Source organism: Pseudobutyrivibrio xylanivorans DSM 14809 (assembly GCF_900141825.1).
Classification (GTDB): domain Bacteria; phylum Bacillota; class Clostridia; order Lachnospirales; family Lachnospiraceae; genus Pseudobutyrivibrio; species Pseudobutyrivibrio xylanivorans.
Window position 1 is genome coordinate 1 of sequence record NZ_FQYQ01000017.1, and the last position, 57,671, is coordinate 57,671.

A 57,671-nucleotide genomic window follows, 5' to 3' on the forward strand; every position below is an offset into this window, starting at 1 on the left:
AGTTACTACCTGTGTTCATTTCTTGTATATAGGTAGTAGAATATCTAAAAAAATTTACTACCTTATCAAATTAGTAGGTCTCAGGTAGTAAATGCAATGGGCTTTGCCACAGTCCTATTTTTTTTTGAGCTTGTTTGCCTAGTATCTGCCAAAAGAGGCGCTGTCAAGAGACGGCGAAGCCGAGCCGCCAGGCCTTGCACTTGACTGGGACTCTTGGCAGATAGAATGAACAAAGCTCAAATAAAAAGAGGTTTAGCCAAAGACTAAACCTCTGAGTTAATCATATCCCTATTGCCATAAATGCTGAGTATCATACGCGTGTGGCCAGTCGGAAGTGAGTAGCCATATAGTAAATACGATTGACGAGCAAGCCCAAGTAAGTGGGTAGCACCAGCTGATTGTGGTGAACTTTGGTATAAAATGAATAGCTGTTGTTACGTAAATTATTCGTACTCCACACCAGAAGGTGAGCATGGTAGCCATCGGTACTATTGCTTTACCTGCGCCTCTCATAATACCTGCTGCACAGTGTGAGTATGCTAATAAGCAATAGAAGAATGCACATACTGCAACCTGCATATGGCCATAGGAAATATCCTCAGGATTCTTAATGAACCACCCAAGGGCTGTATCTGCAAACAGATAGTAAATAAGTCCTATGGTCTCTGCAAGAACAACACCTGCAATAACACTCATGCGAGCTCCTTTAACTGCTCTGTCGTATTTTTTGGCACCAAGGTTCTGGCTGATAAATGTAGGAATGGCCATAGATATACTGGTGATAGGAAGAAATACGAATCCTTCAATCTTTGAGTATGCTCCCATTCCATTCATGGCATGCGGTCCGAAGGCATTAATGTTTTTCTGAACCACAATATTTCCGATAGAAATAACTGAATTCTGCAATCCCATAGGAAGTCCTTGAACGAGAATTTCTCTCATCATTCTTGGGTGCCACTTAAAAATATCTCTGATAATTACTCCAGTATTATCGTTTATACGAACCAGACGAATAAAACAAAGTAACGCTGATATTCCCTGTGATACAACAGTAGCTACTGCTGCACCAACTACTCCTGTGTGAAAACCAGCAACTAAAATCACATCAAGCACTACATTGAGAACTGATGAGAATAAAAGATATAACAATGGGTGATAACTGTCTCCCACCGAACGCATTATGTTCATAAATACGTTGTATAAAACGATGGTGGAAATGCCACCAAAATAAATATTAAAGTAAGTCAGTGAGTATGGAAGTACCTCTGCTGGAGTATCAATAATGCGAAGCATAAATGGCACAAAAGTGATACCAATCAATGTAGCAACCACACAACATATCAAAGCAAACAACACATTGCTATGAATTGATTTACGAATGTTCTCATCATCACCTGCGCCATAATATCTACTGATGATAATGCCACCTCCGGCACCCATTCCACCAAAAAAACCGACAATAAAAAAGCTCAAAGCGCCACCCGAGCTAATAGCTGCAAAGGCATTGCTTTCAGCAAAGTTACCAACAACCCATGCATCAGCTATATTGTAAAGCTGCTGCAGAAGCTGTCCCATAAATAAAGGAATGCAAAACTGAAACATTCCCTTACCAATGGACCCATTTAATAAATCAATCGATTTACTTTTGTTCATAAAACATTAATCCTCATCTAGTACATGTATCTCTAAATAATCAAACGGAATCTCATCCACAAAGTTATCCTTAGTGAAGCGAGCCTTACCATGTCGCTTGAACTCACGAATAGTGGAATCTAGCCAAACTGGCTTACTTGTATCAAACTCGTAACAAGCTTTATCCACCGCATTGAAAATCTTATGTGTGCGAGTCTCCTCTGAATTGTCCTCTATTACCAGGTCGTGGAGTAGATGATTATCCTGCCACGATTTAAACCATATTCTCATATACACCTCATCCTTAACTTCGTTGTCGATGTGTTTCGTACATTAGTAACGCGGCTGCCACCGATGCATTAAGTGACTCCAGCTGACCTTCCATAGGAATCTTAAGATAGCTGGTGGCAAATGATGCAGCCTCGTCTGTAAGACCATTACCTTCATTTCCAATCATGAATGCTGTAGGACCAGAGTAATCAAATTCATCATAGAATTTCTCACCCTTAAGGTGTGCTGCATAAATGGAGACACCATGCTGCTCCTTCAACTCTGTCAACGTAGCACCTAAATCAGAAACCACTAAATGAGGAACTCTGAAAATACTACCCATTGTAGAACGAACCACCTTTGGAGAATATAAATCTACAGTAGTATTGTTCATAATGATACCTGTAGCGCCGGCACCTTCTGCAGTACGAATGATGGTCCCCATATTTCCTGGGTCCTGTAATGATTCCAAAACAACAATATGAGCTGGCTTTCCCGAATCCTTACCAAGCACATCCGCCATGATGAAATCCTGCATCTTAACAAGAGCAAGGACTCCCTGTGGTGTAACTGTGTCACTCATGGAATCAAAGATTTTTTTAGCAACCTCTTCCATGGGAACATTTGGTGCCTTGGCAGAAATCTCTGAAATAAATGCCGAACCTTCTGCTGAAGAGCCAAAGCCCTCCACATAATAGATAGCATGCAAAAGTGACGCTGGTACTTCTGCCACCGCCCTAATTCCCTCAACCACAAAAAGCCTTTGAGCTTTACGCTCTCTGGCTTTTTTGTTAAGTGTCATTATGTTTTTGATTTGATTATTACTCGTACTTGTAATCATTGTTCAAAGAATTGCAAATCTTGTACTGATACTCATCAACATCCTTGTGCATTGCAAGTGCCTCGTCGATATCGAAATCAACGAACTCACCGTGACGGTAACCTACTACACGGTTTGTCTTGCCTGCGCAAAGAAGATCAACTGCCATAGCACCCATAGTAGATGCGTAAACACGATCCTTACATGTAGGTGAACCACCACGCTGCATGTGACCAAGGATAGTAGCACGTGTCTCGATACCTGTAGCAGCCTCGATACGCTTAGCCATAGATGTAGAATGGCCAACACCCTCAGCATTGATAATGATGTGGTGCTGCTTACCCTTCTTACGTCCCTCGATGATGTGATTTACAAGCTTCTGCTCATCGTAATCATATCTCTCTGGAAGAAGTACATCCTCAGCGCCGTTAGCGATACCACACCAAAGAGCGATATAACCTGCTCCACGACCCATAACCTCGATGATAGAGCAACGCTCGTGTGATGTAGATGTATCACGAACCTTGTCGATAGCTTCCATAGCTGTGTTAACAGCTGTATCGAAACCGATTGTATATTCTGTACAAGCGATATCAAGATCGATTGTACCTGGAAGTCCAATTGTGTTGATGCCGAAGTGAGAAATCTTCTGTGCACCCTTAAATGAACCGTCACCACCGATAACTACGAGACCATCAATACCGTGCTCGCGGCACATCTTAGCTGCCTTCTCCTGGTACTCAGGCTGAAGCATCTCAAGACATCTAGCTGTCTGAAGAATAGTACCACCGCGCTGAATAGTCTCAGAAACACTGTGTGCGTTCATATCTATAATTTCGCCGGAAAGAAGACCAGCGTATCCTCGTCTGATTCCTTTAACTGTCTTACCATGAGCAATAGCCTGACGAACAACGGCACGAATAGCCGCATTCATACCAGGTGCATCACCACCGGAGGTAAGAACACCAATAGTCTTAATCTTGTCTGCCATTTGATTATTCCTCCTAAATGTATCCCTTTTCAAACAATCCCAATCTATTTTAGCCTCTTTTGCAAACGTTTTCAATAGTTATTTTTTTAACGTTCTTCCCCCGGTATCACCATCATGATTTTATCATCCAATTATTCTTTTTCTGTGATTATTTAAGGTTTTTTCTTTGACTGTATCAAAGCCATCATCATTTTTAATGAAGAATAGAAATTTTATGACATTTGTAACTAGTATTTTTTGCTTCTTGCAAACTCAAGCTTTTTATCCACAACTCTAACATTGTCAGCACCGAATTTTCCACTAAGTGCTTTGATGTTATCATCAGTGGCTGATAAGCTCCAGCTTGGTGGCATTACTTTCTTTGCCTTTTCAGCCTTTAGATATATAACTACACTGTCATTGCCATCCATAGCATGAATTAAATCTGCCAATGTAGCTTCTGATGCTTCATACTCTGCCTTGTCTGCAAACTGAATCCAGACCTCTCTCTTGCAATCATCAAAGGATTTAACATCTTCACAGATTAGAATAGCCTCTCGCTCACCATCATTCTGAACACGTCCTTTAATGAAGACTTTGTTACCTTCCACAAGTAATGGACGTACCCTCTCATATGTTTTTGCAAATGCAAGCACCTTAACTGATCCTGATAAATCTTCAAGGATAATATTTCCATAGGCATTGCCCTTGGCTGAATATTTCAAAGCGGCTTCCATGATGATACCACCAATAATTACCTCAGCTCCATCTTTGATAGATGCCGAACCTTCTCCAGCATCATCTCCAAAAGTGGCTACCTCGACTTCGTCTTGTGCTGTATCAAACTCACTTGCATGAGCTGTAACATTCTTTCTGAGAAGAGGAAGGAAATCATCCAATGGATGTCCACTTACATATATTCCCATCAGTTCCTTTTCAAAGCTTAAAAGAATTTCTCTAGGGAATTCATCCAAATCTGGCAAGCTAATCCTTAATGATTCTTTCTGATCTTCATCAGCAAAATCAAAAAGTGACATCTGACCATCAATAGTGTTTTTGCGATCCTTATTAACAGAGTCCATGATAACCTCATAGATGCAGACCTTCTGACGACGGTTACCCTCAAGGGAGTCCAAGGCTCCTGCCTTAATAAGGTTTTCAACTGTGCGTTTATTGGCATCGTATTTAACAACTCGCTTTATGAAGTCTTCCAAATTACGATATAGACCATTTACTCTTCTATCTTCTATAATGGCTGTGATAGTGCTGCTGCCAACTGATTTGATAGCAGACAGACCGTATCGAATCTTTCCATTATCAACGGCGAAATCTGCCTCTCCGTAATTAACATCTGGTGGAAGCAATTCGATTCCAGACTCACGACATACAGCAATGTACTCAGCAATCTTTGTACTGCTATTAAGCACTGACGTCATCAGCGCTGCCATGAATTCAAGTGGGTAATACTTCTTTAAATACGCAGTCTGAACAGCCACATAAGAGTATGCTGCTGCATGACTCTTATTAAATCCGTACTCAGCGAATGGCATAAGCTGATCAAAGAGCCAGTCTGCCTCTTCTGCTGAAATGCCATTCTTATCAAAACAGCCCTGTACGAATGTTGGACGCTCTTCTGCCAGTTTATCTCTTTTTTTCTTACTCATCATTCGTCTGACATTGTCAGCGCGACCCATAGTATAACCAGCGCAGGTAGTCATAATCTGCATAACCTGTTCCTGATAAACTGGGAATCCATATGTATCCGCAAGCACATCCTTAAGGAGTGGGAACCTCTGAATAAATGGAGATTCCTTGCCAGTATTTTTACAATCAATAATGTTCGGTATGAAATCCATTGGACCTGGACGGTATACTGCATTGGCCAGGATTAAATCACCAATCTGAGTAGGATTAAGCTGCTTAAGCAAGCTCTTCATTCCTGCAGATTCAAACTGGAAAACACCATCTGTCTTTCCAGCTGCGAAAAGCTCCATTGCACCCTTGTCATTGTAATCAATATCATGCAAATCGAGCTTGATGCCATAGTTCTTTTCCACCTGCTTAAGGGTGTCATTTATAACAGTAAGGTTTCGAAGGCCAAGGAAGTCCATCTTCAAAAGTCCGATTTCCTCAATAACTTCCTTCTCGTACTGTGTGATAATCACATCACCCTTTCCAAGGGCAAGTGGCATATATTCGTCAGTAGGCTTTCCTGAAATAACTACACCTGCGGCATGTACACCAGTGTTACGTGGCAAGCCTTCCAGACTCTTACAAATATCAAGAAGCTTTCTGATTTCATCATCAGCCTCATACATAGCTCTAAGATCTGGGCTGTACTTAATAGCATTTTCGATAGTAACCTTTTTGCCATCTGGTAACACATCCGGGATAAGCTTTTTGATGCTGTTAGTGTAAGGAATTGGCAGTCCCATAACACGACCGACATCCTGCACTACGCTCTTTGGCTTAAGTGTACCGAAGGTAACAATCTGAGTTACACAGTCGTCACCATATTTTTTACGAACGTACTCGATAACCTCCTCACGTCCCTCAGGGTCGAAATCAGTATCAATATCGGGCATGGAAACACGCTCTGGATTAAGGAATCGCTCGAATACCAGATTATATTTCATAGGGTCGATATCAGTGATTCCTGTGGTGTAACTGATAAGCGAACCAGCAGCAGAACCACGGCCTGGTCCCACAGGAATATCATGGGTTCTGGCATAATTTATGAAATCCCAAACAATAAGGAAGTACTCAATATACCCCATCTCTTTGATGGTGTTAAGCTCGTAGGTAAGACGTTCCTCGTAAAGGTGAGCATCATCACCATATCTCTCCTTCAAACCATCGAAGCATAGCTTATTTAGATATGTCCAGGCATCATAGCCCTCTGGAACTGCAAATGGAGGTAAGCCTGCTATGTGATACTCAATCTCCACATTACATCTGTCAGCAATTTCCTGAGTGCGATAAACTGCCTCCTTGGCATAAGGGAAAAGATTAAGCATCTCCTGCTCAGTCTTAACATAGAACTCTTCTGTCTCGAAGCGCATTCTGTCTTCATCATCCATCTTTGCACCAGTCTGAATACAAAGAAGAACATCGTGACTATAGGCATCCTCTTTATTTGTATAATGGCAATCATTTGTGGCAACAAGAGGGATTCCTGTCTCCTTAGAAAGACGCAAGAGTCCCTGATTTACATTTTTCTGCAAATCAATACCATGGTCCTGCATCTCAAGGAAATAATTATCTGCACCAAATAAATCTCTATACTTTAAAGCAATTTCTTTTGCCTCTTCATACTGTTCACGGGCAAGTGCTCTGGCAACCTCTCCAGCAAGACATGCTGACAAGCAAATAAGGCCTTCGTGGTACTTCTCTAATATTTCGAAATCCACACGAGGCTTATAATAAAATCCATCCACATAACCTGCTGATACGATCTTAATAAGGTTGTGGTATCCTACATTATTTTCTGCAAGCAAAATAAGGTGATAGTATCTATCATCACCTTTTACCATTTCTCTATCAAAGCGGGAACCTGGTGCAACATACACCTCACAGCCAATAACTGGCTTTACTCCCTGGGCCATACACTCATCATAGAACTTTGTAACGCCGTACATGTTTCCATGGTCTGTGATGGCTGCTGCAGTCATTCCATGTTCCTTACACTTTGCAACATACGATTTTATTTTATTGGAACCATCTAGGAGCGAATACTCCGTATGGGTGTGAAGATGGACAAAACTCATAACATTCTCTCTTTCTAAATACAACTATATTCATTTTATAGTGACGATGGATAAATCACAACGTGTTTTTCGTAGAATTATTTATAGGATTAACATATATTTGGTGATAAAATAACCTATAAAATAAATCCAAATATGATAATTTCAGGAGATTAGTATTATTTATGATTAATGAGCAACAGGTAAAAACTACTTTCGCTAACTATACAAAAAATTTCAATCCAGAAGATCCAAAAATATCCTTAAAAATCACTCACACTTACAAGGTTGCTGAAAACTGCAGGAGCATCGCAGAAAGTCTTGGGTTAACTGCAGATGAAATCGAAGTAGCATGGCTAATCGGCATGCTGCATGATATTGGTCGTTTCGAACAAATCAAGCGTTATGGCACTTTTAACGACAGCAAATCAGTGGACCATGGTGAATTTGGTGCCGATTTACTTTTCAAAGAACAGCGATTAATTGAGGAGTACATAGATGTTAGAGACTACGATGAAATAATCGAGATTTCCATAAGACAGCATAATAAATATCGTATCTCACAAGGACTGGATTCAAAAACCGAAATGTTTTTGAACATCATCAGAGATGCCGACAAAATTGATATTTTCAGAGTACAGATAGAAGAACCTATCATCGGCATCTACGGAGTATCACTAGACTACATTAAAAGCCAGACTATAACAGACGAAGTTTTCCAGCAATTTAAGGAGCACACTGCAATTTTGCGCTCCCTAAAAAAGACTTATCTAGATTATTATGTGGGCCATTTTTCTTTGGCCTTTGAGTTGGTATTTCCTCGCAGCCGACAGCTCACCCTTGAGCAGGGCTACCTAAAACAGCTTATGGATTTACAGGTAGCCGATTCTGCCACTCAGGATAGAATTAATTTTATTCGAGATGAAATCAATAAGTGTTTAGCAGAATAGCTTTTATGAATTAAAAGCATGTACACATTATACAAGGCATAAAAAACGAGCCTCGTAAAATTTACGAAGCTCGTTGATTTCACACTAAATATTCCATTTTATTCAGCTACAGTATCAAAATTGATAACCTCAGCTGCGCCCATCTCATCATAGAGCTGGTTCATGATTTCCTCTGCATGTGCAGAATCAATCTTGCTGTAATCTCCGCCATCCTCTGACTCATAGAAATATGTTCCATTTCCGTCTGTATCATATACAACAGATGCCTTCTCCATGATTTGAAGAGAATTGTCATCACCGATTACATACTTGCAAACCCAGTGGTTTGATGCTGTGTAAATATATCCATCCTTTGTAGCAATTGGATAAGCTGTTCCACCTGAACAAATCTTTCCAAGCTCTACAATATTACCATCATCATAAGTGAAAAGCGTAGCATCGATACCTGCCATATTACCGTCCATGTTGTCATATGTTCCACTTGTAACTGCGAAAACATCTACATCCCCAACAGTAATATTTGCATATCCCATGCCTGCTGTAATCTTCTTTTTGTTTAGCATATCTGTGAATGTATCACAATCGCTAAAATCAATTTCTGGAGCGCACTCATTAGAAACCTGCTTTATAAAGTCTATTGAGTTTTCATCCAAATCCTGTGCTGCTTCATTAGAAGCTGTTGGCACTGCCTCGTCCTCTACCTGTGCTGACTCTGTCTCTGTGTTAGTTGATGCGCTACCACATGCAACCATGGACAAAGCCATAACTCCTACCATTGCTAATACCACAAATCTGTTTTTCATTGTTCCCCGTCCTCCGTTAGTATAAATTTTAGTATTTAAATATTATAGTAGACACTTGTGTATTTTCTGTTTATTTTTGTTCTCTAAGTTCGATATTTATAAGGAATTTTGCTCTTATGCAAGTCTTCTTCCAATTGCTAATTCATCTGCAAACTTCATCAATGCTTTTTCTACTCTCTCATAATCAGATTCAACGAATCTATAAAGATAAGCATCTCCGATTTCGTTCTCTACGGGTGGCTCCTCATAGAACTCTTCATCTGTATCTCTTGAATAAAGGAATACGCCAATACCTACGATTGCAAATGCTACATATGCGATAATTAAAATCATTTCAATACCTCCTGCGTCCTCGCGCTCAATCGTGTCGTAGTTACACGTATCAACTAACATCATGTTTCATTTGTTGAACACAGTATATGAAATCAATTATCACAAAAGTATCACACACATAAATATGACCAAACTGTAGGCATCAAGCTCTAATATTTCTCAAGCGAAGCTTTCTTCAGCTGAGCGGAGAAATCATTAGGCTTGTAGCCGTAACAGTTTGGTCCTCTTAGTGTTTATTATTTGTTTGTATCTTTGAGCGCATATGCAATGTTTATTGCGTGGTCTGCGCATCGCTCAATGTCTGTAACCATATCGGAGAAGATAACGCCTGCGATAGGTTCACATTTGTTTTCCATGAGACGCTCAACATGATGATTGATGAGCTGCTTCTCCTGCTTATCTACCTTCGACTCAAGCTTTTCAATCTTAGAAAGATTGTCATAGTTTTCAGAAGTGAAAATATCAATGGCAAGCTCTACCTCTTCCATTGAGTTCTCTGCCATTTCCTTAAGTTCCTTGGCAGCCTTCTTTGAAAGCTTAGTCTTTTTATTCTTCATTCGTGTAGCGTACTCGATGATGTTCTCAGCATGATCTGATATACGCTCCATATCTGTAACTGCTATTGTGATAGCAGAAATACGTCGAAGCATTGCTGGTGTAAGGTTCAAAGTCTGAAGCTTAACCATTGCATCCTGAATAGCATGATTAAGAATATTAACTGTCTCTTCACGCTCCTCGACATCCTCTACCTTTTCAGGTGAATAATCAAAGAAGCAATCGATAGCCTTTTCATAATTCTCTGCTGCGATGGCGCCCATTCTTGCAGCCTCAAGCTGTGCCTGATGTATGGCCATGTTTGGTGGTACATTGCCCATCTGAGTCATGAATACAAGCTTTCTGTCCTCTGCTGCACGAGTCTCCTCTGGAAGCTCTGGGATGAACATGTAAGTGAGCTTAATAATCCAGTCTGTAAATGGGAATATGATACATACAGCAAGGATAGCGAAGATTGTATGTGTGTTAGCTATCTGACGAGCTGGATCTGCTGATGTAGACTGAATCCAGCTGAGCAGTGGTGTTACATTTATAATGATAACAATGATAGCTGCTCTAATTACATTAAACAAAAGGTTCAAAATAGCTGAACGCTTACCGTTTCTATTTGCTGTAAGTGATGCAAGCAAGTTTGGTGTAACAGAACCGATGGCTGCACCGATTACAAGATATACCGCAACATTGTAATCCAAAATACCCTGTACAACAAAGGCCTGGAAGATAACTGTTGCAGATGATGAACTCTGTAAAAGAGCTGTGAATGCAATACCAAATACTAATGCTACGAATGGATTGGTAAGACCACTGAGGAAATTTTTAAACATCTCAGAATGCGAAAGTGGTGCAATTGCAGCCTTCATAATAGTAATACCCTGGAAGAGCATACCAAAGCCCATGATAACTGTACCAATGTGCTTTACCAAATCCTTCTTTATAAATAAGTACATTACCGCACCAGAAAAAAGAAACAATGGTGTGAATGTAGCAATATTAAAAGCTGTAATCTGTGCTGTGACAGTGGTACCGATATTGGCACCGAGGATAACTCCAATAGCCTGAGCCAGTGTCATCATGCCTGAGTTAACAAAGCCGATAACCATAACATCAGTAGCTGAAGAGCTCTGAACGAGGACTGTCATTACAAGTCCGACAACGACAGCTACAAACTTATTAGTAGTAGCCTTCTCTAAGATAACCTGAAGATTATCACCGCAACTATTTTTAAGACCAGTGGACATGATAGACATTCCAAACAGGAAAAGACCTACTCCACCTAACAGTGATATCATTTGTGCAATTGTCATTTTATTCTCCTTCTACCCGGTTTACATTCTTAGTAACCGCACTTTTCCTTCGCGAAAAGTAAATACTTTTTTCTCTATTTTTCGTCCGCATTCAATGATAACAAATATAAAATAGAATGTCTAAGTATTTTCGGAATTTCAGCACTTCCTACATATAAGCCTTAATAAATATACCATCTTCTCGGTATTCTTCTGAAATCAACTCGCCGTTCTCACGAATTTTTGCAATTGTTCCAGCCTCTGTATAAGGAATAAGCTTTTCTACATATTCCTTTCCATCACGAAGAAGCTCCGCCAAAACCTCACGAACCCTGTCCAATCCCTTGCCAGTCTTTATAGAAGTATGAACAGTATAATCGGCTCTTAAATCGTGATAATCATGCTCATCAGCAACTTTATCAACCTTATTAAAGATAGTAAGGATTAGTTTATCACTGACACCAAGCTTATCAAGGGTCTCGTAAACTATCTCCATCTGTCTGTCCATCTGTGGATTGCTTACATCAACCACATGTATAATGTAATCGGCATATTTTGCCTCCTCAAGAGTACTCTTGAATGCATCTACAAGATGATGCGGAAGCTTTCTGATGAACCCTACTGTATCTGTAAGAAGAATCTTCTGATCGTTATCCAGTAAAAGCTCTCTTGTAGTAGGATCAAGTGTTGCAAACAAAGCGTCCCACTCTAAGATATTTGCATCGGTAAGCTTATTCAATAAAGAGGATTTTCCCGCATTTGTATAGCCTACAATTGCAGCTACAGGTACTCCATTTCGCTGACGTTTTGCTCTTGTAATCTCACGATGAGAAACCACATCAGCAAGTTCCTTTTTAAGCTGTGAAATACGACCTGCAATGAGACGCTTGTCCATCTCCAACTTTTTCTCACCTGGACCACGGGTACCAATTGCTCCCCCGCCTCCTGCTGCTGTACCACCTACTCGAGACATGTTCTTACCAAATCCTGTAAGTCTTGTCATTTCGTAACGAAGCTGAGCCAGCTCTACCTGAATCTTACCCTCTGCTGTACCTGCACGAGCAGCAAAAATATCAAGGATAATCAAAGTTCTGTCCATTACCTTTGTATCCAAAGCATCCGCAAGATTCCTCATTTGGGCAGGAGTAAGCTCATCATCACAAACGATTCCTGTGGCACCTGTCTCCCAGATTAAATCGGCAATCTCTTCTACCTTACCAGTTCCTACATAGGTACCTGGATTTCTGCGGTCAAGATTTTGCATGATTTGACCAACCACCTGTGCACCGGCTGTCTCACAAAGGTCCTCCAGCTCCTTAAGAGAATCCCAGGCTTCTGCCTCGTCTCCCTCATTAACTGCAACTAATATTACTTTTTCTATAATCTTTTCTGTATTTACCATATATATTCCTATCTAAAATTCCATTTCACTTTGATTTTAACATATCAATAGTAAAAGACCAATTAGCTTCACACTATTGACGAATACTTTTCAACATGCTATTGTTCTAATTGAAAAAATTAATAATTTGCTAGGGGTGCCTTTGTGCTGAGAGGCTTTTCGCCGACCCTTATTACTTGAACTGGATAATACCAGCGTAAGGAAGCTATTTTAGACGATCTCCTAGCATGATGTATGAAGGGAGATTTTTTATTATGATCAATCACGTTTCTTCAAATGAGAACAGCAAAATCAGCTTTACTGCAAAGCAGCTTGCATTCTGTGCTGTTTCCATTGCCTTAGCCTTTGTGCTTTCAAACATCAAGGTTTTTAAGTTTCCTACAGGCGGCTCTATAACAGCCTTCTCAATGCTCGTTGCATGCCTTCCTGGTTTCTTCTTTGGACCTGTTGTAGGCGTAATCACAGGAGTAGCTTATGGACTTTTAAATCTTATCGTTGATCCATATATTTTATTCCCAGCTCAGGTTGTAGTTGACTATATCCTTGCATTCGGTGCTTTAGGACTTTCAGGATTTTTTGCGAAGTCAAAGAATGGTCTTATTAAGGGATATATCGTTGCAGTACTCGGCAGATATGTATTTGCTGTAATCTCTGGATGGATTTTCTTTGGAGAGTGGGCATGGGAAGGATGGAATCCACTTGCTTACTCACTTGCCTACAACGCAATCTATATCTTTGCAGAGGCAGCAGTTACTATTGTGGTATTATTCCTTCCACCAGTTAAGAAGGTTATGCAGAATCTAAAAAATATGGCTACAAACTAATTAGATATTTTTCCATGAAACATAAATCAGCTCAGGTCTTATGACCCGAGCTGATTTTCTTTTTGCCTCAATGCAACTGTATCGATTCTCTTTATCTTTCCACTAGCTGTCTTTTCAAGCTCCTCCGTCTGGAATTCTATTCCATAAATCCTCTTATAAATCGGCAATGTCTTGTTAAGCTCTGAAACAAATTCACGGATGGAATCCTGTGATGACTTTTCTGCGTAGATTTCAACAGCTATTCTGTCATTGGATTCAAATGCCTTGCACTCCTTGACAGCCTTGCATTCATACAGAAGTCTTTCCAACTCTTCAGGACTAACATTTTCACCACTGGATAATATAATAAGATTCTTCTTTCGACCTGTAATATATAAGTATCCATCCTCATCCATGTAACCAAGGTCACCTGTATAGATAACCCCATCTCTTATAATCTTCTGAGTCTCTTCTTCATTCTCATAGTAACCAAGCATATTACCCCAATGCCTAATTACAATTTCGTCATCCACAATTCTCACATCAGCATCATCATATGGACGACCAACAGATGAAATGTGATTTACCATATCAAAATTGTATGTAACGTTACCCCCTGTCTCAGTCATTCCATAATACTGGCCGAAGTTGATACCGTTGGCAGAAAGCTCTTTTACATCATCAACGCTTACTGGAGCTCCAGCTGTAAGAGCAAGCTTCACTCCACCAAGTCTCTCAATGTGACCTCTGTGAATTGTTTTAAGCCAAAGCTTTATAGTAGCCGGTATAACAAATGCGATATCAATACTATCTTTTTCCAAATCACTTAAAATATTCTGTGGATTCGCACTTTGAACCAGTGTGCAGCCATGCTCTGACCATGAAAGCCATGTAAGTAGACCTCCAACATGGTAAAGTGGAAAATTGGTATAAACCTTTACCCCTGGAACAGCCCTGTAACCATTTGTATATTTCTCTGGTAATGCAATTCGTTCTTCCTGAAACAGATTTCCTGCTGACAGTGCGACTCCCTTTGAAAGACTTGTGGTTCCCGATGTGTAAACAATCATCATAAGATTATTTACTTCTTCTTCAGTGAAATCAGTTAAATCCTTTTCTTCTGCTTCACCTTTGAGTGCCACGTCAAATCCAAGGTATTTAACATTTTCCCCAAAACTATGATTTTCTGTATCATCAGTTACTATACAATCTAACTTTGAATTTCTTACTGCAAAATCAAGATTTTCATATGTTTCACGATAATTAAGAGGTACGAAAACTGCACGACTAAAAATCAAGGCAGCCATTATTACAACATATTCATAACTGTTGATTCCAATAAGACCCACATGTTTGCCCTTTAAATTACCAAGATTATTTTCCAATCTCGTGGCACATGTTTTAATATCTTTTAAATACTGTTCATAACTCACTTCAAAAGACTTTTCATCATCAAGAAATTTGAAAGCACATTCATTGCTATATTTTTCTAAAGTTGACAGATACTGAAACATATAACATTGCCCTCCTTTTTATACACACATCTCCATTATTGTACCAGCTCATAATAAAAAAAGCTTTGGACAAAATGACCAAAGCTTTCTCTAAAATTCGATTTCAATATCCATGGAGGTTCTAATTGGTTCCCCTCCTGTAATAATGTCGTAATCCAATACAAGCTTAATCTTGTTACCCAATTCCAAAACTTGATAGTTTCTAGTGAAAATAGGAAGATTCAAATCTCCCATTGGGGTACTATAAATATTCTCTGTCTGCTTTCCAGGAAACAATTGTAATTTAGAATTAAGTGCACCCTTTTGGGTCAAAGAGAGGCTGCGTCTATCAAAAGAAATAAGACAGCTGATATCCCCATCCTCACTGTTTCTCTGGTAAGAAAGATATCTTTTCTCTTCTCTTTCCACCATCTCTCCAATATATTCCTGGCTGGTAGTCTCATCGTCAGGTCCCATTTTTTGTCTAGACTGAAGATGTATTTTACAATGTTTTTTTTCCATATATTATTTCTGCTCTCTGATTACTTCTCGTACGGCGTTAATTTGGTTAGCTAAATGAGTATGCATAATATCCTTAAGGAAATCCACATCTCTTCTGTCAAAACCATTGATAATCTGCTTATGTTCCTCAATCAACTGTGAATAAACTGAAGGGTTCTTAACATACTCGTAGCGATAACGATACATCTGCTCTCTTGCTGAATTAATAATTGTCTCCAGCTTTGGATTGGCTGCAGCTGCGTAAATCACATCATGAAAAGCTTCATCAGCCTCAACAATGTTACGAACATCATCTTTTCTTGTAGCAGCCTCAAAAGCCTTCATAGCTTCCTTCAACTCAACAAACTGAGCATCTGTCATACGCTCACAGGCACATACTACTGCAAGAGCATCAAGTGCATCCCGTACCTCAAGTACATCCTGTAAGTCTTTTTCTGTCATCTTTGCAACCTGAGCACCTTTTCTTGGAATAGTGACTGCAAGTCCTTCCTGCTCAAGCATTCTAATAGCTTCTCTGATTGGTGTGCGGCTAACCCCAAGCTTATTGGCAAGATGCATCTCCATAAGTCGCTCGCCTGGTTTAAGCTCTCCCTTTAAAATCGCTTCCCTAAGTGTGTTAAATACCACATCTCGAAGTGGTAAATAATCATCCATTTGTAATGTAAGATTTTCTGTCATTGTTTTTAGTAACCTCCCTCAATAACAAGTCTTCCCTACCTATTGTTAAACAGTGTTGTAAGATATAGCTGTTTAACCATTCCTGATTCTGTAAGGGCTTCCTTAGCTGCCTTTGCAGTCTTGTTGTCCTCAAAGAATCCAAATACAGTAGGACCGCTTCCGCTCATCATGGAACCAACAGCACCGTGATCCATCATGTTTTGCTTAATGTCGGAAATAATTGGATGCATAGGTATTGTAACCTCTTCCAAAACATTTCCCATATGAGAGCACAGCGCCTTGAGGTCCTGTGCCTTGATATCTGAAATAAGCTGGTCAATATCTGGATGCTTAACTGAATCAAATCTGGCATCCAGGCTTTGATATACCTGTTTTGTAGAAACTGAAATGCCAGGCTTTGCAATAAGCACTGGGCACTTAATCATAGGTGGAAGTGGGCTAAGGATTTCGCCTATTCCTTCAGCAAGAGCTGTGCCTCTCATTATGCAATAAGGTACATCGGCCCCCAGCTTCACACCTCTATCCATCAAATCTTTTTTTGATAGCCCCAGATTAAATAGATTATTTACTGCAAATAATATTGCAGCACCATCAGTAGAACCTCCGGCCATACCTGCCGCAACAGGAATATGCTTTTCTAAAGAGATTTCCACGCCTTCCTTAATACCAAACTCATTTATCAACAGCTTTGCAGCCTTTATACATAAGTTATCATCATCTACCGGAAGAAACTTAAGATTAGTGGACATTGAAACTGTTCCATCCTTAACCTTCTTCACAGTAAGCTTATCAAAAAGATTCACTGTCTGCATAATCATGCGAACCTCGTGATAACCATCCTCTCTAATCCCCGTAACATCTAGTCCGATATTAATCTTAGCTAATGCTTTTACGTCAATACTATCCATATCTAATATAGCCTCCATGCAAAATTGTACTGCTTTGTATTTTGCATTTGTATGTTTTTTGTATTCAATACTATTAAATTTTAACAAAGGTACCACACATTTACAAGGATTTTGTATTAAAATAAATACAATCTATCGGTAATAATTTATCAATAAACAACCGATAAAAAGATTAGGAAAAGGATTTCCATATGGTTTGTTATTTGGCCACAGTACAAGGAGGTTTTTATTATGGATGCTAATATTCTAAATAGCGTTAGTTCTAACGTTTCGACAACATACACCAAGCCTGTAGAGGCTAAGGATTCTGCTAAAGATACCCAGGAAACTGCAAAAACAGAAGAAAAATCCGGAAAATTTTCCGAGGAAGCCGCTGTCTACGAAAAATCAAGTGATGATACAGCCGTTAAATCTGAGAAATATTCTAAGGCTGACAGAACAGCTCTTGTTCAGCAGTTGAAAGCTGATCAGGAAAAGATGATGAATAATCTTTTAGAGATAGTTCAAAAGACAATTGCCGGTCAGGGAAGCACATTCGCCATTGCATCTCAGGATGATATGTGGAAATTCCTGGCTGAGGGTAAGTTCACTGCTGACCCTGATACTATTGCAAAAGCAAAAGAGGATATCTCAGAAGATGGATATTGGGGTGTAGAAAAAACATCTGACAGAATTCTTGAATTTGCAAAAGCTCTTTCAGGTGATGATCCTGATAAGGCAGACGAATTGCTAGCTGCTTTTAAGAAAGGATACGAGCAGGCAACAGGTACTTGGGGAAAGGACCTTCCTGATATTTCCTCTAAGACCTACGATGCTGTACTAAAGAAATTCGACGACTGGAAAAACGGCGGTAAAAAAGATGAACCAGTAGAAGCAGCTGAAAACGCAGCAAAAACCGAAGGCTAAAATAAAAGACTGTGGTCTCATATCAAGGCCACAGTCTTCTTTATTATCTTTTTATTTTACCGCTAGCTGTTTTTTCTAATGGAACATTCTGGATGTTCTTTCTATAAATTCGCTTGTAGATTGGCAGTGTGGAATTAAGCTCTGTGATGAAAGATAATACTGTTTCAGAATTTTCCTCATCTGTATAGATTGTAGTACCGATTCTGTCATCTTCAGCGTATACCTTACATTCGAAGACATACTCACATTTATAAAGAGCATTTTCCAGCTCTTCTGGGCTTACATTCTCTCCACCTGAAAGAATTATTAAATTCTTCTTTCTACCTGTAATATAAACATATCCGTCTTCAGCTACGTATCCAAGATCTCCAGTATGAAGCACACCATTAATAATGGTTTTCTCTGTTTCTTCTGGGTTCTTATAATACTCCTGCATCACACCAGGACCCTTTACGCAAATCTCACCATCTTCGATTATAACCTCAACAGAAGGATCTGCTTTTCCCACTGATTTTAAATGGTTTTTACAATCAAAATTGCTAGTGATATTTCCACATGATTCGGACATTCCATAGTACTGCCCATAGCTAATGCCATGTTCCATGAATAATTCCACTGTAGTAATATCTACAGGCGCACCTGCCGAAACCAAGAGCTTGGCTCCTCCGAGTCGATCCATACGACCTCTTGAAACTGTTTTCTTCCAAAGATTTAGTGTAGCCGGCGTAACAATAGCACTATCTATTGTCTCACCTTCTAAGTCACTAAGCACATTACTTGGATTTTTGCTTATATAAGTAGTCACACCAAGTTCAAAATGAGTAATCCACCCATTGATTCCACCTATATGATAGTATGGAAAATTCGTATAGACTCTTAACCCTTCCAGTTTTTCGAAAGGAGCATTTTCATCATACATGGATTTCCTATATCCAAAAATATTTCCAACAGATAAAACCACACCCTTTGGCTTTCCTGTTGTTCCTGATGTGTAAATCATAAGAACATTAGAATCTTTTTCCTCTTCAGAAAAATCCTTTAATTCTACTTTTTCTCCATTTGATTTAAATACATCAGACAACAAGAGGACCTTAGCTTTTATGCTATCCTCCTCTACCAAGTCATTATCAACAACTAAGTAATCAATTTCTGCATTTTCCACTTCGTACAAAATATTATCAATACTTTCACGAATATTAAATGGAACTGCAACAGCTCTACTAAACATTATAGCAGCAACTAACATTGTGTACTCACAAGATGAATCACAATATATTCCAACCCTCTTGCCTTTTAAACCATCTGTAAGCTGATTTAAATTATAGGCACATTTTTGAACCATCTCTCCATATTGTTGAAATGAAATGTTAATAGAACTATCTCCATCAAGAATCCTGAAGGCTATATTATCGCCCCAGGCCTGCATTTCACTCAAAAATTTAATCATTTTATTTATTACCTGCTATATATTCAACAACATCCTTTACAGTTTCAACAGATAACAATTGCTTCTCATTAACCTTGATTGAGAATTCCTTTTCAACTTTTGCAACAATAGACATAAGCTCTAATGAAGATAGGTCCAAATCATCTATAAAAGAACTGTTCATTTCTATCTCATCTAATGGGATGTCCGCTACATCCTCAATGATAGCTGCAATCTTCTTAAAAATTTCTTCCATAACATTTTCCTCCTAACACTATTGTCCTACTTATTTATTTTACTGTCCATCTTAGCAAGTACCCTTTTTTTTATGCCAAGATAGCCATAAGTACAACCAAATACAACAATCATTCTTACTACTAGCTGGATAAGACAGGCAACTAAGATATTCCCCTTCCAGTTATTTACAAAATCATACTGTAGGTAACGTCCTACTGCTACGATTTCAATTGAATGAATGAGTAGTATATATAACGAATTTCTACCTAAACTTCTAAGGCATGTAGAAATTTTACCATTAAATCGATTTAAATGTAAGAACCAGTAAATGCACACGCAACCAAGTACACCTACGAAGTATACGGAAACAGGCCCTAATGGATACTGTCCATATGCCATGTTGAAATCACCAACTAAAGCAATAATAGCAAGAAATCCTCCCGCTGCAGGGATTGTCACAAGTAAAGCCTGTAATGGAGTAATATTTATAAAAATCTTCTTCTTCTTAATTACATATCCCAAGTACAAGAATACAACTGCAATCGTTCCATGAGAAAGAGCCCATGGTAACCATTTTATATTTAATAATAATACGCCGATGATTGATGTAATAAGAACCGCTGCAAAAAGCATTTTTCCTTCGAAACGATTTAATAATTCATTAAAAACAAGACTTGCTACTACTAATGCACATAAGAACCAAACATCGCCACAAGGAGAAATGGTAAATTTCCATACTGGGAAAATCCATGTAGCACCCCATACACCGCCAAGGAATGTTCCTATAGTCTGTTTGAGAGTAATTTTTAATCCTCCATACATAAGGTAATAACCAAAAAAGTGAACTATTGATGTGATAATAACTGTCCAAATATATGGAATAATAATTGTATTGTACTGTCTCTTTAAGCACTTCTTAAATGTAGTCTTTCTGAAACCATAACCACTAAGAACAAAAAGTGCTGGCATTGCAGCCTCACCAATTACCGCAGTGAAGCCAAGAATAACCATCGTAACTGGATTATTTCCAATGTTATCAAATAATCCATACGTATGAGCAATGATCATAGTTACCATTACATAACCTTTATAAAGGTCAAACATACCTAGTGTGTTTTTAATTTTATAACCACTCTTTTCCATAAATTCTTATACCATTCCTTCTATACATAAAATTACACGCTTTGACATTATATACGATATTCATATAAAGTGTTGCACAAAAATAGGTCAGTTCACTGTTGAACTGACCTACAATTTCTATAATTGACTAAATACAAGCTCTGATGAACAATTCTGTCCTCTCTCTCAAATCTACGAAAGAGCCATCATCAAGCTTTATAAGCGGACTGGATAAAGACTTTTTATTTATCATACTGATAATACCACGGCTTCCATCTGAAAGAAGTACTCCAGTACTAATATATGATTCTGCGATATTCTCCAAAAATACCTGAAGAATATGCTGGTCATATTTTGCTCTGTCTTCACGTTGGAACTGAGCAATAACCTCAAATGGACAAATGCCCGCTCTATAACATCTGTCTGCCGTCATGGCATCATATACATCTGTTATAGCTACTATCTTAGAGAATGGACTGATGAAATCCTTTGTAAGTCCATATGGATATCCACTTCCATCATTTCTCTCGTGATGCTGAAGCGCTGCTAATTTGATTCGTCTATCAAGCTCAGCGTCCAATAACAGATTGTATCCAAGAAGCGGATGCTCTGCCATTCTAGCAAACTCTTCATCCGTAAGCTTGTCTGCTTTGGTAAGGATACTGTGAGGAACCAGCGATTTACCAATGTCGTGATACAAACCACACATAGTAAGAACATCTAATTCCGTTTCATCTGTGATGCCAATCCATCCTCCGCATACTCTGGAGATGATTGCCACATTCACGCAGTGTTGAAATGTAGATGCATCAAGCTCCTGGATGTTAAGCATCATTGCCATTATTCCAAGACCAGTAGAGTGCTTTTCAAACACCATATGTATCTCGTCTATAATTTCATCGTTATTAATTGGAACCTTGCGTTCAACAAAGTCCGTAATAATTGCTTCAAGCTTATCAGTACATCTATTGTAAGCCTGTTTAAACTCCTTAAACTCTTTACTGTTTAAAATGCGCCATGACTGAGTCTCACCGATAAATTCATCAGGAGCTTCATCATAATATTTATCAATAGCCTCTTCTTCGTCCTGTATTGCAATTTGCTCAATACCGTAGTAAGAAGCATGCAATAGTTGCTGGGCGGTAATTGATGCGCCTGCCTCAGCAAGGATCTGACCTCGGGGACTTACAAGCTTCTCTGCAAGAATCATCCCCGGTTTGATTTCGCTTACATTGATTACTCTCATAATAAACAGCCTTCCTCTAAGCTATTAACGAGCGCCCTTGTCGTATGGAATACCTTCAGCCTTAGGTGCTCTAGAGTTCTGTGATGTAAATGCAAGTACAATAAGTGAAACGATGTATGGGAACATATTGTATACAGTTCCTGAAATAGGAAGTGCATGAAGGAATCCGATTCCCATATATACGTTTGAAAGTGAGCGGAATAATGCAAAAAGTACTGCTGACCATGCAATACGCTCTGGCTTCCACTGACCAAAAATCATAACAGCAAGAGCAAGGAAACCTGCACCTGCCACACCGTAATCAAAATGCCATGTAGAGTTGGCTGCTGCAATGTAGATAATTCCACCAAGTCCACCAAGGAATCCTGACATAAGAACGCCGATGTATCTCATTGCGTAAACATTAATACCAACTGAATCAGCTGCCTGTGGATGCTCACCGCAAGCACGAATTCTAAGAGCAAGCTTTGTCTTGTAGAAGAATACGATTGCGATTATAAGAAGAACAGCTGCAACAACGATAAACCAACTAAGCTGAAGTGAACCGATGTTGAACATAAATGCATTATGACCTCTAACGTAATCAAGCTTTGCAGAGAAATCTGTACCGCCTGAACGAGCTGTATTGAAGCCCTTAATAATAACTGTAGCTGAAGCTGTAGCAAGCATGTTAAGTGCTGTACCGATAAGTGTCTGGTCAGCCTTAAAGTTGATACATGCAACGGCTATAAGTAGTGACGAAAGCATACCAGCAACTGCGGAAGCTAAAAGTGTGAGCACAATGATTGTAAATCTAGATGCATCACTAGGGAGAAGAACCATTACCATTGCGCCTGCCATGGCACCAAATACCATGATACCTTCAAGACCAAGATTGATGATACCACTTCGCTCTGAGAACATACCTCCCAAAGCAACAAGAATAAGTACTGCTGAGAAAATAAGTGTGTACTGAATTAATAATACCATCCTTTACACCTCCTTTTCTTCAGCTTTTTTAGCTGTATTGTCTGGCTCGGCATTGGCATTAACCTTTACCTTGCCTGGTCTGTTAAGTATTGTTCTGAAGAATAATACGAATCCGCAGAGGTAGATGATGATTGAAATCATAAGATCTGCAACCTGTGGATTGTAGTAATTTGTGTTGAGGTACTGACCACCAAGTGTAATGTACTCAACGAAAAGACCTGCAATGATTGCTCCGATTGGATGAAGACCACCAAGGAATGCAACAGCGATTCCATTGAAGCCCATTCCAGGAACAGAAGATGCAATCTTAAAATGCTCAACTCCTGTAAGGTAATATAAGCCTGCAGCCATACCTGCGATAGCACCTGAAATAACAAGAGTAAGAATGATGTTTCTCTTTGCATTCATACCAGAATACTTAGCAGCCTCTTTGTTATGACCTGTAGCCTTAAGCTCATAACCAAATGTTGTCTTGTTTAATACTACAAGAATAATAATAGCAACGATAACTGTAATTGGAATAGCAATCGTCATGTACTGGTTGCCACCAAAAACATCCTGAAGGAATCCTGGAAGAAGACCTGAAGGATTTAAGTCGCTGATTTCGTATGTCTCAGACTTACTCTGGTTCATACATTTCTCACCACCAAGGATGATGTTACAAATGTAAAGACCAATCCAGTTGAGCATGATACCAGCAATAACTTCGTTTACATTGAAGAATGCCTTGAAGCATCCTGCGATGAAGCCCCAAATAGCACCTGCTGCAATAGTAGCAAGTAAGCATAATGGCCAGCTCCAACCAAGTGCAAGTGATGTATAAAGAGCGGCAATAATACCAACTGTATACTGACCTGCAACACCGATGTTGAAAAGTCCAGCCTTATATGCGAAGAGGATAGCCTCTGCACAAAGGATAACTGGAACTGATTTTACTAAAAATGAGCCCATATACTTCATAAGAGTATTAGTGCTTGCGATACGATATTTGAAGAAGTTTGTCAGGATAGCTGCCATACCTTCTCCAGCGTGCTCTGCGTTCATGAAGCAGAGAATGATATAACCTAAAACGATACCTAAAATAGCACACAGAATTGAAGCAAGTAATGTCTGTACGGCTGGTCGTTTAATAAAGCTTGTTTTCTCCATTACTTAGCCTCCTTTCTGTCATCACGCTTAGCGCCTGACATGTATAATCCTAATTCCTGAAGTGTAGTAGTCTTTGGATCAACCTCACCTACTATCTCACCTTCATACATAACAAGAATTCTATCAGAAAGGTTCATAACTTCATCTAATTCAAGAGAAACAAGAAGGATGGCCTTGCCATTATCACGTTCCTTAACAATTTCTTTATGGATATACTCAATAGCACCAACATCAAGACCACGTGTAGGTTGAACAGCAATAAGAAGCTCATGCTGTCTGTCCATCTCACGGGCAACGATAGCCTTCTGCTGATTACCACCTGACATTGAGCGAACAATTGTCTTTGCACCCTGACCTGAGCGGACATCAAATGCCTTTGTAAGTCTGTCAGAGTACTTTCTCATGTCGGCCTTCTTTATGATGCCGTTCTTTGAGAACTCCGGCTCAAAATATCTCTGAAGAATCATATTTTCCTCAAGAGTGTAATCAAGAACAAGACCATGCTTATGTCTGTCCTCAGGGATATGGCTCATGCCGTGTGTATTCTTATAACGGATAGATTTCTTTGTGATGTCCTCACCGCAAAGTGTAATCTTACCGCTTGAAATATCATCGAGACCTGTAAGAGCTCCAATGAACTCTGTTTGACCGTTTCCATCGATACCGGCGATACATACGATTTCTCCTGCACGAACATTGAAAGATACGTTGTGAACAGAATCATTTGAGTGAAGCTTACTCTTAACACAAACATTCTCAACCTTAAGAACTTCTTCCTTAGGCTGTGCCTCTACCTTATCAACAGCAAACTTAACGTCACGTCCAACCATCATAGAAGAAAGTTCTTCCTTTGTAGTGTTTGCAACGTCAACTGTACCGATATACTTACCCTTTCTAAGGATAGAGCATCTATCAGCAACTTCCATAATCTCATTAAGCTTATGAGTGATGAAGAGGATTGACTTTCCTTCCGCTGCCAATTCCTTCATGATTTTCATAAGCTCATCGATTTCCTGTGGTGTAAGAACCGCTGTAGGCTCATCGAAGATAAGAATATCATTATCTCTGTAAAGCATCTTAAGGATCTCTACACGCTGCTGCATACCAACAGTGATATCCTCGATTAATGCATCAGGATCTACCTTAAGGTTGTACTTATTAGATAAGTCCATAACCTTCTTACGAGCCTCTGTCTTTGTAAGGAAACCAAATTTGCTAGGCTCAGAACCCAAAATAATGTTGTCTAATACAGTGAAAATATCAACCAACATGAAATGCTGGTGTACCATACCAATACCAAGGTCAGTAGCGTCATTAGGATTGTTAATCTTAACTTCCTTACCGTCCTTCTTAATAACTCCCTTTTCCGGTGTGTAAAGTCCGAATAATACACTCATAAGTGTGGACTTTCCGGCACCATTCTCCCCGAGAAGCGCATGAATCTCGCCACGCTTTAATTGCAAAGTGATATCGTCATTTGCAATAATGCCTGGAAACTCTTTTGTGATATGCAACATCTCAATTACATAGTCTTCCATCGCAATACACCTTTCTAATTGCTTAAAAATATTCTGATGATGCTTTTCTCCCTAGAAATGCAAAACCATAGAAATCATTACTATACTTCCCTCGTGTTTAATAATGATTTATATAGCTTTGAATAATCCATTATTCTAAAAATAAGGGAAGGCAAAAAACCTTCCCTTATGATAATAACAGATTTCCTTAAATTACCGGGAAATTAATGGATATTGTCAAACTCAGTAACCTTAATCTCAGTTGAAGGCATAGCGTCTGTTGAGTTGCTAACCTTGATTGTTCCATCGTTCATAGCAGCAACAAGTGCCTTGTAATCATCAACTGTGAAGTTTGTCATTGTCCATGTATCCATTGGAAGCTGAACATAGTTGAGTGAAGGATCTGTACCTGATACGATACCAAGGTTCTCGATCTTTCCAGCGTAGTTAGACCAGTTACCAGCGAAGAGATCTGTAAGTGTAGCATCAACTGTTGCTGCAAGACCCTTCATAGCTGAAGTAATGCAAAGTCCCTCAACGCCGTAAGCGTTCTCAATTGTACCAGCCTGGTCAACGTCAACACCGATAACCTTGCCGTCAACCTTTGTAGCAGCCTCGCAAGCTGATGTGTAGATACCACCACCACAAGCGAATACTACTTCTGTACCATTTGAATACCATGTATCCATCTGAGCTGTAATAGCGTCATCACCGTAGAACTGGCCACCATATACGTAGTTAACTTCTACATCTGAAGCATTACCAAGCTCAACTGCTGCGTCGTTACATCCCTGAACGAAACCGAAACCATAACGGATAACAGCTGGAACAGCCATACCACCTAAGAAGCCAAGCTTCTTGTAGCCTTCCTTAACAGCTGCATAACCTGCCATGTAACCAGCAAGCTCTTCCTGATATGTGAATGAGCAAACATTCTCTGGAAGCTCTGTCATACCAGCGCCCTCAAAATCACCCTGTGAGCAGTCAAGTGCGATGATTGTAACATTTGGATAATCGGCAGCACACTGAGCAATCATACCTGCGAAAAGGTAACCAGGAACAATGATTACGTTGTAACCATCTGTAACAGCGTTCTCAAATGAAGCGATACGAGCATCATCTGAATCCTCTGTTGGCTTGTAGTACTGGAAATCAACTCCGTTCTTCTCTGCAAATGCCTTTGAAGCCTCATAAGTTGTCTGGTTGAATGACATATCTGTGATATCACCAGAGTCTGTAATCATAGCGATTTTCTTATCGCTAGCTGCAGCATCTGCTGCCCCCTCTTCTGTTGAAGCAGTTGCATCTGAAGCTGTCTCGCTAGATGATGAACCACAACCAACAAACATAGTAGCTACCATTGAAGCTACAAGAAGTACGCTTAATAACTTCTTTTTCATTCTTTTAATTCCTCCTATTAATTACGTTTCCATTTAATAATTGAAAACACCTAACTAAAATTATAAATTATTTAGATTATTTTGCAAGGAATTTACTCTATTAGAGCACTAAATTTTCGGGGCCGAAGCCTAACGGAAGCAGCTCTGACAAGGTCATTGTCTTAATTTTCACACCAGTTTCATTAATTGCAGATACATTTGATACATCTTCTACTTCAGCAAGCAAAACTTTGAAATTTTCAGGCGCAACAAATTCTCTTAAAACCTGTCTACATACGCCACAAGGAGCACAAAGTGGTAATGATTTTAAATTATCCATACCACCGACGATTGCGATAGCCTCAAAATCCTTCTTGCCTTCACTGACAGCTTTAAAAACTGCCGTGCGCTCTGCACAGTTTGTAGGAGTATATCCTGCATTCTCAATATTGCATCCTTTAAATACTGTGCCATCTTTACATAAAAGAGCAGCGCCCACCTTATGATGAGAATAAGGCGTATATGCCATCTCTCTGGCCTCTAAAGCCATTTTAATCAACTGAAAATCTGTCAAATTAGTCACCTACCTCTGTAGCACTAAGCTCTGTATCGTCAGCTGCTATGTAAACCTTAGCCTGACGTCCCCACTGATTACTTGGGTAAAGCTCAACTACCTTGTTAAAACATTCCAATGCTTTAGCTGAATCTCCTGTTAATCTGTAACAGTCACCTAAAAGGAAGAGAGCAGCTCCATTATTGTATGTTTCGTCAATATCAACTACAGTCTGGAAATTTACGATAGCACTCTCATAATTTTCATCGCTGTAGAATGTGTTTCCATCGTCATAATATCCCTTGATAATTGTAGGAGCAAGTTGTGTATAAAGGCTATCGTAAGCAGCCTTTCCTGCTTCTCCAAGCACATCCTTTGAAACAAGCTGAATAGATTCAGAGGCTGCTGCATCATCCCCTGCTGAATGGGCATTCTGAGCCGCAAGAAGGTTTTCATAGGATGTAGGAATATCCTGTGTTTCGTCATATGCCGATAAACTCTTTTTAAGATTGTCTATCTCATCCTGAAGTTCCTGATTCTGATTTCTGGCCTGAGAAAGATTCTCATTCAATGCAAGAATAGTATCTGTATTTCCTTCAGCCATATTATCCTTAACTGTAGGAACAATTAAGAAGAAGCATATTAGAAGTCCACCCACAAGTCCAAGCACAATGTTCACAAGACTGGTACGAGTGGTATCAAGCATACTTCTTAAAGCACGCTCGTTCATAATGACGGTATCATTTCCATCATTAAAGGTGAACACATCATTTTTTCTTTTGCGCTTACCAGTATTCTGCTCCTTTAAGAGCTCTTTAACTTCATGGATATAGCGGATAGTAGTGGTATTGTTGCTGTCGATTTTAGCTGCTGCTGAAAGAACCTTTCTAGCATCAGCGTACTTTTCGTCCTGTATATACAAAAGAGCCAAAAGCTGATGAGCCTTTACCAGATTAGGATTCTGGCTGATAACCTTTTTCAGCTGAATCATAGCCAAATCTCGGCTTCCGGCCTTGCAATATTCAATTGCCTGATTATATTTTTTGATAGTGGAATTAAGCCTGCTTAAAAGTCCTGGGTCATTCTCTATTTCCGCAAGATATCTGTCAGCATTAGGATTGTCTTCCTCTTGAAGATTCTTTGACAGAACCCACTCATTAATAGCCCTGACAGTATCTCCCACCTGGTAATAGCACAATCCGAGAAGATTTCTAGCTCTGGTATTGTACTTGTAGTATTGGAGAGATGACTTCAGTGCCTCAATGGCTCCTGATAAATCTCGAACCCTGGCTTTTTCCAAGCCTTGATTATAGAACACATAAGATGTGTATATGATTTGTTTATATAACAAAATATCGGCGCCGCAATTGTAACAAACTTTATCGTTACCAACTTCGGCACCACACATAAAACATTGCATTTATTATTCTCCGTAAATAAAAGCTACTTTTCTGTCTGTTTATTTTGGCACATTAGTCTGTTGCGCCGACATATTTACAAGTAAATCTGTTAAATCAGTCAAATCTCTGGCTTTAATGTCAGCCTCTGCCTGTTCCACCTCAATGGCAGGCTCAAACTTCTTTAACTCTTCTTCGAAATCAATCATTTTATTTATCCTTTGCTCGTTCACCGGTAATTCTTGTAAGCTTTAATCCTTCTGGTGTTTTTGTGATTTCAACTCTCTCATGATTATCAGTAATTGTCACATGATGATCATCGATTGAAATATTAGCACCAGCATACATACGCCTGTATACTTTGATAGAGGCATCCTTACCAGATACAATTACCTCTTTCATCTTAGCAAGACGCTTAGTCTCTTCCTGTACAATTGCTTCATCTCGAATTCTAACACGAAGAAGCTGCATACGTCGAGGGTCTTCCTTAACGTTAATTCCCCGTTCCTGACCCAGCTTATCAAAATCCTCAATTCCTTTTTTGATTTTCATTACATTAGAATTAAGGTCCTCGATTTTCTTGGCAAGCATCTCAAACTCTGCGGTTCGCTCAACGTCTACGCCAACAGAAACATTAGTAATTGTTCCAAATGAATTTCCTATGTCATTAGCATCAATTCCCTGAACAGCAGAAACATATCCTCCAATTATAGACGCATTATTTCCGCTTAGCTCAATTTTGCCATCACAGGAAATCTTACTCTTAAAGAAATAATCAGCCGTGATATTTCCAGAGCAGTTAATAATTGCATATTCAACAAACTGTGCAGTAATGGAACCGCCGCATTTAATCATTGTCTTTTCATTTCCTTTAACACCAGAGATTAGGAATAAATCTTTTCCAGCTCTGATATCACAATCCTCGATGAGACCATGAATAATAACGTTTCCTGCTGCATCTATAACTGCGCCATCTCGAACTCCACCATGGATAATAACATCGCCATTGAACTTGATATTTCCAGTTTCAATACCGACATCCCCCTGAACTTCATGAACCGGAGAAATGATTATCTTTCCCTGATTCACTTCAATCTTGCCGTCCAACTTTGCTGTGTAAGTAAGATTATCATTCGAACGATCAAAACCTCTTCCAAAAAGAGGAGGTAAATCTCTAACTGGCTTTGGTTCAAGAATCTGTCCACGAACCGACATACCTCGAGAACCCTGTACTGCAGGATGATAGATAGCGATAACATCACCCTTCTGTACAGTCTCGATAGTCTTAATACTCATATAATCAGCCGTACCATCAGGTCTGATGGTAGGCTTTCTGTTAAATTTTGTCTCAAAGGTATATTCAAAATACCCCGGAGTTCCCTGTTGCTGAGCCGTTCCCTCTGCAACCTTAACAGGTTTACCATATATAGGACTGTCAGCCAGGCGTTTTAGCATTTCCTGATCAATTCCAAAAGTAACATTGGCATTATTCAAGAAGCCAAGCAACTGTGCTGCAGTAAAGCTTGGCACCTCATTTTTTCCATCAGGAATCTTGAAGGTCAAAGTGGCCTCCAAACCATTTGATGAAACCTGTACTTTTGGCGCTTGTGCTGGTAATGCCATAAGTCCCCCACGTGAAAATCTAAAATTTAGTCCTTCATTTACTATTTCGGCTCAAAATATGCTCACAATAAGCCTATTCTGAATAGCTTAATTATATTTCAATACTTTTGTTTTGTCACAAAGTTCACTAAATTTTGCGTATTTTTCATTAAATTTTCACGATTGAGGCATTTATTGTATTTTTAGTACTTTCCGTCGTTTGGAAGACCCTTAACAGCCTTTACGACACGGCTTGTTCCAAGTCTTGAAGCACCAAGGTCGATAAACTTCTGAGCATCCTCAAGATCAGCGATACCACCTGCTGCCTTGATAAGCTTTCCGTTTGTCATATGGTCTGCCATAAGCTTGATATCTTCGAATGTAGCTCCGCCTGTAGAGAAGCCTGTAGATGTCTTGATGTAGTCAGCATCTGACTTAGATACAACTTCGCACATCTTAATCTTCTCTTCGTCTGTAAGAAGGCAGCACTCGATGATTACCTTAAGAAGCTTGCCCTTGCAAGCAGCCTTGATTGCGTTAATCTCAGCAAGAACATCATCGTAACGTCCTTCCTTAACCCAACCAACATTGATAACCATATCAACTTCTGAAGCACCGTTATCTACAGCATCTGAAGCCATGAAGCACTTAGAAGCTGTTGTAGCATAACCATTTGGGAAACCAATTACTGTACAGATTGGGAGATGTCCACCCTGCTCCTTAACGTACTCAGCAGCCTGCTTTACAAAGCTTGCTGGGATACATACTGAAGCTGTCTCATACTTCATACCATCATCTACGATTCCCTTAATATCGTTCCAAGTAGCGTCAACTCCAAGAAGAGTGTGATCACATTTGCTTAAAATATTCTTTACATCCATTTTATTTTCCTCCTACTTCATTGAGGCTAGACGAGCCTCTACCTGAGCCATCATCTGCTCATACTTTGCGAGCTTCTCGCGCTCCTCAGCAACCTTTGCCTCTGGCGCCTTGCTCATGAACTTTTCGTTTGAAAGCATTCCGCGTGAACGAGCAAGCTCTTTCTCAAGCTTCTCTTTTTCCTTTGTGAGACGCTCCTTTTCCTTTTCGAAGTCTACAAGATCCTCAAGTGGAACGAAAAGTGTTGCATCTGGGATAACAGCTGAAACTGCATCGCTTCCGATTCCAAGCTTGTCAGCCTGAACGATTACATCTGTTGCACCTGCAAGTGTTGCAAAGATAGGTGTAATCTCATCAAAGATGCCACGTACTTCTGCATCCTCAGCTACAATGTGGATAGCAGCCTTCTTTGAAGGTGGAACATCCATATCTGTACGAAGCTGTCTCATACCACGAACTACGTCCTTAGCACGCTCAACCTTTGCTTCCTCTACTGGGAAGTTCTTTGCCTCATCATACTCAGGCCAAGCTGAGAGCATGATTGTCTTCTCTTCGCTCTGAAGTGTGCAGAAGATTTCCTCTGTGATGAATGGCATGAATGGGTGAAGCATCTTAAGGGCGTTTGTAAGTGCAAACTTAGCTGTCCAAAGTGCTGCATTCTTGCTAGCTGTATACTCCTGAGAGTACATACGTGGCTTTACAATCTCGATATACCAGTCGCAGAACTGATCCCAAATAAAATCATATACCTTCTGAACTGCGATACCAAGTTCATATTTATCCATATTTTCAGTAACATCTTTGGCTAAAGTGTTAACTGCTGAAATAATCCACTTATCCTCTGTTGCAAGGTCTGCCTCAGTTGGTTCTGTAACTGCATTATCTGCAAGGTTCATCATAATGAAACGTGATGCATTCCATACCTTGTTTGCGAAGTTACGGCTATTCTCAACACGCTCGTTGTAGAAACGCATGTCGTTACCAGGTGCATTACCTGTGATAAGTGTAAGACGAAGTGCATCTGCACCGTAGTTATCAATAATCTCAAGTGGATCAATACCATTTCCAAGTGACTTAGACATCTTGCGGCCCTGTGAATCACGAACGAGGCCGTGAATAAGTACTGTGTGGAATGGTGACTTTCCAGTGTGAGCATATCCTGAGAATACCATTCTGATTACCCAGAAGAAGATGATATCGTATCCAGTAACAAGTACGTCTGTTGGATAGAAGTAATCAAGCTCCTCTGTGTTCTCTGGCCAACCAAGTGTTGAGAATGGCCAAAGTGCTGATGAGAACCATGTATCAAGTGTATCCTCATCCTGCTTCATGTGTGTGTGACCGCACTTAGGGCAAACTGTTGGAGCATCTGCTGAACGAGCAACAACTGTCTCACCACACTTCTCGCAGTAGTATGCAGGGATTCTGTGTCCCCACCAAAGCTGACGTGAAATACACCAGTCACGGATGTTCTCAAGCCAATGTAAATATGTCTTGTCATAATTCTTAGGAACGAACTGAAGCTCACCTGTCTTGATAGCCTCGATAGCAGGCTTTGCAAGCTCTTCCATCGCAACGAACCACTGTGGCTTAACCATTGGCTCTACTGTAGTGTTACATCTGTCGTGTGTTCCTACGTTGTGAGTATGGTCTTCAATCTTAACAAGAAGTCCCATCTCATCCATCTTCTTAACGATGATTTCACGAGCCTCGTATCTATCCATTCCCTCAAACTCGCCACCGTTTGAATTGATAGTAGCGTCGTCATTAAGAACGTTGATTACAGGAAGGTTATGTCTCTTACCTACCTCGAAATCGTTAGGGTCGTGTGCTGGTGTAATCTTAACAACACCAGTACCAAATTCCATATCAACATACTCATCAGCAACAACTGGAATCTCACGATTAACGAATGGAAGCATTACAGTCTTGCCAATGATATCCTGGTATCTCTCGTCCTTAGGATTTACTGCAACAGCTGTATCACCAAGCATTGTCTCTGGACGTGTAGTAGCGAATGTTACGAAGCGTCCTGGCTCGCCAACGATTTCGTACTTCATGTGCCAGAAGTGACCTGCCTGCTCCTCATGCTCTACCTCAGCATCAGAGATAGATGTCTGACAAACTGGACACCAGTTGATGATGCGGTTGCCCTTGTAGATATAGCCTTCGTTGAAAAGCTTAACGAATACTTCCTCAACAGCCTTTGAACAGCCTTCATCCATTGTGAATCTCTCGCGCTCCCAGTCAGCTGAAGAACCCATCTTCTTAAGCTGGTTGATGATACGTGTTCCGTACTCATCCTTCCAGTCCCAGCACTTCTCAAGGAATCCCTCACGACCAAGGCTGTCCTTCTCGATACCCTGCTTCTTAAGGTGCTCGATAACCTTTACCTCTGTAGCGATAGCTGCATGGTCTGTACCTGGCTGCCAAAGAGCTGAGTAGCCCTGCATTCTTTTATATCTAATAAGAATATCCTGCATTGTGTTATCAAGGGCATGTCCCATGTGGAGCTGTCCTGTGATATTTGGAGGAGGCATAACGATTGTAAATGGCTTCTTGCTGCGGTCTACCTCAGCGTGGAAATAGCCATTTTCCTCCCATTTTTTATAGAGTCTGTCTTCAAGACCCTTTGGATCATAAGTCTTAGCTAATTCTTTCATCCTTATTTCCTTTCTTATCTACGGCAGTCCCAAGTTTTCCATGCTCCCGCAAGCCATCTCCCATTGGAAGCAACAGAAACTCCCCGCCGGCGTGGGTCCCCTCTGTTGCTCCCATGGGGCCCTCTTGCTCGCGCTTGCCAAGTTTCTCAACTGCCTTACTTTACTTGAAACATTAAAATAGCCCTGTGTACGGCAAATTGCTGTACACAGGGCGCCATATACGATACGGTCGCGTTACCACCTGCATTTATATCTCATCTTATTCCTTACGGGAACGACTCGGATGGCTTGTCCACCTGGACGACGGGCGTCTGGATGCTTTGTTCACCACCTGCTCCGAAGCTACCTTCGTCAGCTCTGCTCCTAGGTCACCTTTCAGCCGGTGAGCGACCCTCTCTACAGGACGACACTGAGTACTCCTCTTCATCATCGCATTAAAAACTTAACTTATGATATAAGTATTTCCTAAATCTGTCAAGGAGGATTCAGAATATGCATTATAGTTATTTTGCCCATTTTAAAATTTTCTCTTGAAATAACTTTTTAATCATGATATATTAGCGCTTGTCTTTTTTTCAAAATATTAAATCAGGTTGGTTCAACATTTTCCCACAGGAATTCAACAGAATCTAAACCACTTTCATATTCCTTAAAGTAGTTAAGTTTATAAGGAGTATTGAAATGAATAAAAAACAGAATACAAGAGGGTTCTCTACCCAAATTAGAAAAATATATGTTAAGGAGGATAATACCCTTAACAGGTTCGCCCTGTTCTTATCAGGGCTTGCAATTGCTTTAGTCGTTCTTTTGCTTATTAACTTTAAGAGTCTTATGCACTATTCAGGACTTGCCAAAGCATCTGAGCTTTCCACTTCAGAATCTATTCAGGAAATCTATGATTATATCGATTCCCTTAACGGTTTCACAGATGATCAGCGCAATGTCCTAAATTCTATTATCAGCGATTACTTTAACAGCTGCAGCACCGCTTCAGAGGAAGACTTGCTAGTTGTTTATGATTTAATCAACGCTAAATACCAGACAAACAATAGTCAAATTTCAGAAATCAGAAGTGACCTTGAAAGCAAATTCTCTTCAGCCTCATCAAGTGATTATGAGCATTATAATGAGTTACTCAGACTTGTAGATGAGCTTACTAACACAGTTTCTGCTAACAAAACTACAGAAAAGCATGATAAGGAAGATTTAGCTGGAGACATAAGCCGAAATCATGAAGAAGCTTTAAAGAACAAAGAAGAGTTAACTCAGGACATCAATCTTACTCGTGAGGAGGCTGCAAAGAATAAAGAAGAGTTGACTCAGGACATCAATCTCACTCGTGAGGAGGCTGTAAAGAATAAGGAAGAGTTAACTCAGGCTCTTAAGGATGCTCAGTCTGTTGCTGATGAAAGTGATAAGAAAATCATACAGGCACTTTCTGATTTCCAGGATGCATCAAATGATAGTACTCAAAAGATTTGGAATGCAATCAACGTGTTGAACGAACGTACAACTGATCAAAACGGTCAATATGAGTTTGACTTTGGTTTTCAGGACGGTTGCTATGGTTACTACGTAGACGGCAAAGACTTTAAGAGATTCTAGGAGGTAGAAAATGAAATTCAACAAAAAGCTTTTAACAATATCTGTTATTTTCTCCATGCTCGTTTTAAGAAATCCACTTACAGTTTTTGCTGAGGAGGATGCACCAGAGGATGTTATGGAGGAAGTAGTCACAGATGCTATGGATGAGGCTATTACTGAAGATAATAGTGATGAAAATGACATTATAGAAGATACTAACATTTCTGAAGAACTGTTAGATGAGACAGAATCATCTCTTGAGGGAACCGATGATGAAGAAATCATAGAAAAAATTGAAGAAGAAATAATCGAAGAAGATGAGGATGACGAAGAAGACGAGCATGAACCAAGAGAAGCTTCTATCTCCATCAGAGGTTTTGTCCCAACAATTGTTGTAACTTCCGAAGGATATCTCTCTGAGAAATACTGTCTTTGTTATGAGTCATCATTTAATGCTTATGATGAGCTAAACATAAATGAGGCTATCACTCTTCTAATCGATTCTGATAATAAGTTTTCCAATGCAGAAAAATCAGCTCTAAACTCACTAAATATTTCTGGAATTTGCCCAGAGGATTTATCCATAGATGTTTATTATAACCAGAACGAATCTGAGGTTAACAAAATCAACGCCAACTATACTTTAGTAGATGATGATGAAAATGAAACCAAGATGAATGTTACTCTTTACGAAAAGGATATTAAATAATGAATTTTAAAACCAATAGATTAAAAAGATTGTATAGGCAGGTCATTTCCCTGGCCGTGGCAGTTGCCTTTGTTGTACCTTTCAACACAAATGTAGCCAATGCATCAGAATTATCCACAATTCACAAACCAAGCTCTGAAAAAATCTTTATTCCATTCCGAAATGAAATCCCTCATTATCTTTCACTTAACTCAAGTCAGCAAAGCGAAGTAGTAAAAATGCTTTGGGAAAAGATTTTTACAGAAGAAGCAAAATGGAATGCAAACGCAGAAGGATTCTCATCATGGGTAAAAAAATATGATGATTATTATTCCAGCAATGATGGTACTCTTAAGCTTCTTTCGGCAGGAGTACAGAATAGTCGCATAACAGGTTCAACTGGAGATTTCGAAGCCTACTTCGGAAATACGATAAAAAATAATCCTGAGTTCCTTGGAGAAATCTTTGGTCTTTCAGGTGAAGCTACTAATGACGCTGTTAAAAACGCAGTTTGTAATCAGCTTTCTAATCCCGACAAATACAAAATCTTTGCTGAGAAAATCGCAGTTCTTACAGCCGACAAAACTTATATCGGTACAGGAAAAGGAACCATCGACAATACTTTAAAAAATGGTTCTTATAAGGGTATCTCATACGATTTGTACGTTCTTACAACTCTCGCTTCCCTTTATGAAGGTGATGGTAATGAAAGTATCTTGTCACCTGAACAGGTTGCATGGCTCAAATCTTATCAGCAGTATCTTTACAATGATTACGTTACAAAAGGCAATTCTTCATTGGCAAAGAAATATGCCCCTATTTATGACTTGATTGCCCGTTCTACTTACGCTGCTAATAATGCAAGTGGTAAGGGCCAGGAATTTTTCAATTATGTTGTAAGCACTCATAAAGGTGTGGGTGCATGGCTCAATATGAATAACAATATTAATATCTCAGGTTTGGATACCTTTGACGATGTTTCCACTATCTTTTCTGTTGCTGATGGATGGTGTTGTGGTCGTGAATCTGAAAATGTTTGCGGCAACCATCAGAAATGTATTTCAAATGGTACTGAAACAGAGCGCATGGCATATCTCTTGTATAAAAATAGTACTGCCATGAATTTCATTAATGGATGTACCGAACTGAACAATTTGATTAATGATACAAATGGAGAATATGGTTATGCAACACGCTACGCAGCAAAGCACTCTGGAAAAAACCAATCTGGAAAATTCCGCCAAGCATTTTCCTGCGGTAGTGGATACTACGGAAAAAGTGAGACCACAAGAGATTATGGTGAGAGCGGAAATGGTGACGTAATAGCATACCATACTGGAACTGCCACATTCCCTATAGGTAGGCTTGCACTTATTGATTCAGCACAATATGTCTATGTAGATGGAATCGTATCCCCTGACACCGGAGGATGGTATACTAACAGACTTGTAAATTGGTCAGTTACTGTAAACGGAAAGCCAATTGCCACAAATGAAAATCAGTCTCGTGTACAAGCCACCTTTACTGATGAAGGCTTGCAATTTTATATTAGTGGATTATCTGACAAGGAAAGAGCTTCGGCACAAATAAATATAACAGCGGAATCCTATATGAACTATGGATTAAACTATCCAAAGGGGTCACCATGGCGTTCATTCACTTCCACTGCCGAGGTAAATATCGCGGGAACAGTATATCTGGAAGGTCGCTATCCTGATTGCATAACTAATGGTCATAGCTATACAGCCTCTGAAAAGAATGACACAATTATTTGGTCTAAAGACTATTCTCAGGTCACTTTTAAACCTTATTGTACAAAGGCGGCTTCTCACAAAGTAACACCTATAACAGTAAAATCAGAAGTGACAACCGAGGGCAACTATCTTGTATATACCGCTTATTGCCCATACTTAGATAGTACAACCACAAAACGAGTTTCAAAAACAAATGGCAACACATCTGAGACATTTGCACTTAACTCTTCCAATACTTCGGGAGTACTTTATAATAGTGCATCTGGCTCTGAAAGAATTTGGCCTGCAGGTTCACTTTCTAATGCTACATACAAATCAGCTGGAACCAGTCTTTCAGCTACCGTCCTTCCAGGCGTAATCAAATCTGGAACTAAATCCGTCACAGTAGATATGGAATTTGCAGATGAATTGTCTGCGCTCGTTATCCAGGTTCTATCTTCAACAGGTGAGGAATTAGGCCGCAACGCACCAAATTTAGTTAGTAATGCAAATGACATGGGCGATTGCCATTATACAAATACATTCACTGTTTATCTAAAAACCGGAGTAACTGATAAAGATTTAAAGAATTGTAGAATGGTTATTTCCGCAAGAGCAATCACTAGAAACTGGACACCACTAAAGCATCCTTACGCAGCCATAGATGATGCCTTTGCATATATAAAAATCAACAGCTTCACCGCCCAATACTAGAAAAAGCACCTCACTGTGAGGTGCTTTTTTCGTTCTCTAAATCAATCCAAAATGCTTAAGCGCATTATAAATTCCATCTTTATCAAAATCAGTAGTGACATAATCTGCAACTTCCTTCGCCCTGTCTGTACCATTTCCCATGGCAATTCCAACATGAGCCGCCTGAAGCATATCAAGATCGTTTTCACTATCTCCAATAGCGTATGTATTGGCTAAATCAATTCCTACAAGTTCGCAAGCCTTAATCATACCGGTCGCTTTATTGTGTCCCACTGGAACAAGCTCACAAACATTTTCATTATGTTCAATAACCTGATAATGGCTGGAGAGCTTGTCAAAACACTCAAGCCTCTTATCTGCTTCCACCTCAGTAGCGCATGACATTTTATTAATAACCCAGTCACCATAATAATCGCCACCTACTGGAACAAGATTCTCTCCAACATCGCGACGAAGAACATTGCCAAATGGATCATCAATACCGAACTCATCATCATCCATGTAAATGTACTTTGGACCTTCGAGGATTGGTCTAAAACCGTAATCACGAATTAACTCTACAGTATGCTTTACAACATCCTTATCAATAATGTTCTGATAGATAATCTTTCCGTCTATCTCAATGTGACATCCACAAGAACAAACGATTCCATCAAAGCCAAGTCCAAGCAAATCTGGATCATTAATAAAAGCACGGGCTCTACCACTACAAATAAAAGCCAGATGCCCGTTCTCTCTGAGCTTTTTTATTGCTACCTTAGCACTTTCTGGAATAAATTTATCATAATCCCAAATTGTACCATCTATATCAAAAAATACTGCTGATTTCATGCTAATCCTTTTTTGTCAACTTTCTAAATAACTTTGTTTCGAGACGCTCTGCTCTGGTTACAAATGAAACCTGAGTATCACGTATCGTAATTACGTAGTGACCACTAATCTCATCGATTTCCTGCTCCACGTAGTTCATTATGCTCTCTTCAAGACTGCGGTGAGCAATAATATTATGCTTAAGTAAAAGGTTGATTACATGTGTCTCAACTCCTGCATCTGCAACCTCAATAAAAGCCTCATCAATCTTTTTATCTGCAATAAATTCCTCAAGCTTATCAAGACCTATTAATGAATCAAAGTGATCGATATAGTCTGTAACACCTTCGTTATTCATTGCCACACCAACAATTTCATAATCATTCTCAAAGGATCCCTTAAGAACTCTTCTGATAACCTCCTGCGAATGATTACTATCACAAACGATTATCAGTTTTGGGCAAAGTGCGGAATGGAATCTGCTAAATCTGATAAAGCATTTTAATGCACTACGCTCAAATAATAAACAGATATAGCAAACAACAAATGCTGCACCATATACGCTTCGAGAAAAGTTCTGGGCGCTCTTGATACCATAAAGAACTACTGTAAAGAAAGCCCAGCTAACAAAAACCTGTGCAAGTAGCGTCTGGCATTCCTTGAAAAAGCTTCGCTTGATTACACCTGACAGGTTTTTACTTATAATCAGTGTTAGAAAATATACGGCTGATAAAACAACACCATAGTCAAAGAACAGTTCTCCATGATGAACCGGTCTGGCCAAGTATCTGAACTGAACAACAGCAATATACCCGATGATAAGCGCAACCATATCTAGAATTATAAAGTCAGCATGCTTTTTCATGTATAACAATATTTTTTTCATTTTATTCTCCTAAACCCAAAGACGGAACCATAGATTATGGTGTGCTCTGGTAAAATTATTTTTTGAATAAAAACTCATACGTTTTAACTTCCCCTTCTCTCCTATTTTAGAAAAACGGAGAAGAACATTCTTTTTGTCCTTTGGTAGCCAATCTGCTTTTGCAATTTCCCCAGCAAATTCCCTGGACTCATTTACAAATGCTTTCTTCTTTTCAAATAAACTTCCTTGTTTAAAATCTTCTAAATTTCTGGAAGCTTTTTCAGATTCTGTCTCTGTTGTGGCGCCCATAGTGTTAAAGCCTGTCTGTCTATAATATGCCAAAGGCTCATCAATAGCAACTACCTGTCCCATAATTGCAGCTGTTTCCAGAACCAAAACATCATGCATAGGAATCTTTTTCATATCCAGTTGTGGAACTAACTGTACCACCAAATCCCTAAGCTGACGATTGAAACACATAGTGCATCCCGCCGCCGGATTATCGATAAGAATCTGAGTATAAGCTGTGTTGTCCGGCATTCTTCCAATGTATCTGATGAAAGAATCCGAAAGAACATTGAGTTCCTCATCTACAACTTTCATATCTGTGAACACGCACACCGGCTGAATTTCATCACCTTCGTGATGAAAAGCTCCCTCCGCAGCTGTAAGCTCATCTATAGAATGTTGAAGCTTCTCAGGGAACCAGACATCATCCTGATCACAAAATAGATAATAATCCGCCTCAACTCTGCCCAACATCCATAGAAAATTCTCTTTGGCCCCACCACAGGAATGACCATAAAAAATCTCCATCCTGTCAGGGTATTTATCTCGATATTCATTTATTATCTCTACTGTACCATCAGTAGAACCATCATCATGAACTGCCAGTCGAAAATCCTGATTGGTCTGTTCAAAAAGACTATCTAGCTGCTGCCTTATGAAACGTTCGCCGTTGTAGGTAGCAAGAAGTATCACTATATCTTTCATTATCTGTTAAACCCGTATCCAGTTCCTGTCTTCTTCTTGAACTTAATGTTATCAATGAACAGGCTAAGATTAGCCAATGAACATGTAATCTTCCCGAATGTATTGCTAGCTCTAAACTGATTCTTATAACTTATCATCTCATGAAGAGTAAAAATATCTTCCTGCTTAAAATACTCACAGTCATGTAATAAATCGATAAAATCAAAAACAGATTCATCTGTGACAGTAGTATCAGCTGATAAGTTAGCTGCTGTATATTTATGAACATATAGTGGCTCATCATAATAATGGAACTTTAATCCCTTTGCCAGCATCAACAACCAGAGAAAATAATCATCTGCACCATTCTTTGTCATAATATGTTCTTTCCAAAATTCTGGAATAGACGCCTTCTTTATAAGGCACTGTCCTGGAGAAATAATCTGAATTCCAATTCGTAAATACGTAGTTAAGTCTCCAACCAAAGCCTTATGTGCAGCATTGCGGTACCACAATAACTGGCTCCCATCTGACTGCTCTAAAGATGCATTGCTAACCTCCACATCAGCTTTAGATGTAACTGCTGACTTTAAAAGCTTAACAAGAGCATCATCAGTAATGATGTCATCCTGATCTAAAAACATGATGTATTCACCAGTAGCTTCTGCTAACCCTGCCACCCGACTATAATGAATACCTTTGTTTTCTGGATTGGTTATTACTCGTAGGAACTGACTCTCTGCTTCAGGAGCCTCCAACTTTTTCCAAGGACTGTCATTCACAAGAATCACTTCAAGCTCATGCCCCATTTTTGTGAGGGACAATTCATTGGCAATAAGTGCATCCACCAATTTATCCATATATTTATCACCCTCATAAAATGGGGTAATTACTGAAATTTTCATAATATATTACTCCAAAAAAAAGAAACTATTCAGCACCCATTCGCAAAATCACACTTTTAGTGTTTTCCTTTTGCTCATGTGTGTATCTCACCAAATAAATTAAAATATAAAAGAGAATGCTAGCATTCTTTTTATATTATAATTTACTTGGCTCCGAATAGTTTCATTATAACCTTTACGAGGTATATTTGTCCATTTAGTCTATTTAGAACCTGAGCCCTTTAAAACAACTGCAACTGTCTTAAAGATAATCTGTAAATCAAGGCCAAGTGACCAATTCTTGATATATTCCGTATCAAGAGCCACAACCTCTTCGAAATCAGTAATGTCGCTTCGGCCACTAACCTGCCACATTCCTGTAAGACCTGGACGGCTGGCAAGACGCGCTTTGTGATGAAGCTCGTACTGAACAAACTCGTTTTCTGTAGGTGGTCTTGTTCCTACTAATGACATATCTCCGATTAATACATTCCAAAACTGTGGAAGCTCATCAAGAGAATATTTTCTGATGAAATGACCTGCTGGGAAGATACGAGGATCGTTCTCCATTTTGAACATGAGACCGTTCATCTCGTTCTGATCCATAAGGTCTTTCTTACGCTCTTCGGCATCTGTGTACATGCTTCGGAACTTGTAGAATTTGAACCGACGTCCATTCTTTCCTATACGTGTCTGTGAGAAGAATACAGGACCTGGTGCCTGAATCTTAATCACTGGAGCAAGGAAGATAAATGCTACTGCACACAGGAGCAATCCTACCAAACTTCCTAAGATATCCATCAAACGCTTGCAGAATGCCTCGCGGTTTGTAGCCATATGCATACTTGTAGTCATGGTGATGTAATCACCATAGTACTCGATTGTACGGTTCTTCATTAAGTGCTCTGTATGAATAAGAGAAATGTGAACTGTACATCCCAAATCAGTAAGACGCTCAGCAAGAAGTTCCTCGCTGTATCTGTTCTTACCATCGATGAAAACCTCATCAACAACGTTTGTACGAATGTATTCAAATACAGAATCACAATTACCAACAACAGGAACACCCTGGATTTTCTTGCCTACCCAATTCTTGTCGATAATAGCACAACCTACAACCTTATACTCTACATAATCTGAGCCAGCCAATTGGCTAAGGCAGTGATTAATTGTACTAGAATCTGCAATAACAAGCATTGTAGACTTTAAGCTGTCGTCATGCTTGCGCATACGAACGATACGCTTGAAAATAATACGTGAAGCAAACATTATCAAAACCATAAGTACGAACCATAATGAAATAACAGTTCGTGAAATACGGTTTGAATATCTAAATGCATAGAGGAATATTAATATTCCACATAAATTGATAAAAGAATGAATTACAACCGCCTTTAATTCCTGCCACTTATTTCTATGAACAATACCTGTATATGGATCTCTGAGTGCTGCATTTAAAATGCTTGCAAACACAATCATAATCAGGATATTTTCATAAATATACTCGTGTGGAATTACATTCCAAAAGAGTATTTTTTCGAAGCGGAAAAACAGGGCAATTATCAAAGCAACCAATGCTGAGAGTGTATCTAATAAAATTACATCCCAGTGTTTAGCCCAAAACTTTTTCTTTTTCTTGTACATTAACCCTACCCTTTATAATACAACACCGTTTTTCTGAAGTAACTCTCTTGCACTATCAACTGAATCTACCCCATGAAGATTCTTGATTGGTGCGAATTCATAATTTCTATCAACCTCGAATGCAAGGTTATTATCCATCATGTGAATCATATCAAGAACGAGAAGCTCAAACTTATATCCGTTTGGCTCTGTAGGCGATACCTTCTCACCTGCCTCGTTAACGAATGGAATCTTCTTCTCAACTACGTGTACAACAAGGTTATTGTCAACAATTTCATCAAGCTTCTCAACTGAGAATAAGTAGTTAAGAATAACACCATATTTGTAAAGAAGGCTTCCGTCCTCAGCCTTTGCTTCAGACATTTCCTTTGACATCTCGTAATACTCAACGATACTTGGCTTACCATCCTCTAAGCAGAGAAGACCCATCTTCTCAGCTGGCTCAACCTTACGTACTACCTTTGAACCTGAAACATAGTTTCCAAGGATTGTAGCTCCAATAAATAATGGATCTGCGATTCTCTGAAGAACGTTATCTACAGCAAATACGTTAATCCACTTAAGACCACGTGCCTGGATATCTCCCTTAAGACCTGCCTTCATCATAGATGCATACCAACCACCATTTCCGTTTGGTGATGTAGCAAGACGACCTTCCTCCTCAAGGAGAAGCTTTCCATCATAATCAACAGCACATGCCATATCCTGAATGAAGAACTTAACATACTCAGGATTGTATCCAAAGTAATTGTGCTCCTTAAAGAACTTTTGTGTAACCTCATCATTCTTCTCGCTAGTCATAATATAAAGAGGTACGAATGCACCAGCCTTATTTACAACTTCCATAAGGTTGTTAATGAGACACTCAAAAATGAATAACTCATGTGTCTGACCAACGTTGTAGCAGCCCTTTGGTAAATCAAAACCAAGACGAGTACCCATACCACCTGCAAGAAGTACTGCTCCTACCTCGCCCTTCTTAATTGCTTCAAGACCAACAGCTTCGAACTCAGCCTTTCTCTCTGCGATCTCTGAAAGCTCAATAGCTGGAGGAACTGTAAACTCTCCTCTGGCGTTATTTGAATCATTTCCGATGAGCTTGAAATCTGACCAGTTGATGTTTTCGATCTGAGCGAGGAAAGCTTCCTGCTTTTCTGCTGAAAGATCATCAAAACCTCTCATTACGTGTCCCTGACCAGCTTTTTCAAGAATCTCAATTGCTTTTTCCTTTGTCATATATCTCTATCTCCCTACTAAATTATTTTCACCGTGATACAATTTGTTGCTAAATCCTACCAAACTTTAGCCACAAATTTTACAATGTTCACAGTTTCTTCACAAGTGTATATATAATACTATCTTTTTGGTAAAAAATGTGCATAAAAATGCATCTAATTTATGTGGCATAATAGTGATTTGACACACCAACCACTTGTGTGTGTATATTTAGCCACAGATGAGTACTTTTATCTGAGCTTAAATACCTTTAATACATTTCTAGCTATACCTTTAACGGCTCTTTTTATTACTCTTTTAATATGTGTCTTTTTAAGATTATTCTTATCAAATGAATCCTGAAGAAGTCGATTATATATATCAGAATAATCCTTCTTTTCAAAACAAGCTGCAGAATCCTCCAGCTTATTAAGTTCATACAATCTTATATTATCAAAGTTCAGTTCTAGACCCAGAAAAGCAGCCAGTCTTTCCATTTCCTTCATTCCATCTAAATATTTAAACAGATTGATCTTATTATAGCTGTCATTCTGAGACGACCATGAGCCACTGTCTGTGTTCATCATATATCTATAGGCAGCAAAATACTCACCTAATGTGTATATCTTTCCTACAGATAGCATGCAAAGAATCTGTATTACATCCAGCATTTTTCTAGGTTCAAATTCACTACCTTTGACTTTTGCCAAAATCTTTCCATATGCTGATTTTCTATACATGGATGTGGCTGTCTGTCCCGGAAAAATATACTTCTCGTAATCCTTGATTGTATACTCTCCAGCCTCTTTTTTGTAATTTGTATATTTCTCGGCTTCTATCTGTCGCTCTTCATTTTCGTTTACAATCTGGCATAATCCAAAACAAGCTACACAGTCTGGATGGGAATCCATAAATTCCACTTGTTTTTGAAGCTTATTGTCGTCAATCCAATAATCGTCACCTTCTACAAAGGCAACATATTCGCCATGAACTCTAGTTAGCAAATCTGCCTCGTTACCATACATTCCCAGATTCTTTTCCCGAATAACAGGAACCATAATATCAGGGTATTTTTCTGCAAATTCCCTGATAATATTGGCATTGCCATCTGTAGAGCAATCGTCACCTACAATGACTTCCATTTCGAAGTTAATCTTCTGTGAAAATATACTTTCAAGAGTATGCCTTATATATTTTTCCTGGTTGTAAGTGGCTACTACGACACTTACTTTCTTTTCACCCATAAATTACTCCTCAACTAAATCTTCAGGGCTCTCATAACCATCAACAAGCTCATACTTGTTTAGTAATTCTGCTATCTGCTCCTTTGAACAGAACATCATAACATCGATTATAGATAAGTTTGGGATGAAATCATCGCAAAACTGCTTATATGATACATCCTGATCCATATTAACAAATTTTAACTCAAGACCATTTGCTGTAAAAAAGTTCTGAAAATAAAGCTTTGTTCCACCTATAGCATTGTAATATTCTGTAGCTCCAAGCTTCTTGCAGGTAGCAACAACATAATTTTCTCTTTTATAATCTCTGTCAAGATTTACATCTCTTGAAGCACGAATGATTGGTGTTGTAATACCAAGCTCTCTTGCTGTAAGCTTAATGGCATTCTCTAAGAAAGCTGCAATATTTTTGCCCTCTTCTGTAAGACCATATTCAAGCACCTGCTTAACATGCTCATATACATGCTCAAAATTAGGCGCATGTCTGTATTGACACTGGAGTGTATGAAGCATCTTCTCGATTTCTTCCTCAGTAAGTGCTGTCTCTGTCTCACAGATCAATTTGTTCTGTGATGGCTTGTGAACTGGAAGTCTGAAATACTGTGGTTCCTCATTCACTAAAATCTTATTTCTGTTTATATATCCCTGTTTAATATAATTTAAATTATCTGCAATAACATACTCATCTACTGCATTCATAAGCTGCCAATATCCAAGATATGGAAAAAAATATGGCTGATTAATTCCTACTTTCATTTTTCATCTCTCTTTTCTCAATAAGATCACAAATTCTTTGTACCTGGTACATTTCCAGGTCTGTATACAATGGCAATGTTAATATCTGCCTTGACACTCGATGTGCAATTGGAACATCCCCGTTGAAATCAAAATCTTTATAACAAGCAAATTCATTAGTAATCGGATAGAAATACTTTCTAACATGAATTCCCTGTTCACCTAAAAGCTTATGCAAATCATCTCTATTTATACCGTAATCATCCTCATTAACAATGATTGGACAATATGTATAATTCAACTCTACTGCGTCCTCATCATATTTAAGGAGCTGAATACCCTTTATCTTTGAGAGTCGCTCTCTGTAATAGTCATAGAGCTTTTTTCTTTTAAGTCGATTTTCTTCAAAATGCTTAAGATTGCAAAGTCCCATTGCTGCCTGGAACTCATTCATCTTTGCGTTAGCACCAACATACTCCACATTTTCTTCGTCCATAATTCCAAAGTTGTGAAGCTGGTAAACTCTTTTTATAACATCATAATCATTAGTAACAGCACAACCTCCCTCGATTGTGTTAAAAGCTTTTGTTGCATGGAAACTGAACATTGAAGCATCTCCAGCCTTGGCAATGCTTTCTCCATTAACTTTCTCTCCAAATGCATGAGCCGCATCATAAATTACTTTAAGATTATGCTTCTTGGCAATTTCTTCAATCTTTTTAATATCACAAGGCATGCCATAAACATGAACTGGTACTATAGCTGATGTCTTGTCTGTAATAAGTGATTCAATCTTATCCGCATCGATTGTACAATCACTTTCCTTTATATCACAAAAAACTGGAGTTAATCCATTCCTGACAATGGCATGGGTTGTGGAAGCAAATGTAAATGGCGTAGTAATAACTTCTCCCGACAGGTTCATAGCCTGTAAAATCATTTCAAGTGCCATATGTCCATTACAAAGTGTAAGACACTGCTCCACATCTAAATACTCCTTGAGCTGTCCAATGAACTCCAGAGTATATTTACCCAAATTTGTAAGCTGATGGGTATTCCAAATATCTCTAAGATATTCTTCGTACTCCTCAAAAGGCGGGAGTACTGGTTTTGTAACATAAATTTCTTCATTCATAACATTATTACTCATAACAACATCCCTTAAAAATCATTCATAAGCTGCTGTATTTCAGCATCATCTATAACTGTTACCTTTGTATCACTAATTCTATATACACGGTTGCATGCCGATAATACACTAGGTCTATGAGTTGTAAGGATACATGTGCGCTTTGCATCCTTCCTCATAAGATTGCTTAGAACTTTTCTCTCTGTAGCTACATCAAGAGCTGAAGTCGCCTCATCCATAAGTAGGATAGGTGTCTTTCTAAGGATAGCTCTTGCGATAGCAAGTCTTTGATTCTGTCCCTCAGAGAATCCAACTCCGCTTTCACCAATATTGTGGTAAATACCATCAGGAAGCTTCTTAACAAAGTCGTATGCGCAAGCCTGTTTTAGAGCATCTATAATCTCTTCATCAGTGGCTTCTGGTGCAATAAGCTGCATATTTTCCTTGATTGTTCCAGAAAGCATTGTATTACCCTGTGGAACATACGCAATAAGTGAACGGGTCTCTGTTGAGAATGAATATTTATCTCCATTCTCACCTGGAAGCTGAGCATAAACGTTACCGCTACCAGCTTTTATAATTCCAAGAAGTATACGTAGCATTGTAGTTTTACCCTCTCCCGAAGGACCTACAAGAGCAATGATTTCTCCTGGATTTGCCTCAAGCTGAACATCATTAAATATCTGATTACCATTCTTATATGCAAAGCTCATATTTTCTACACGAACTGAAACACCATCTTTTTCTGTCTCTACAGCAAACTTTTCATATTCTGCAGTTTCAACAAGCTTTTCGTTATTGATATCAAGGACTTCTCTAACACGCTCGATTGATACAGTAAGCTGAAGAGATAATGGTATCTGCTGAAGTAATGTTTTTCCTGCTGTTGCAATTCTGTATGCCATCATAATAACTACTGTAAGAGTACCAAAAGTCATTGCTCCAGAATCTACTCTAAAGAATGCCCAACCGATACAAATAATGGCTGAGAAAATACCTGCAAGGTAAGTAATAATCCAAGACAACAGCGAGAAAAGATTAGACCTCATATCTGCCTTATATCTATCCTGCTCTAAAAGAGTGATTCTTCTGTAGAATTCATCTGCCAATCCAAAAGCCTTAACAGCCTGAATATTGTGGAATGACTCTTTACTATACGCTGTCTCCCTACTTTCAATCTGTCTTATTATATTCTGTGCATCATACATCTTCTTCATGAAAATTCTAGAAGAAAGAACGATGATTGGAGCTACTATAATAACAACAAGAATCATACTTGCATCATTAACAAGGATAACTGCAAGGCACACGATTACCATCGCTGACTGTGTGATGATTGTAGTCAAAAATGAGCCAGCATTCTGTGAAATAATCTTTGCATCATTTGATATTCTTGAAATCAAATCTCCAGAGTGAAAGGCAGTAAGCTCTTCCCAATCCGCTTTTAATATCTTTTTAAAGAGCTTCTTTACCAGATCAGCCTGCATTGAATTGAAGTTCCATGCAGCAATACGATTTGCTGAAATACTTAAAAATGACATTACTACAAACATTACCACATAGAGCAATCCCATTCTGATAACTTGATTTGTATCCTTGGAAATCGCAAAGTCTACTACGTTTCCAACTTTATAAGTTATAAAGAAATCTACAACCAACTTTAATATTTCAACAAATGCATAAAACAAAATTCGTCCTAAATACATTCTGTAGAATGAATAAGCCCATTTAAGATTTACAAAAAGTCGGTTTATTATTCCATCTTTAAATTTTAATAATTTATTCTTATACTTTCCCAAAACAACTCTCCGTTTCTATGCTTTGCTTGCTCTGTTTTCGTCGTATCCCTCAGGATTCAGTATTGCTAACAGATATTCTTTACGTTGATGATTATCCAGTTGAGCGAAATTCTTAGTGTACTCGCTAATCATGATTCGCCTAAATCTATTATTTAATCCATATTTCTTGAAGGTTTCGTGATTATATGTAGGCATCAGCCAAATTATTTCTTCAAATAATGAATACACAATTAAACGATAAAAATCTGTATAAAACTGATTTTTACAACACTCAACCCTGTCTCTATGGGCATCCACAATGTCGAAATGCCTTAAGTTAGAGGATTGTTCTGAACTAGTAATACTGTTAGCTCTCATTCTGTAGTGATACAACGATTTATCAACGGTACAGATTATATTTGAAGCATCTATAATCCTATGAATAGCAAATTCATCTTCATGAAGCCTACCTGTTTGGAATTGAACCTCATCAAAAATTTCTCGTTTATATAGCTTGTTAACAGCTACGATAAACGCCAGATAATCCTCGGTAAAGATATTTCCAAGCACTTTCATGGCTGAAGTTTTTGAATAGGCTTTATCTCCATGAATACATATTTCCTGTGGTACATCCAACTCTTTTATTAGTCCACTTATGATAACATCTGCATTCTTTTTAAGTGCTACATTCAGCATGGCTTCTACATAATCAGAATCAACCCAATCATCTGAATCTATTAACGCAACGTATTCTCCAGAGGAAGCATTTATTCCTGTGTTTCTTGCAGCGGAAAGGCCTTGATTTTCTTGATAAATATATACAAATCTCGGATCTTTTTCTGAGTAAGACTTTGCTATTTTTCCTGAGCTATCTTTGGAACCATCATCAACCATTACTACCTGAATATTTTTATAGGTCTGACTAGCCAATGAATCCAAACATTCTACAAGATATTCTTCAACATTGTAAATTGGAACCACCAGGCTAACCAATGGATTTGTCAATTGATTAACAACTTCCTGTACGCCGATGTGTTCTGCCAGAGCTCTTACAAGCTCTGGCTCATTTACGTAAGAAATCTTTCTTGCAAATAACTTATCGCTTTGTTTCAACTCATCTAAATCCGTATATATGAATTCATAAGGTTCTCCGCGTTTCCAATCTATTAGTCTTAAAACATCTCCGGCAATTCTATCTTTATATTCTGAATTATATGCCAATGTGGCCATAAAAAACTCATCCGGCGTATTAGCAAAGGTGGAAAGCTTCATGATTTTGCTTTTCTTTGATAGCACAAATCTTGCAAAATCGTCTGTAATGGAAACCCAGTTATCGCCTTTAACAAAATCTATATCAGGATAATTATTCCTCCTGTCAAAGCCTCTTGATTCCTGCTTTCCAACAAGTTTCCAGTTAATGTTTTTTAACCATCTAAAGAATGCATTCTTTTTGCCAGGACCATCAAAATGTCCACGTCCAATCCAACGCATAAAGTAGTGATAATAACGTATTTTCCATGCGAAATCATCGCCTTCATCACCCTCGAAATGGTAATTAATGTATTCTAAATCTTTATCTTTCAATAAAGCATGTATGTAATCTTGATTTTTTAAAGGAAAATCTATTCCTGAGAGGAAATGATAATAGTGATAATGTCCTGCTTTTGTAGCACATTCCAGCAGATTAAGCTCACACTTAACGAAGCTCGAATGGCCCCAACGTACATTCATTCTAGGAACGAAAACCAAGCCAGCGCTTTTTACCCATGACTTTATTTCGTCATGATTCACGTGACTGGTTTTCTTATCGATATGCAAATAAATGTCATTCCTATCATCATCAATAGCCTTCAGTAAATAATGCAATGATTCGAAATCATTATGTGCCATGATGAGATATGCATGTTTCTTTTCCACAACAAATCTCCTTTAGGATAACTGCCACTCTCTGATAGTATCCCATTTTCGCAATTTGCGATAAATATCATATATACTCAGATATATCTTTTCACAAAAGTCATCTCTAACATAAGCGTCTATATATAAACCATATCTGTAATAAAGACGAACCTTTTCCTTACAATAAAAGTCTTTGAACTCATCTTTGTGTTTTAACGATTCAATAAGATATCTGTAGTAATATTCATCATTCACCTCTTTTACAAGCTGCAGTGCTTCCTCTGCATTATGCCTCCAAAATCCATGAAGCGTAAGCTTGTAAAAAAGCTGATAAAACTTATCTTTAAGTTCTCCCGAAAAAACCTGATTAAATCTTGGCTCTATTCCCTTCACCAAAGCCAAATGCTCCCTAAAATTCTTTTCAAGGGATTTGGCATTTTCCATGGCCGAATTTTCTCTGATGAGATAATAATATATTCTGTCCTCTATACAATTAATAGATGAGGCATAAAAGCCATAGCAAATATTAAAAGCTAAATCCTCACCAAGATGACAGTTCTCATCAAATCTGAGGTGATTATCTTTAATGATTGAGGTAATGAAGAGCTTGTCCCATACCTCGAATCCGATAAAGTATTCAAGGAGCTCGTCCCTAATAAGCTTAAAACGTGCCTCTGGTGTTTCTGTGTGCTTAATTCCTTTTGTAAAATTAAATGGCTCAAGTAAACTGTCAGCTTCGTCTATACGATTATATTGACAATTAACCCAGCTCGCACCTGATGACTCAATTGCATTTACCATTATCTCCACTGCATCATTTCTCAGGTAGTCGTCCGCATCGACAAACTGTAAATAATATCCTGTGGCAATTTCAATGGCAAAGTTTCTAGTAGCAGAGACTCCAACATTTTCTCTACGAAAGCCCTTGACCCTCTCATCCTTTTTCATAAAGGACTCGATGTGATTCCAAGTATTGTCTTTAGAACCATCATCAACAACCAATATCTCTATTTCAGAATAGGTCTGAGCCAAGATTGATTCCAAGCATCTGTCTATATAATTTTCCACGTTGTATGCTGGAACAATTATAGATACCAGCTTTTTCGTGTTACACATTTTTCACTCTTCCTATTACTTTATAAATGTTTTGCAAAACAACCCAGGTGAAATTGTAAACATCTTATATTTAGCTTTCTGCTTATCACTAAGTAAGTGAGAGTATTCCGCATATACCTCAGCATATTTTTTCTTTACAGCATTCTGCATGTTTACATTTCCATCTTTATAATATTGAGCAAGCTTAATGAAAATCCACTTAACCAGAGAAAGAACAAAATCCTTTTCTCCATCCTCATCCAGCTCATTAGCAATCTTGATTCGCTCTATATAAGCATCTACGAATTCCAGATGATATAATGCACTTTTATTCTTCTCACCAGTAATACTTGTTTCATTAGTTCTATATACATAGTTTTGTAAAGGAACAAACGTAACCTTTTCAACCGTTCTAAGAATGTTATTAATCATGAACTCATCTTCGTGAAATTTTCCTTTTTCAAATCGAAGATCAGTAAATATATTTCTTTTATACATCTTATTCCATAGAACAACCATTATGACATATTCTCTTGAAATAGGATTGGTTAACCAGCTTAAACATCCCTTTGGGTCCAACTGAATCACCTTGTCCAAAGGTGTTTCAGCTTCACTAAGTTTTACAGAAGCTATATCGCACATGACGATATCTGAATTAGTCTTATTCATAGCTATAATAAATGTTTCAAGATAATTTTCTTTTACGAAATCATCATTGTCTATGAAACAGATATAATCGCCCTTTGCCATGTCCAGCCCTTTATTTCTGGTTGCAGCAACTCCTGAATTAGACTGATGCACCACCTTTACTCTGGAATCCTTTTTATACCACTCGTCACAAATGGCACCGCTAGAATCCTTCGAACCGTCATCTATAAGTATCAATTCAAAATTCTGATATGTCTGCTTCATTATCGAAGAAATACAGTAATCAAGAAATTTTTCTGCATTGTAAACTGGCACAATGACTGATATTAATTTATTCTGTGTACCATTCTCCAAGTTACTTTTCTCCTTTAATATGGTCTTTTAAATTCATTATTTTCTCAAGAATCTTTGAACCTTTTTCTTCACCAAATAATCTATTCAAGAACCTCATTAGGGCTATATATTTTTTCTCTCCCTTATTTTTCCAGCTGGCATCAAAATGATGGATTGAATAAGTATTATCTGTAATTGTTATCTTCCCTGTCGACCAACTCTTAGGGCAAAAATATTCAGTAGGGAATATATCAATATCTGCAATTCTCTGTTTGGAACCATCAAGCTTTAGTCCATGTTTAAGCAAAACTTTTGTACAAAGTCTTGGACTTTCTATATTCTGTAATTCACCATCGATTAATTCATATGGCTCATCACCTTCATAGCAGGCAATCATTTCTTTAAAAATTGGAAGGCCTGGCATGCAGCCAAATCCCTGTCCATCATTAACTACCTGAGACGATTCAAATCCCTTAAATGCCTTTAATTCGCAAAGAGGTGTTAAATCTTTGACAACCTCAACATCAGTATCTAAATAAATCCCACCATGGTTGTACATGATATCCAATCTGGCGTAGTCCGGTACAAATGCCCATTTTTTCTCCTGATATGCCTTTTCCATATAAGGATGCTTATGGACATCATAGTTAGTCTCATTCCACTCTTTTATTTCAAAATCAGGACAATACTTTTTCCAACTATCTATGCACTTTTGAACAGACTCAGGTTTTGGTTTTCCACCAAACCAGCAATAGTGTATTGTCTTTGGAATTAATAACTCGCTCATTCTATCCTCACTCTTCATTGAAGTTATCTAATATATCTCTTATAATCTAAATATGAATAAAACACTCACAACAATTATTCCATTTTTCAATGGTGGCAATGATATTTGCACCATGCTCGATAGCATCTTATCAGGAGCAATTTTGCCCGATGAAATTCTTCTTATCGATGATGGTTCCACCGATAACTCATCAAGTATCGCCATGGATTATGCTAACCGCTGTCCGTTTATTAAATACATAAAGCAAAATCATGCAGGCGTATCTGCCGCTAGAAACTTAGGTCTCAAATATGCCACATGTAATTGGATTAGCTTCCTAGATGCAGATGACTATATCGAAAAAAATTTTTACAAGGAAATGATGAATGCCATTACTGACGATTCCTTTGGCGGAAGCGTCTGCGGTTATTTCACTGAAATAAATGGTCTTTCGACACCATATTCCGGATCATATCCGTCTGTTATCGATTCATCAACTCTCTTAAAAGCAATGTTTTCTGACGAAAATGTTAGAGGCTTTTTAGTCACTCGCCTCTTTAAGACTGAGCTTTTAAAAAACATTTCCTTTAATGAAAATATAAGTATTTGCGAAGATCTGTTATTCCAAAGCACATTTTTATCAAAATATCCTGATTTAAAATTTGGCTTTGTTAATCTTCCTCTGTATCATTATGTGCAAAACAGCACATCTGCTACCACTAGCTTAAATCTGTTCAACGGAACAGAATATAAATATAAACCCGCCTTCGATGAAATCAGAAAACTAATCTCAGAAGACTTTATAGAAGACAGCTATAATTCGATTCTCGAATATAGCATGTACAGCTTATTAAAGGAATACAAAAAAGGGAATAAATCTCTTTTACCTCAAATAAGAGGAGTGCAAAAGGAACTTAAAAATGTTCATCCCGTTCATCACTCTAAAAGACGCGTGGCATACCTAACTGCACCAATTTTATATAGTTTTTTCATCCCTTCATAAACTGGTATATACCACGGAAGAAATAGAATATCTGGAACATTCCAGTTCTTAAGCACACATATCTAAGTGTGCTTATTTTTTTTGCAGCATATATTTCCTTGAGAGTTGTCTGAAATTCTTTTGATTTCAACTCTTTACTTAGCTTATCCTTGGTGTTCGCTGTTTTTCGTTTCAAAGAAGCTTCGTACATACTTGAAAGACGACATACCCAGTCATTTATGTAAATACTCTTTACTACTAGTATATTCTCTTCAGTAACTCCCTTCTGAGCAGTAATCCAATTTATAAAACGTCTGTATATATATTTTGTATCCTCTAAATCATCAGCATGATATGTTATAGAAAGGCTATCGCCTGTTCTTTTAACATAGTGATAAAGGCATTTATTAATAACTCCAATATTTCCAGAACATTTATCTAGATAATCCAAATTAAACCTTAAATCCTCACCGATATTTATGTTCCTATCAAATTTGATATCATTCTCCTTAATAAAATTAAGGTTATAGCATTTGTTAGTAACAAAATTGAACATTTTTAGCCACGCTAATGTTGAAGCTGCAGCTCTTGAAATAAGATAATTCTCCCCTTCAACAAAACCATATGCAGATTCTAAAAGGCATTTCTTGTTCTTAACATTTTTGTTGTAGCGATTGTCAAAAAACATTCCACAACAAATAAGACTCATGTCAGAGTTTTCCCATTCGTTTATTGCCTGGACGTATCTTTCAGCCAAATCTGGTTCTGGATAATCATCTGCATCACAAAAGAAAATATAATCTCCTTTAGCATGACTTATACCTTCATTTCTAGTGGCAGAAACTCCCATGTTAGAGCGAGAAAACACATTGATTCTAAAATCCTTTTTTGCGTATTCATTGAGTATATCAAGCGTTTCGTCATCAGAGCCATCATTCACTACTATAATCTCTAACTCCTGATATGTCTGATTTAATAGCGCGTCAAGACAGTCTTTTATGCAATTCACTCCGTTGTAAACCGGTACTACTACCGATAATGTCTTATTTTCCATACCCTATGCCTTAATAATCCTAAACACAATCAAAGCTATTTTTTTTCTAAGAGAAATACTCTTTGGAACACCATACTTCCCCAATAGTTCATTATATTGCGTTCTAGCTCTCCCTTTTGTAGTTCCATTTACATTTCTGTAAACGTATTTAATATATTGAAGCAACACCAAAATGCTGTAATCAACCAGGTGCTGTTCATTTAACTTTTTAAAATATTGAATTCTCTCCTCTATCGCCAGAAGATAATCACCGTAACGCTTCTCCAATCCTGATTTCATAATACTATTATCACGTTGATAATATTTATAAAAGCAATCAGGCATATAAGTTACTATTTTTGACTTATATAAAACCTTATATGTTGTAGCCTCATCCTCGTGTAATCGTCCTTCAGGGAATCTTATGTCTTTCCAAAGCTCAGACTTATATAATTTATTCCATGCTGTGGTGCAAAGATTATTATTGCTCATCATCTGCATAACTGCTTCACGACCACTCCAAATTCCAGGCTTTACGTTCGTAAACGGCTCATCCGGTAATGTATCAAATACTTGAACAAATCCACATGCAGCGACATCTGCCTTACACTCGATTAAATGTTTCATCAATTTGTCAAGTGTATCAGCTTCAAGGTAGTCATCACTATCTACAAAGAAAATATAGCTACCAGTTGATGCATCAAGGC

General features: G+C 38.5%; 51 protein-coding genes and 1 riboswitch (1 of these 52 running past the window's edge). Of the genes, 7 read left to right on the plus strand and 44 right to left on the minus strand.

Going from position 1 to position 57,671, the window contains the following annotated elements:
- Positions 1-288: 288 nt before the first annotated feature.
- From BUA88_RS11350 to BUA88_RS11370, 5 genes are all read right to left on the minus strand, one after another.
- Positions 289-1,653, minus strand: coding sequence for an MATE family efflux transporter (locus tag BUA88_RS11350; RefSeq protein ID WP_072918065.1), 1,365 nt, complete (start codon positions 1,651-1,653; stop codon positions 289-291).
- Between the two features lie 6 nt (positions 1,654-1,659).
- Entirely contained in the window at positions 1,660-1,923 is a 264-nt protein-coding gene (locus BUA88_RS11355; RefSeq protein ID WP_072918068.1) for a hypothetical protein, read from the minus strand.
- 13 nt (positions 1,924-1,936) lie between these two features.
- Positions 1,937-2,743 carry a TrmH family RNA methyltransferase gene (locus BUA88_RS11360; RefSeq protein ID WP_072918071.1) on the minus strand — a complete coding sequence of 269 codons (807 nt, stop codon included), beginning with the start codon at positions 2,741-2,743 and terminating at the stop codon, positions 1,937-1,939.
- A complete protein-coding gene (pfkA, locus tag BUA88_RS11365; protein WP_072918074.1) occupies positions 2,724-3,713 on the minus strand; it encodes a 6-phosphofructokinase in 990 nt (329 codons plus the stop codon). The genes BUA88_RS11360 and pfkA overlap by 20 nt, the downstream gene beginning before the upstream one ends.
- 227 nt (positions 3,714-3,940) lie before the next feature.
- Positions 3,941-7,459: a DNA polymerase III subunit alpha gene (locus tag BUA88_RS11370; protein WP_072918076.1), complete on the minus strand. Its 3,519-nt coding sequence runs from the start codon at positions 7,457-7,459 to the stop codon at positions 3,941-3,943.
- A 164-nt stretch (positions 7,460-7,623) separates the two neighbouring features.
- Between BUA88_RS11370 and BUA88_RS11375 the strand changes: the two genes are divergently transcribed.
- The gene (locus tag BUA88_RS11375; RefSeq protein WP_072918079.1) at positions 7,624-8,388 is read left to right on the plus strand and encodes an HD domain-containing protein; all 765 of its coding nucleotides are present in this window, start codon (positions 7,624-7,626) and stop codon (positions 8,386-8,388) included.
- A gap of 98 nt (positions 8,389-8,486) precedes the next feature.
- On the opposite strand, the gene BUA88_RS11380 is transcribed toward BUA88_RS11375, so the two are convergent.
- The 4 genes from BUA88_RS11380 to hflX all read right to left on the minus strand — a co-directional run bounded on the left by BUA88_RS11380 (position 8,487) and on the right by hflX (position 12,764).
- The gene (locus BUA88_RS11380) at positions 8,487-9,191 is read right to left on the minus strand and encodes a hypothetical protein (protein ID WP_072918081.1); all 705 of its coding nucleotides are present in this window, start codon (positions 9,189-9,191) and stop codon (positions 8,487-8,489) included.
- A gap of 114 nt (positions 9,192-9,305) precedes the next feature.
- On the minus strand, positions 9,306-9,524 hold the full coding sequence (locus BUA88_RS11385; RefSeq protein ID WP_072918086.1) for a hypothetical protein: 219 nt from the start codon (positions 9,522-9,524) through the stop codon (positions 9,306-9,308).
- A 236-nt stretch (positions 9,525-9,760) separates the two neighbouring features.
- On the minus strand, positions 9,761-11,383 hold the full coding sequence (locus tag BUA88_RS11390; RefSeq protein ID WP_072918089.1) for a Na/Pi cotransporter family protein: 1,623 nt from the start codon (positions 11,381-11,383) through the stop codon (positions 9,761-9,763).
- A 148-nt stretch (positions 11,384-11,531) separates the two neighbouring features.
- Positions 11,532-12,764: a GTPase HflX gene (gene hflX / locus BUA88_RS11395; RefSeq protein WP_072918091.1), complete on the minus strand. Its 1,233-nt coding sequence runs from the start codon at positions 12,762-12,764 to the stop codon at positions 11,532-11,534.
- 122 nt (positions 12,765-12,886) lie between these two features.
- Positions 12,887-12,984: riboswitch (TPP riboswitch) on the plus strand.
- A 34-nt stretch (positions 12,985-13,018) separates the two neighbouring features.
- On the opposite strand from hflX, the gene thiT reads away from it, so the two are divergent.
- Positions 13,019-13,588 carry an energy-coupled thiamine transporter ThiT gene (gene thiT, locus BUA88_RS11400; RefSeq protein ID WP_072918094.1) on the plus strand — a complete coding sequence of 190 codons (570 nt, stop codon included), beginning with the start codon at positions 13,019-13,021 and terminating at the stop codon, positions 13,586-13,588.
- 38 nt (positions 13,589-13,626) lie between these two features.
- Here the strand turns inward: thiT and BUA88_RS11405 are convergent, their stop codons facing one another.
- The 4 genes from BUA88_RS11405 to ispE form a co-directional block, all read right to left on the minus strand.
- Positions 13,627-15,081, minus strand: coding sequence for a class I adenylate-forming enzyme family protein (locus BUA88_RS11405; protein WP_072918096.1), 1,455 nt, complete (start codon positions 15,079-15,081; stop codon positions 13,627-13,629).
- Positions 15,082-15,171: 90 nt separating this feature from the next.
- Positions 15,172-15,582 carry a YwiB family protein gene (locus BUA88_RS11410; RefSeq protein WP_072918098.1) on the minus strand — a complete coding sequence of 137 codons (411 nt, stop codon included), beginning with the start codon at positions 15,580-15,582 and terminating at the stop codon, positions 15,172-15,174.
- Between the two features lie 3 nt (positions 15,583-15,585).
- A complete protein-coding gene (locus BUA88_RS11415; protein ID WP_072918101.1) occupies positions 15,586-16,260 on the minus strand; it encodes a GntR family transcriptional regulator in 675 nt (224 codons plus the stop codon).
- A 35-nt stretch (positions 16,261-16,295) separates the two neighbouring features.
- Positions 16,296-17,168, minus strand: a complete 873-nt coding sequence (gene ispE, locus BUA88_RS11420; protein WP_072918103.1) for a 4-(cytidine 5'-diphospho)-2-C-methyl-D-erythritol kinase — start codon at positions 17,166-17,168, stop codon at positions 16,296-16,298.
- 231 nt (positions 17,169-17,399) lie between these two features.
- On the opposite strand from ispE, the gene BUA88_RS11425 reads away from it, so the two are divergent.
- Positions 17,400-18,074: a hypothetical protein gene (locus BUA88_RS11425; RefSeq protein ID WP_143151434.1), complete on the plus strand. Its 675-nt coding sequence runs from the start codon at positions 17,400-17,402 to the stop codon at positions 18,072-18,074.
- A 43-nt stretch (positions 18,075-18,117) separates the two neighbouring features.
- Here the strand turns inward: BUA88_RS11425 and BUA88_RS11430 are convergent, their stop codons facing one another.
- The 15 genes from BUA88_RS11430 to BUA88_RS16620 form a co-directional block, all read right to left on the minus strand.
- Positions 18,118-19,521 carry a class I adenylate-forming enzyme family protein gene (locus BUA88_RS11430; protein WP_072918105.1) on the minus strand — a complete coding sequence of 468 codons (1,404 nt, stop codon included), beginning with the start codon at positions 19,519-19,521 and terminating at the stop codon, positions 18,118-18,120.
- Between the two features lies 1 nt (position 19,522).
- Positions 19,523-19,756, minus strand: a complete 234-nt coding sequence (locus BUA88_RS11435; protein WP_072918107.1) for an acyl carrier protein — start codon at positions 19,754-19,756, stop codon at positions 19,523-19,525.
- A gap of 26 nt (positions 19,757-19,782) precedes the next feature.
- Positions 19,783-20,880: an acyltransferase family protein gene (locus BUA88_RS11440; RefSeq protein WP_072918110.1), complete on the minus strand. Its 1,098-nt coding sequence runs from the start codon at positions 20,878-20,880 to the stop codon at positions 19,783-19,785.
- Positions 20,881-21,007: 127 nt separating this feature from the next.
- Positions 21,008-22,105, minus strand: coding sequence for an HD-GYP domain-containing protein (locus BUA88_RS11445; RefSeq protein ID WP_072918111.1), 1,098 nt, complete (start codon positions 22,103-22,105; stop codon positions 21,008-21,010).
- 24 nt (positions 22,106-22,129) lie between these two features.
- The gene (locus BUA88_RS11450; RefSeq protein WP_072918113.1) at positions 22,130-23,074 is read right to left on the minus strand and encodes an ABC transporter permease; all 945 of its coding nucleotides are present in this window, start codon (positions 23,072-23,074) and stop codon (positions 22,130-22,132) included.
- A 3-nt stretch (positions 23,075-23,077) separates the two neighbouring features.
- Complete coding sequence (locus BUA88_RS11455) at positions 23,078-24,223, minus strand: ABC transporter permease (RefSeq protein ID WP_072918115.1); 1,146 nt, start codon at positions 24,221-24,223, stop codon at positions 23,078-23,080.
- Entirely contained in the window at positions 24,223-25,761 is a 1,539-nt protein-coding gene (locus tag BUA88_RS11460; protein WP_072918118.1) for an ABC transporter ATP-binding protein, read from the minus strand. Before BUA88_RS11460 ends, BUA88_RS11455 begins: the two co-directional genes overlap by 1 nt.
- Positions 25,762-25,964: 203 nt before the next feature.
- A complete protein-coding gene (locus BUA88_RS11465) occupies positions 25,965-27,140 on the minus strand; it encodes a BMP family lipoprotein (protein ID WP_072918120.1) in 1,176 nt (391 codons plus the stop codon).
- A gap of 100 nt (positions 27,141-27,240) precedes the next feature.
- On the minus strand, positions 27,241-27,693 hold the full coding sequence (locus BUA88_RS11470; protein ID WP_072918122.1) for a cytidine deaminase: 453 nt from the start codon (positions 27,691-27,693) through the stop codon (positions 27,241-27,243).
- 1 nt (position 27,694) lies between these two features.
- Positions 27,695-29,092 carry a tetratricopeptide repeat protein gene (locus BUA88_RS11475; protein WP_072918125.1) on the minus strand — a complete coding sequence of 466 codons (1,398 nt, stop codon included), beginning with the start codon at positions 29,090-29,092 and terminating at the stop codon, positions 27,695-27,697.
- Positions 29,093-29,131: 39 nt separating this feature from the next.
- Positions 29,132-29,278, minus strand: a complete 147-nt coding sequence (locus BUA88_RS16360) for a hypothetical protein (protein ID WP_200798866.1) — start codon at positions 29,276-29,278, stop codon at positions 29,132-29,134.
- 1 nt (position 29,279) lies between these two features.
- Entirely contained in the window at positions 29,280-30,692 is a 1,413-nt protein-coding gene (locus BUA88_RS11480) for a DUF342 domain-containing protein (RefSeq protein ID WP_072918127.1), read from the minus strand.
- Positions 30,693-30,874: 182 nt separating this feature from the next.
- The gene (deoC, locus tag BUA88_RS11485; protein WP_072918130.1) at positions 30,875-31,552 is read right to left on the minus strand and encodes a deoxyribose-phosphate aldolase; all 678 of its coding nucleotides are present in this window, start codon (positions 31,550-31,552) and stop codon (positions 30,875-30,877) included.
- A 12-nt stretch (positions 31,553-31,564) separates the two neighbouring features.
- On the minus strand, positions 31,565-34,213 hold the full coding sequence (locus BUA88_RS11490) for a valine--tRNA ligase (protein ID WP_072918132.1): 2,649 nt from the start codon (positions 34,211-34,213) through the stop codon (positions 31,565-31,567).
- The gene (locus tag BUA88_RS16620) at positions 34,197-34,328 is read right to left on the minus strand and encodes a hypothetical protein (protein WP_278335525.1); all 132 of its coding nucleotides are present in this window, start codon (positions 34,326-34,328) and stop codon (positions 34,197-34,199) included. The genes BUA88_RS11490 and BUA88_RS16620 overlap by 17 nt, the downstream gene beginning before the upstream one ends.
- A gap of 566 nt (positions 34,329-34,894) precedes the next feature.
- Between BUA88_RS16620 and BUA88_RS11495 the strand changes: the two genes are divergently transcribed.
- The 3 genes from BUA88_RS11495 to BUA88_RS11505 are packed head-to-tail and all read left to right on the plus strand — an operon-like array spanning position 34,895 to position 38,932.
- Positions 34,895-35,818, plus strand: coding sequence for a hypothetical protein (locus BUA88_RS11495; RefSeq protein WP_072918135.1), 924 nt, complete (start codon positions 34,895-34,897; stop codon positions 35,816-35,818).
- 10 nt (positions 35,819-35,828) lie between these two features.
- Positions 35,829-36,506: a hypothetical protein gene (locus BUA88_RS11500; RefSeq protein ID WP_072918137.1), complete on the plus strand. Its 678-nt coding sequence runs from the start codon at positions 35,829-35,831 to the stop codon at positions 36,504-36,506.
- A complete protein-coding gene (locus BUA88_RS11505) occupies positions 36,506-38,932 on the plus strand; it encodes a hypothetical protein (protein ID WP_072918140.1) in 2,427 nt (808 codons plus the stop codon). Before BUA88_RS11500 ends, BUA88_RS11505 begins: the two co-directional genes overlap by 1 nt.
- A 36-nt stretch (positions 38,933-38,968) precedes the next feature.
- Here BUA88_RS11505 and BUA88_RS11510 read toward each other — a convergent pair whose 3' ends face one another.
- The 14 genes from BUA88_RS11510 to BUA88_RS11575 all read right to left on the minus strand — a co-directional run bounded on the left by BUA88_RS11510 (position 38,969) and on the right by BUA88_RS11575 (position 54,970).
- Positions 38,969-39,763, minus strand: a complete 795-nt coding sequence (locus tag BUA88_RS11510) for a Cof-type HAD-IIB family hydrolase (protein WP_072918143.1) — start codon at positions 39,761-39,763, stop codon at positions 38,969-38,971.
- Between the two features lies 1 nt (position 39,764).
- Positions 39,765-40,628 (minus strand): Rossmann-fold NAD(P)-binding domain-containing protein, encoded by an 864-nt coding sequence (locus BUA88_RS11515; protein ID WP_072918146.1) that lies wholly within the window; start codon positions 40,626-40,628, stop codon positions 39,765-39,767.
- Positions 40,629-40,637: 9 nt separating this feature from the next.
- A complete protein-coding gene (locus tag BUA88_RS11520; protein ID WP_072918149.1) occupies positions 40,638-41,600 on the minus strand; it encodes a glycosyltransferase family 2 protein in 963 nt (320 codons plus the stop codon).
- Complete coding sequence (locus BUA88_RS11525) at positions 41,600-42,484, minus strand: glycosyltransferase family 2 protein (RefSeq protein WP_072918151.1); 885 nt, start codon at positions 42,482-42,484, stop codon at positions 41,600-41,602. The genes BUA88_RS11520 and BUA88_RS11525 overlap by 1 nt, the downstream gene beginning before the upstream one ends.
- Before the next feature lie 201 nt (positions 42,485-42,685).
- Entirely contained in the window at positions 42,686-44,107 is a 1,422-nt protein-coding gene (locus BUA88_RS11530) for a sugar transferase (protein ID WP_072918154.1), read from the minus strand.
- Between the two features lie 12 nt (positions 44,108-44,119).
- On the minus strand, positions 44,120-45,343 hold the full coding sequence (locus tag BUA88_RS11535; RefSeq protein ID WP_072918157.1) for a UTP--glucose-1-phosphate uridylyltransferase: 1,224 nt from the start codon (positions 45,341-45,343) through the stop codon (positions 44,120-44,122).
- A 230-nt stretch (positions 45,344-45,573) separates the two neighbouring features.
- Complete coding sequence (locus tag BUA88_RS11540; protein WP_072918160.1) at positions 45,574-46,566, minus strand: glycosyltransferase; 993 nt, start codon at positions 46,564-46,566, stop codon at positions 45,574-45,576.
- A gap of 3 nt (positions 46,567-46,569) precedes the next feature.
- On the minus strand, positions 46,570-47,322 hold the full coding sequence (locus tag BUA88_RS11545) for a WbqC family protein (RefSeq protein ID WP_072918163.1): 753 nt from the start codon (positions 47,320-47,322) through the stop codon (positions 46,570-46,572).
- Positions 47,306-48,451 carry a DegT/DnrJ/EryC1/StrS family aminotransferase gene (locus tag BUA88_RS11550; RefSeq protein WP_242939614.1) on the minus strand — a complete coding sequence of 382 codons (1,146 nt, stop codon included), beginning with the start codon at positions 48,449-48,451 and terminating at the stop codon, positions 47,306-47,308. Before BUA88_RS11550 ends, BUA88_RS11545 begins: the two co-directional genes overlap by 17 nt.
- Positions 48,452-48,462: 11 nt before the next feature.
- On the minus strand, positions 48,463-50,229 hold the full coding sequence (locus BUA88_RS11555) for an ABC transporter ATP-binding protein (RefSeq protein ID WP_072918165.1): 1,767 nt from the start codon (positions 50,227-50,229) through the stop codon (positions 48,463-48,465).
- A gap of 15 nt (positions 50,230-50,244) precedes the next feature.
- Positions 50,245-52,125 carry a glycosyltransferase gene (locus tag BUA88_RS11560; RefSeq protein WP_072918167.1) on the minus strand — a complete coding sequence of 627 codons (1,881 nt, stop codon included), beginning with the start codon at positions 52,123-52,125 and terminating at the stop codon, positions 50,245-50,247.
- A gap of 12 nt (positions 52,126-52,137) precedes the next feature.
- Positions 52,138-53,223 carry a glycosyltransferase family 2 protein gene (locus BUA88_RS11565; protein ID WP_072918170.1) on the minus strand — a complete coding sequence of 362 codons (1,086 nt, stop codon included), beginning with the start codon at positions 53,221-53,223 and terminating at the stop codon, positions 52,138-52,140.
- Between the two features lie 15 nt (positions 53,224-53,238).
- The gene (locus BUA88_RS11570) at positions 53,239-54,204 is read right to left on the minus strand and encodes a glycosyltransferase family 2 protein (RefSeq protein WP_072918172.1); all 966 of its coding nucleotides are present in this window, start codon (positions 54,202-54,204) and stop codon (positions 53,239-53,241) included.
- 1 nt (position 54,205) lies between these two features.
- Positions 54,206-54,970, minus strand: a complete 765-nt coding sequence (locus BUA88_RS11575) for a glycosyltransferase family 32 protein (RefSeq protein WP_072918198.1) — start codon at positions 54,968-54,970, stop codon at positions 54,206-54,208.
- 52 nt (positions 54,971-55,022) lie between these two features.
- Between BUA88_RS11575 and BUA88_RS11580 the strand changes: the two genes are divergently transcribed.
- A complete protein-coding gene (locus tag BUA88_RS11580; RefSeq protein WP_072918174.1) occupies positions 55,023-55,952 on the plus strand; it encodes a glycosyltransferase family 2 protein in 930 nt (309 codons plus the stop codon).
- On the opposite strand, the gene BUA88_RS11585 is transcribed toward BUA88_RS11580, so the two are convergent.
- The gene (locus tag BUA88_RS11585; RefSeq protein WP_072918177.1) at positions 55,939-56,985 is read right to left on the minus strand and encodes a glycosyltransferase family 2 protein; all 1,047 of its coding nucleotides are present in this window, start codon (positions 56,983-56,985) and stop codon (positions 55,939-55,941) included. The genes BUA88_RS11580 and BUA88_RS11585 overlap by 14 nt on opposite strands.
- A 3-nt stretch (positions 56,986-56,988) precedes the next feature.
- Positions 56,989-57,671, minus strand: the end of a protein-coding gene (locus BUA88_RS11590) for a glycosyltransferase (RefSeq protein ID WP_072918181.1). Its footprint extends 1,417 nt past the window's final position; the window shows 683 of its 2,100 coding nt (coding positions 1,418-2,100); its start codon lies off the right edge, out of view — the gene reads right to left on this strand; it ends in the stop codon at positions 56,989-56,991.

Excerpts from the sequence above, each read along its gene's own strand:
- BUA88_RS11385 (WP_072918086.1), bottom strand. The coding sequence starts at position 9,524 with ATGATTTTAATTATCGCATATGTAGCATTTGCAATCGTAGGTATTGGC.
- deoC (WP_072918130.1), bottom strand. The coding sequence starts at position 31,552 with ATGGATGTAAAGAATATTTTAAGCAAATGTGATCACACTCTTCTTGGA.
- BUA88_RS11505 (WP_072918140.1), top strand. The coding sequence starts at position 36,506 with ATGAATTTTAAAACCAATAGATTAAAAAGATTGTATAGGCAGGTCATT.
- BUA88_RS11580 (WP_072918174.1), top strand. The coding sequence starts at position 55,023 with ATGAATAAAACACTCACAACAATTATTCCATTTTTCAATGGTGGCAAT.
- hflX (WP_072918091.1), bottom strand. The coding sequence starts at position 12,764 with ATGGTAAATACAGAAAAGATTATAGAAAAAGTAATATTAGTTGCAGTT.
- BUA88_RS11515 (WP_072918146.1), bottom strand. The coding sequence starts at position 40,628 with ATGAAAAAAATATTGTTATACATGAAAAAGCATGCTGACTTTATAATT.
- BUA88_RS11510 (WP_072918143.1), bottom strand. The coding sequence starts at position 39,763 with ATGAAATCAGCAGTATTTTTTGATATAGATGGTACAATTTGGGATTAT.
- BUA88_RS11355 (WP_072918068.1), bottom strand. The coding sequence starts at position 1,923 with ATGAGAATATGGTTTAAATCGTGGCAGGATAATCATCTACTCCACGAC.
- BUA88_RS11540 (WP_072918160.1), bottom strand. The coding sequence starts at position 46,566 with ATGGGTGAAAAGAAAGTAAGTGTCGTAGTAGCCACTTACAACCAGGAA.
- BUA88_RS11415 (WP_072918101.1), bottom strand. The coding sequence starts at position 16,260 with ATGACAGAAAATCTTACATTACAAATGGATGATTATTTACCACTTCGA.
- BUA88_RS11390 (WP_072918089.1), bottom strand. The coding sequence starts at position 11,383 with ATGACAATTGCACAAATGATATCACTGTTAGGTGGAGTAGGTCTTTTC.
- BUA88_RS11480 (WP_072918127.1), bottom strand. The coding sequence starts at position 30,692 with ATGGCATTACCAGCACAAGCGCCAAAAGTACAGGTTTCATCAAATGGT.
- BUA88_RS11535 (WP_072918157.1), bottom strand. The coding sequence starts at position 45,343 with ATGACAAAGGAAAAAGCAATTGAGATTCTTGAAAAAGCTGGTCAGGGA.
- BUA88_RS11450 (WP_072918113.1), bottom strand. The coding sequence starts at position 23,074 with ATGGTATTATTAATTCAGTACACACTTATTTTCTCAGCAGTACTTATT.
- BUA88_RS11360 (WP_072918071.1), bottom strand. The coding sequence starts at position 2,743 with ATGATTACAAGTACGAGTAATAATCAAATCAAAAACATAATGACACTT.
- BUA88_RS11465 (WP_072918120.1), bottom strand. The coding sequence starts at position 27,140 with ATGAAAAAGAAGTTATTAAGCGTACTTCTTGTAGCTTCAATGGTAGCT.
- pfkA (WP_072918074.1), bottom strand. The coding sequence starts at position 3,713 with ATGGCAGACAAGATTAAGACTATTGGTGTTCTTACCTCCGGTGGTGAT.
- BUA88_RS11500 (WP_072918137.1), top strand. The coding sequence starts at position 35,829 with ATGAAATTCAACAAAAAGCTTTTAACAATATCTGTTATTTTCTCCATG.
- BUA88_RS11520 (WP_072918149.1), bottom strand. The coding sequence starts at position 41,600 with ATGAAAGATATAGTGATACTTCTTGCTACCTACAACGGCGAACGTTTC.
- BUA88_RS11530 (WP_072918154.1), bottom strand. The coding sequence starts at position 44,107 with ATGTACAAGAAAAAGAAAAAGTTTTGGGCTAAACACTGGGATGTAATT.
- BUA88_RS11525 (WP_072918151.1), bottom strand. The coding sequence starts at position 42,484 with ATGAAAATTTCAGTAATTACCCCATTTTATGAGGGTGATAAATATATG.
- BUA88_RS11550 (WP_242939614.1), bottom strand. The coding sequence starts at position 48,451 with ATGAGTAATAATGTTATGAATGAAGAAATTTATGTTACAAAACCAGTA.
- BUA88_RS11350 (WP_072918065.1), bottom strand. The coding sequence starts at position 1,653 with ATGAACAAAAGTAAATCGATTGATTTATTAAATGGGTCCATTGGTAAG.
- BUA88_RS11460 (WP_072918118.1), bottom strand. The coding sequence starts at position 25,761 with ATGGAAGACTATGTAATTGAGATGTTGCATATCACAAAAGAGTTTCCA.
- BUA88_RS11575 (WP_072918198.1), bottom strand. The coding sequence starts at position 54,970 with ATGAGCGAGTTATTAATTCCAAAGACAATACACTATTGCTGGTTTGGT.
- thiT (WP_072918094.1), top strand. The coding sequence starts at position 13,019 with ATGATCAATCACGTTTCTTCAAATGAGAACAGCAAAATCAGCTTTACT.
- BUA88_RS16620 (WP_278335525.1), bottom strand. The coding sequence starts at position 34,328 with ATGGGAGCAACAGAGGGGACCCACGCCGGCGGGGAGTTTCTGTTGCTT.
- BUA88_RS11565 (WP_072918170.1), bottom strand. The coding sequence starts at position 53,223 with ATGTGTAACACGAAAAAGCTGGTATCTATAATTGTTCCAGCATACAAC.
- BUA88_RS11440 (WP_072918110.1), bottom strand. The coding sequence starts at position 20,880 with ATGGAAAAGAGTGGTTATAAAATTAAAAACACACTAGGTATGTTTGAC.
- BUA88_RS11495 (WP_072918135.1), top strand. The coding sequence starts at position 34,895 with ATGAATAAAAAACAGAATACAAGAGGGTTCTCTACCCAAATTAGAAAA.
- ispE (WP_072918103.1), bottom strand. The coding sequence starts at position 17,168 with ATGGATAGTATTGACGTAAAAGCATTAGCTAAGATTAATATCGGACTA.
- BUA88_RS11430 (WP_072918105.1), bottom strand. The coding sequence starts at position 19,521 with ATGATTAAATTTTTGAGTGAAATGCAGGCCTGGGGCGATAATATAGCC.
- BUA88_RS11475 (WP_072918125.1), bottom strand. The coding sequence starts at position 29,092 with ATGCAATGTTTTATGTGTGGTGCCGAAGTTGGTAACGATAAAGTTTGT.
- BUA88_RS11410 (WP_072918098.1), bottom strand. The coding sequence starts at position 15,582 with ATGGAAAAAAAACATTGTAAAATACATCTTCAGTCTAGACAAAAAATG.
- BUA88_RS11585 (WP_072918177.1), bottom strand. The coding sequence starts at position 56,985 with ATGGAAAATAAGACATTATCGGTAGTAGTACCGGTTTACAACGGAGTG.
- BUA88_RS16360 (WP_200798866.1), bottom strand. The coding sequence starts at position 29,278 with ATGATTGATTTCGAAGAAGAGTTAAAGAAGTTTGAGCCTGCCATTGAG.
- BUA88_RS11545 (WP_072918163.1), bottom strand. The coding sequence starts at position 47,322 with ATGAAAGTAGGAATTAATCAGCCATATTTTTTTCCATATCTTGGATAT.
- BUA88_RS11490 (WP_072918132.1), bottom strand. The coding sequence starts at position 34,213 with ATGAAAGAATTAGCTAAGACTTATGATCCAAAGGGTCTTGAAGACAGA.
- BUA88_RS11375 (WP_072918079.1), top strand. The coding sequence starts at position 7,624 with ATGATTAATGAGCAACAGGTAAAAACTACTTTCGCTAACTATACAAAA.
- BUA88_RS11445 (WP_072918111.1), bottom strand. The coding sequence starts at position 22,105 with ATGAGAGTAATCAATGTAAGCGAAATCAAACCGGGGATGATTCTTGCA.
- BUA88_RS11425 (WP_143151434.1), top strand. The coding sequence starts at position 17,400 with ATGGATGCTAATATTCTAAATAGCGTTAGTTCTAACGTTTCGACAACA.
- BUA88_RS11370 (WP_072918076.1), bottom strand. The coding sequence starts at position 7,459 with ATGAGTTTTGTCCATCTTCACACCCATACGGAGTATTCGCTCCTAGAT.
- BUA88_RS11405 (WP_072918096.1), bottom strand. The coding sequence starts at position 15,081 with ATGTTTCAGTATCTGTCAACTTTAGAAAAATATAGCAATGAATGTGCT.
- BUA88_RS11380 (WP_072918081.1), bottom strand. The coding sequence starts at position 9,191 with ATGAAAAACAGATTTGTGGTATTAGCAATGGTAGGAGTTATGGCTTTG.
- BUA88_RS11435 (WP_072918107.1), bottom strand. The coding sequence starts at position 19,756 with ATGGAAGAAATTTTTAAGAAGATTGCAGCTATCATTGAGGATGTAGCG.
- BUA88_RS11455 (WP_072918115.1), bottom strand. The coding sequence starts at position 24,223 with ATGGAGAAAACAAGCTTTATTAAACGACCAGCCGTACAGACATTACTT.